This is a genomic window from Bacteroidota bacterium (genome assembly GCA_016713765.1).
GTDB lineage: Bacteria > Bacteroidota > Bacteroidia > AKYH767-A > 2013-40CM-41-45 > Pollutiaquabacter > Pollutiaquabacter aromativorans.
The window spans coordinates 1,787,812-1,845,482 of the sequence record JADJON010000001.1 but is presented as its reverse complement, the minus strand read 5'-3'; the positions used below and the strand labels follow the sequence as shown (position 1 = coordinate 1,845,482).

The window sequence follows — 57,671 nt, the reverse complement described above, 5'->3', positions numbered from 1 at the left end:
CAATGTATTGATTATCAATAATTTATAACTAACTCGTGAATACGAAGATAAGGCTTAAACGATGAAGTACCGGTTAAACGTCTCCGGAAGGCTTTTAGAATTATCAACACCGGTGGTCATGGGGATTGTGAACCTGACACCGGACTCCTTCCACCTTGCCAGCCGGGTAAGTGAACAGGAAGCGATCCTGGACTTGGTCGGGCGGCACCTACGAGAAGGGGCGGCCATCCTGGACCTTGGCGCGCAATCTACCCGGCCAGGAGCCGACCTGCTCGATGCCGAGACCGAGTGGTCTCGCCTCTCCCCTGCTCTGGAACTGATTCGCGGAAATTTCCCCGAAGCGATCCTGTCCATCGATACCTTTTACGCTTCAGTCGCTGAGCGCGCCGTTGCTAAGGGAGCCGATATAATCAACGATGTTTCCGGAGGCCAACTGGACGCGGCCATGTTCTCCACCATCGGTCGTCTTAAGGTTCCCTATGTGCTCATGCACATGCAAGGCACACCGAAGTCGATGCAACGATCACCCGAATACCGGGATGTTACAGCAGAAGTCATCCGCCACCTTGCAGAAGGCATCGACCGGCTCCGGCAATCGGGAGTTCCGGATGTGATCGTTGACCCGGGTTTCGGTTTCGGCAAAGACCTCTCGCATAATTACACCTTGCTTCGGAATCTGGACGCGTTTCGCGTGCTGGACGCGCCTTTACTGGTGGGGCTATCCCGAAAAAGTATGGTAAACAAGGTCCTGGGCACCACTGCGGAGCAGGCGCTGAACGGCACGACTGTTCTGAATACGCTGGCATTGACCGGAGGCGCGAAGATCCTGCGGGTGCACGATGTCCGGGAAGCTGTTGAAGCGATCCGTCTATTCGAGCGCTACTGTTCACCGGCTGGCGCCTGAACCGAACGGTTCATAACACTTCCGGTAGTCGAATTCCGATTCCGTAATAATTCCGAAATTCGTTCAGCGCCATGGACCTTTTCAAGATCGGCTTTCTGACCGTCCGCCTGATCGACCTGATCGATATCGGGATCGTGACTTTTTTACTGTACAAACTCTACCATCTGCTGCGCGGCGGTGTCGCCATCAACATCTTCATCGGATTGCTGACGGTATATGCCTTGTACTGGATCTGTGTGAAGGTGCTCAACATGGAACTGTTGGGAACGATCCTGGGACAATTCATCAGCCTCGGATTCATCGCGCTGATCATCGTCTTCCAACAGGAGATACGCCGCTTCCTCGTCGTCCTCGGCACGAATAACATCCTCGCCAAGTCGCCTTTTACCCGGCAACTGCTGCCCTGGAACTGGCAAACCCAACGGACGCCCCTCGACATTTCCGCGATCGTCAAGGCCTGCAGGCAGATGTCGAAAGACAGGACCGGCGCCATCATCGTGTTGGCGAAGTCCTCCGAACTCAAGTACTATGCGAACACCGGCGACCTCATCGACGCGGAGATATCCCAACGCCTGATTGAGAGCGTGTTTTTCAAAAATTCCCCCCTGCACGACGGCGCCATTATCGTGGTCAACAACAAGATCAAAGCCGCTCGATGCGTATTACCGGTCACGGAAAACGTAGAACTACCTGCTCATCTGGGAATGCGTCATCGCGCGGCGATCGGCATCTCGGAGCATAGCGATGCACTCGCGCTGGTCGTCTCTGAAGAAACCGGGGAAATCTCGATAGCCAAAGAAGGTCAGATCCGCATCAACGTGAGCCTGGAGGAACTCGAAAAAGCGATGCTGGAAGATTTCGGAGCCGAGACCTGAACTTATTTCCCTGCAGCCAGCGAGTCGTTTTTCGCCTCGAACATGCGCACGAGCTCCTCATCCGACAAGCCGGAATTGATCTGATCTACTGACAAGCGGGCTGCTTCGGCCATCGGATGCGACGGATACTTCGCCAGGAATTCCAGGTAGCAGGTCCGCGCTTCTTCATTACGGTTCAAGCCCGTCTGTAAATTGAACGCCTCCATGAACAAGGCGGCAGCGACCTTCCGGTGCTGCGGATATTCGGTGCGAAGTCGCCGATAGTAGGTCACCGCATCATCGAAGTGACGCATACCGTTTGCAAGATCTCCAGCCCGGAAGAGGTATTCCGCCGAAAGGGTATCGTCCTTATACTCGTTCGCGTATTGAACATACAGATGCGACACCTTTTCGGCCATGGCCAGATCCGGCAAACGTGTCGAATCGTTGATCAGTCTTTGCTCACCTGCCGCAATTGCGTCCCGTAACTTTTGCTGGGGTGACGTACAAGCCTGCAGCAGCAGGAAGCAGAAAGAAATCAAGAGAGAATACCCGCGCATTTTTTCAATTATCGTTGGGAAGGGAAACGCATCTTGTAATCGACTTTGACGTTACCACTACTGATGTCGCTTAGGCGCTTATTCAGCAACCTGCGTCGAAGCGGTGAAATCCGGTCGGTAAACAGCACCCCTTCAATGTGGTCGTATTCGTGTTGGATGATCCGGGCGGCAAGGCCGGAGAAGAGTTCCCTCCGAAAATTCCAGTCTTCGTCGTAATATTCGATCAACACGGTCTCCTTTCGGCTGACATCCTCCCGAACGTGTGGAATACTCAGGCAACCCTCATTGAATTTCCAGGGATCACCCGCCTCCTCAACGATCTGCGGATTGATGAAAACCTGCTTAAAATCCTTTACCTCATCCTCCTCAAACGGTGACCCATCGGTTACAAACAGGCGCAGGGAAAGGCCGATCTGAGGCGCAGCCAAACCGACGCCATGGGATGCGTACATCGTTTCGTACATATTGGCGATCAACTCTTTCAGGCCCGGATGGTCTTTTTCGATGGGGCTCGCCTTCTTCTTCAATACAGGATCGCCGTAAGCGTAAATGGGTAGTATCATGTCTCAGGCCTTGAAATTACGGGCTTCCATCCACGACTGCAACAAGATGACAGCACTTACCCGGTCGACCAACCCCTTATCCTGTCGGCCCTTCTTGCGTACACCACTTTGAATAATTGCCTGTTGTGCCATCCGGGAAGTAAACCGTTCATCGAAGCGGTCGATCGGTATGTCGGGAAATGCTCTTGCCAATCTTTGCGCGAATGCATCAGCCGCCGGTCCGGTTTCCGAAGGACTCCCATCCGTTTGACGGGGCTCCCCGACCACGAACCGGTCAACCGTTTCCCGCTTCAGGTAATCCTTCAACCAGTTAATCGCCTCCTGTTCGGCGACCGTGGCAAGGTCAGTTGCAATGAGTTGCAGAGGGTCGGTGACCGCCAGTCCGACTCGACGTGTTCCGTAATCGATGCCAATGATCCGCCCCATTCGGCAAAGATAGCCCTTTGCCGTATGTTTGAGGCCGGGAATCGGCCTATTGCCATTCCAAGCTCGGTATGCACGAACTCATCGAAAAGGCCTGGGAAAACCGCTCGCTCTTACAGGATCCTGCCACGCAGGAAGCGATCCGGACCGTTATCGGTCACCTGGATAAAGGGATACTGCGTGTCGCAGAACCGCAGGGCGACAGTTGGATCGTACACGACTGGGTGAAAAAAGCCGTCATCCTCTACTTCCCGATCCAGAAAATGGAAACCTGGAATGCCGGGCCGATGGAGTTCCACGACAAGATGTTGCTCAAACGCTACTACGCGGAGCTTGGAGTCCGTGTCGTTCCGCACGGTGTCGCCCGTTACGGTAGCTTCCTGGCACATGGCGTCATTCTAATGCCGTCTTACGTCAACATCGGGGCTTACGTGGACGAAGGTACCATGGTGGATACCTGGGCGACTGTCGGCTCCTGTGCTCAGGTTGGGAAACACGTGCACCTGAGTGGAGGCGTCGGGTTGGGTGGCGTTCTTGAGCCAGTGCAAGCCGCTCCGGTGATCATCGAAGACAATTGCTTCATCGGATCACGGTGCATCGTAGTGGAAGGTGTCCGCGTCGGCAAGGAAGCTGTCCTCGGTGCCAACGTGGTACTGACCATGTCGACCAAAATCATCGACGTTACAGGATCCGAACCGGTGGAATACAAAGGCTACGTTCCTCCCCGCTCGGTGGTCATTCCAGGGTCCTACACCAAGCGATTCCCTGCCGGAGAATACCAGGTACCCTGTGCCCTGATCATCGGACAGCGCAAGGAAAGTACCGATAAGAAAACATCCCTGAACGACGCCCTGCGCGACCACAGCGTGGCTGTCTGATATGCGTTCCTGTCTGATCATACAAACCGCATTCACCGGTGACGTGATCCTCGCGACAGCGGTTGCGGAAAAGCTGCATACAGCCTTTCCCGGGATGCCGATCGACTTTCTCGTGCGAAAGGGTAACGAGGGATTGCTGGAACATCACCCCTACATCCGGGAGGTATTGGTCTGGAACAAACGCGAACACAAGACAAAACACCTGATTGCAACGGCACGTTCCGTACGTTCCCGCAAATACGAACTCGTGGTCAACTTACAGCGATTCGCCGGTAGCGGGTTCATCTCAGCCTATTCAGGTGCCAGATACCGTAGCGGATTTGATAAGAATCCGCTCGCCATTACGTACACAGACCGTCATCGGCATGTGATCGGCGACGGTCGTCATGAATGCGAACGAAACCAGCAACTCATCGCCCGATGGACCGACGATCAGCCGGCACTTCCACGACTCTATCCGAATGATTCCGATTTCGCCGCCATACGTCGGTTTACCGAACGGCCTTTTGTCTGCATCGCTCCCGGTTCGGTCTGGTTCACCAAGACATGGCCGGCCGCGCAATGGATCAAACTGATCCAACTACTCCTCCATCGCGAACCGGAACTGCGGGTCTTCCTGTTGGGTGCTCCCGGGGAACACACGCTGGCGGAATCGATTCGTCTGTCAAGTGAAAGTGGTCAGGTGCATAACCTGGCCGGAGAACTTTCGTTTCTGGAATCGGCGGCGCTGATGAGCAAAGCCGGCATGAATTACGTCAACGATTCCGCTCCCCTCCACCTTGCCAGCGCAATGAATGCACCCGTCACCGCGGTATTTTGTTCTACGGTCCCGGAATTCGGTTTTGGCCCGTTGAGCACCCGACAGCGCGTGATCCAGACGTCCCGGCAGTTAAGCTGCCGGCCCTGCGGCATTCACGGATTCCGCGCTTGTCCGAAAGGCCATTTCCAATGTGCAACAACCATCGATCCACAGGAACTCCTATGACGAATCGATTTTCACCAGACGAAGAACAGATCCTCCGGAAAGCGGTCGATGTACTAAAAGGCGGCGGACTGATCCTCTACCCGACTGATACCATCTGGGGACTGGGCTGTGATGCTTCGCGGGAGGATGCGGTAGAAAAGCTCATTCGACTCAAGGGAAAAGAAGAAGGCCAGGGACTGATCGTCTTACTCGATGATGTCAACCGCGTAGAACGTTACACACGCGCTGTTCCAGCAGTAGCTTATGATCTGATGGAGTTGTCGGAAAAACCGCTCACCCTCGTGCTTGATGAAGGCATGATGGTCGCATCCGCGGTTCTCGGGCCTGAATCAACCATCGCGATCAGGGTCACACAAGATCCGATCTGCCGGGAGTTGGTACGACGACTTCGCAAACCCCTGGTTTCAACTTCCGCCAATCTGGCCGGAGGACCGTCTCCCGCTTGCTTTGCAGATATCACGGACAGCTTGAAATCGGGCGTGGATTATATCCTACCTTTGCGGCAAGCTGAGAAAAAACCGCCAGTGGCCAGTACGGTCATTCGTCTCAAAGCCGATGGACAGATCCGGATCCTCCGGAAATAATGCCCGACGGCAGCCCTGCAAGGACTCCCGCCATGAATGTTCCCCAACTGCCTGTATTCCGCATCGTTGCCGAAGAAGCCCAGGCTATGGGTACCGAAGCCTATGTGGTCGGCGGATATGTTCGCGACCTGATACTCCAACGCGAATCGAAGGACATTGATTTTGTCGTCCTTGGAAATGGCATCGATCTGGCACAACGCGTCGCCAAACGACTTGGTCACCATGTTCCTGTAAACATCTTCAAGAATTTCGGTACCGCCATGATCCGGAATGGCGAATGGGAAATTGAATTCGTCGGCGCCCGGAAAGAATCCTATACGCGGGACTCCCGAAAACCGGCTGTCGAGACGGGCACGCTGGAGGACGATCAGAAACGTCGCGATTTCACCATCAATGCCATGGCCTTGCGGCTGCAGCCGGACGGCTCTACCGAACTGCTCGATCCCTTCAACGGAATACAGGACCTGCAGGATAAGCTGATCCGCACCCCGGTGGATCCCGACCTTACGTTCAGCGATGACCCGTTGCGCATGCTGCGCGCGGCACGGTTCGCGACGCAACTCGGTTTTCGAATCGGAGATAATGAGTTCTCCGCGATCAGCCGGAACAAGGAACGCATCCGGATTGTTTCCATGGAACGGATCAGTGATGAGCTCAACAAGATCATTCAGGCAAAGAAGCCCTCCATCGGCTTCGACCTGCTCTTCCGCTCCGGCCTTTTACAGGAATTCTTCCCGCAACTCTGCCTGTTACACGGAGTGGAATACGTAAACGGAAAGGGACACAAAGACAACTTCTACCATACCCTGCAGGTGCTCGACAATGTGGCGGAAATGTCGGACGACCTTTGGCTTCGCTGGGCCGCCATTCTCCACGACATCGCCAAACCGGCCACCAAGCGTTTCGAACCGGACCATGGCTGGACCTTTCACGGACACGAAGACCGTGGTGCACGGATGGTGAAGCACATCTTCCGTCAGTTGAAACTGCCGTTGAACGAGAAGATGAAATTCGTGGAGAAACTGGTGCAGTTGCATCTACGGCCGATCGTACTGGCCCAGGAGCATGTCACCGACTCGGCGATCCGACGCTTGCTATTCGATGCAGGGGATGATATCGACGCGCTGATGATCCTGTGCAAGGCAGACGTCACCACCAAGAACGACTACAAGATCCGGAAGTACCGGGAGAATTTCGAGATCGTTCAGCAAAAGTTACGCGAAGTCGAAGAGAAGGACCGCATCCGGAATTGGCAACCACCCGTGACCGGGGAACACATCATGGAAGCCTTTACCCTTCAACCGGGTCGGGAGGTCGGACTCATCAAGACAGCCATACGCGAAGCGATCCTGGAAGGCGACATTCACAATGAGTTCAACGAAGCCTACGAATTCATGCTGAGAAAAGGTCGGGAACTGGGCCTGAATGGAAGCGACCGGAGGACCGCCACTGGTGCGGCTGACGCATGACTTTTAGCGTCGTGCGAATGGAATTCTTTTTTATTTTTGAGTACTGAATTACCACGTATGGCCATCTACCGCTTCCGGGTCACCTTTGAAGATTACGATGACGTTTACCGCGACATTGAGGTCCGTTCCAACCAGACATTCGAGGACCTCCATCACGCGATCCAAAGCGCCATCGGATTCGACGCGTCCAAGCCGGCCTCGTTCTACATGAGTAACGATAACTGGACGAAGGGACGGGAAATCACATCACGCGAGCTTTCAGAAGAGCAAGCTGCCCAGATCGCCAGTTTGCGGAAGGCCAGACTTTGCGACTATATCGCGGACCCGCATCAGAAGATTTACTACCTGTTCGATTTCAGTTCCAAGTGGGCTTTCCATACCGAGCTGACCAAGATCAGCAAGACGGAAGAGCCCGGGGCCGATTATCCCCGATGTATCAAATCTGCAGGAGAAGCCCCGAAGCAGTATGGCATCAACCAGGCAGGTCCCCTTCCCGTACCGGAAGACTTTGACCCCGATGTCGACGACATCCTGTTAGATGAGGATGAGGATGAACCGAACGATATCGAAAGCGAAACCGATGTCGCTACGGAAGATGAAGCCAAGACGATCGGCGACATCCAAAACGAATCCGATATGGAAGATTCGGAAAGCGATGACGAATTCGAGACGGCAGACGGGGATATGATGGAAGAAGACGGCCAGGACAACGACGAATTCTGATCCCACACTTACTCTTTCAAATTGCCGATGAAACCGTCTCCGGAGCACTCGCTCCTGCTTTGTATTGCGGGACCAACGGCTTCCGGTAAAACGGCGCTTGCCATTGACCTGGCACACAGATACGGAACGGAGATCCTCTCGGCTGACGCCCGGCAGTTCTATCGGGAAATGTCAATCGGGACCGCAAAGCCTACAGCGGCAGAGCTGAAATCCGTCCCCCACCATTTCATCGACTTCTTATCGGTTACCGAAGACTACAACATCGGTAAATTCGAGCAGGATGCCTTGAAGCGCCTGGATGAGTTGTTTCTTAAACACCGCATCGTGATACTGGTTGGCGGATCGGGGCTGTATATACGGGCAGTTTGCCAGGGTCTGGACGAATTGCCGCCTGGCGATCCCATTATCCGGGAAGAGGTCATCCGACTCTGGCAGGAACAGGGACTTCCAGCACTGCAAGCCGAGTTAGAAAGAGCTGATCCGGAATACTACCAGACGGTAGATCTCAAGAATCCCAGCCGGTTGATCCGGGCTTTGGAAGTCTGTCGTCAAACCGGCCTGCCGTTTTCCACTTTTCGGCAATCAAAAGCCAAACCGAGGAATTTCTCCATCGCCACACTCATCCTGAACCCTGAACGAACGGCTCTGTACGCACGCATTGACCAACGGGTCGATGAGATGATGCAGCATGGTTTACTGGAAGAAGTGCGCGGGTTACTCCCCTACAAGGACCGAAATCCCCTGGCCACCGTCGGCTATCAGGAACTCTTCCCCTACTTCGAGGGAAATTCTTCGCTCGAATCGGCCGTTGCGCTGATCAAACAACACAGTCGGAACTACGCGAAACGACAAATGACCTGGTTCCGGAAAGTACCCAACGCAACCTGGATACATCCGTCTGACAGGGCGAGCATCGTGAAATGGGCAGATACGGTGACACAGTCCTTCCGGAACGCGTCCTGATCACGGCGTTGAAGCGCGACCGAGAAGGGACAATCCCCTACTCAATTTCGAGACCAAAAAAAGGGAGCCTTTCAGCTCCCTTTAGTGTCAGCAGGTTCCCGATTACTTCTCGGGTCGAAGGACAAACCTGGCGTAGTTGTCCAGCTTCAGGTACTTCGCAGCAAATGCATTCATGTCGGCAACGCTGAGTTTGTTCACCCACTCGTTGTAACCAAGGATCTCGGTGACTTCCTCACCGTTCTGTGCACTTGAACTCATCAGGCTAAGCCAGAACTGGTTCTCCTTCAGGTTCGTTTCGCGCTCACGCAACGCGGTCTCCTTGATCTTGGTCAGATTCTTCTCATCGCACCCTTTTGTCTTCACTTCTTCGAACACGTCCAGTGCGGCTTTGGTCAGTGGCTCGACGTTATCCGGACTGCAGGAGAAATAGACGATGAACTCCAGACCGTTGGCCGGGAACTTCTTCGGGTTAGCCTGACAACTCACGCCGTATACACCGCTCTTGTCTTCACGCAGCACCTCGCGCAACCGGATGCTGAGGAGTTTGTTCAATGCGCTGACTTCATTCCGGTTCTTTCGATTGAACTCAAAATCAGTATTGAAGCGCATCATGACAGTACTGCGCGGCTCGGAGCCTTTATAGACCGTCTTATCGACTTTTCCCTTAGGAGGATACGCGTTGATATCCTGCCACATTTCGCGCTTACGAGTAGCCGGTATGCTTCCCAGATACTTCTGGCAATGGGCCTTCAATTCTTCCGGCTTGAAGTTGCCAACGAAGAAAAAGGTGAAGCCGGATGCATCCGCAAAACGCTCTTTGTAGATGGCCATTGCACGATCGAGGTTGATGGCATCTACAGACTCCGGAGTACGCGGCTTGTAGCGGGCATTGTAACCCGACATGGCATAGGAGACCGTATCCATGAAGACCGACTGTGGGTCGGAACCGCGGTTTTGCAGGAATCCCTTCTGCTTGGTGACGTACGACTGGAAGGCCGCTTCGTCCCGGCGGGGATCGGTGAAGTACTTGTAGATCAACTGGAACATGGTTTCCATGTCTTTGGGCGCACAACTACCGTTGAACCCTTCCGTCAATTCCCCAACGTATGGCAAGCAAGAAACGATCTTCCCTGCCAGGAGCTTTTCCAGGGCATTCGCGTCAAATGCGCCCAATCCTGCCTGGTCCACGATCTCGTCGCAGGAAGCAGCAGAGGGATAGTCTTTCTCATCGTATTGGGACCAGCCACCCCAGCTAAAGGACGTAAAGATCACTTCATCGTTCTTGAAATCGGTGGTCTTGCACGCGACCTTGATGCCATTGTCCAATTGCCATTCGGTAATGCCGAGTTCCTTGATCTCCTTCGTGTTCACGACCGTTCTGCCTTTCAGTTGTCCTTCGACCAGCGGTTTGTCAATCACCTTATCCTCGTAGGGTTTCAGATCCAGCTTCTCCATGCCGGTAACCATCTCGCGAATGCGCGTTTCCGTCGGCATCTTGGTCGTTTCCTTTTCCGGTGCAGTAATGATCACCACCGAATTTTGTGACTGTCCCATCCACTCTTTGGCAAATGCATTTACCTCCGCCAGCGTGATTCCGGGAACATACTTCTTGTATAAGTCATACTCAAAGGAGATTCCGGGCATCGGCTCGTCTTCCAGATAATTGCTGACATACTCACGGGCGAAATTCCTTGATTCGGTCTTGTCCCGTTCGTTGAAAGCCTTTTCGATCCCGGTCATCATATCGGATTTCTGGCGGGACAATTCTGACTCCGTAAAGCCGAAACGACGTACCCGCTCGTTCTCATCCAACACGGTTTGAAGCGCCTTCTCAATTCCCTCGCCTTTGCTGATGGCAAAGGAGTAGTAAGCATTCACATTCCGAACAAAATTCCCGTAATCAGAACCGGCAAACAGGAAAGGCGGCTCTGCCAATCGCTGCAATTCGCCCATCCGGTTGTTCAACATACCGGTAAACAATTGCTGCGCGAGTGAACGGCGATAATCGCCTTCCGTAGAACGGGATTCGACGGGTCGCTTGTAGATCAACTGGATCTGGGCATAACGCGCCTCCTTGTCCGTGACCGTACTTACGGCCAGGTTATTCTGTGCCGGCACCGGCCACTTGACCAGGGGCCGGGGATTCTGCCTGGAAGGAACGTTGCTGAAACGCGCTTTCACTTTCGCTTCCATTGCATCGAGGTCGAAATCACCAACCAATATCACGGCCATCAATTCGGGACGGTACCAGTCGTTGTAGAAGTTTCGTAGAGCGGATTGCGGACAACCTTCAATGATCTCCTTCTTACCAATGGGTAAACGCTCCGCGTAACGGGAATCCTTAAAAAGTACCGGCCAGTAGGCCCGGCGCATCCGTTCGTCGGCTCCCTGACCGAGTCGCCATTCTTCCACGACAACGCCACGCTCCTTTTCCACCTCCAGCGAATCGAATAAGAGGTTATGCGACCAGTCTTCCATGATCTGCAGTCCTTTGTCGAGGATTTCAGGCTTGTCCGTCGGCAACTGTATCATGTAAACCGTCTCATCAAAGCTCGTGTACGCATTCAGGTGCGGACCGAACTTCGTTCCGATGGATTCCAGGTAGTCGACCAACTCGCTTTTCTTGAAGTTCTTGGTCCCGTTAAACGCCATATGCTCCACGACGTGAGCAAGGCCGCGTTGACCATCGTCCTCGGCCGTTGAGCCCGCATTGACCGCAAGCCGCAATTCCGCCCGGTTCTCCGGCTTGCTGTTCTTCCGGATATAATACTTCATGCCATTAGGCAGGGTCCCGATCCGGACGGCGGGATCCAGTGGTAAGGCTTTCTGAAGGTCGTCGGCGGCATAGCCCGACAGCCAAAGCAGGGACAGTAATCCAAGAAGGAAACGTTTCATCGTATGGGAATTAGTTCTGTTCAGGCCCAAGATAGCGATTCAAAGGGTTTAGGTTTTGTTAGCAAACTGTTAAGGGAATCCTGGTTCAGCAGTGAATCAGTAAGTTAGCGCATGCATCGCCGTTCACCTTACGGGTTCGCCCTATCCCTACTCATGATCTGGTTCCTGACCAGATCCCTTTCAGTTGCCGGCTCGGAGAAATTCTCGGGCAATAAGACGCTAACGTATGAGGCGTGTATCGCAGCCTACCAGGAACTTGATCAGCTTTACCCGGAAGCAAAACTCCTGGAAGCAGGCCCGACCGATTGCGGGCGTCCCCTACGTCTTTTCCTGATCGATAACAGAAAGTCCTTTTCACCCGTCAGGCAACCGGATGACCAACGTCTGGTGGTCTTTATCAATAACGGCATTCATCCAGGTGAACCGGACGGAATTGATGCCAGCCTGATGCTCGCTAAAGACCTCTTGCGGGACCCTCAGTTACATGCACTGCTGGACAAACTCATAATCGCGATCGTACCCGTCTTCAACATCGATGGCGCACTCCAGCGCGGATGTTACAGCAGGGCCAACCAACAGGGGCCGGACGCGTACGGGTTCAGAGGGAATGCACAGTATCTTGATCTCAACCGGGACTTCATGAAAGCGGACGCTGCCAATACCCGGTCGCTCATCAGCTTGTTGATTGAATGGAATCCCGACATCCTCATCGATACTCACGTCAGCGACGGCGCCGATTACGCGGCGCACATGACCCTGATCAGCAGTGCTGCCGACAAGCAAACGCCGACGCTCGGTACGCTTACGCGTGATGTCCTTACACCGGAGATCTTTTCCCGAATGCAGGCCACCGGCGATACGATTTGCCCCTATGTCGACACCCGTCACCCTTCGGGCATTCCCGACAGCGGTATCGTTTCGTTCCTGGAAACACCACGCTTCCTGAGTGGATGGGCAGCCCTGCATCATTGCATCGGATTCATCACCGAATCGCATATGTTGAAGCCTTTCCCGGAACGGGTTAATTCAACCCACCGGATCCTCCAGGCCATCCTTAAAACTGCGGCAGAAAACCAAACGGCGATCGCTCATGCGCGAAGGAGCGCCCTTCTCCACTACCGCCACGGCGAAAGGCTTCCGCTCAACTGGATTTTGGACACTACCCGAGTCGGTACACTGGAGTTTTCTGGATACAAAGCCCGCTACCGTACAAGCAAGGTAACCGGACTCGATCGGTTATATTATGACCATGACGCTCCCTACCGGAAACCGGTTCCGTTTTATGATCACTATACAGGCATCGACTCGACCTCCATTCCCCGTTATTACATCTTGCCACAGGCCTGGAACAAGGTCGCGGAACTGCTATTGCTGAATAACGTGAAAATGAAAAGGCTATCGCAAGACTCCAGTCTCGACGTCAGCGCATACCGAATCACCAACTACAACACGGTCGATCGGCCGTACGAGGGTCATTATTTGCATTATCAGGTATCGACAAAAGCTGCTCGGGAGAAAGTTCAATGTTATCGTGGCGATTGGATCATATCGACTGATCAACCGGCCGCACGGTATGTTTTCGAGGCGTTGGAGCCAACCGCTACCGATTCTTATTTCAATTGGGGTTTCTTTGATGCCGTACTGCAACAAAAGGAATGGTTCTCCGATTACGTATTTGAAGATGTCGCAGCAGAACTACTGGAATCACAACCGGCGCTGAAACGGGATTTTCTCGAATGGAGGTCGAAGCACCCCGAATTGAATGGGGACGCCTTCGCTCAGTTACTGTACATCTATCGGCATAGTCCTAATTTCGAGACGGGTTCCATGCGTTATCCGGTTTACCGGATAGACTAAAAAAAAGAGCCGCCCTTTCGGACGGCCCTCGTCTAACCAAAAACCAGACTATCAGCTGGGATCGTAACCATCCATGACCCGGTACATCTGTTCCATCTTCACCGCCATTTCGCGGATGAGTTCGAGATGTTCCTTGGAAAGGTTGGTAGATTGTTCCTCCTGTCGGTCGATGCGCGTCGGATGAAAGGACGGCTCAACCGGTTCGGAGAGGATGTGCGATAACAATCCGTTGTAGTAGCGTTGACGCTCCGATGGTCGTAACTGTCGGATCAGCGCACGGATATTGTTGATATGTTGATCGATCTCGCGCTCGAGGTGCGCCTGGGATTCACCGGTCTTGACGATGGTCAACGGTGCTTGTTCCCGGGTCGTATTGGTGTTTTGTTTGCTTCTTCCTTGTCGCATGTTCTTCCGTTCGTTTCATACAATTTTACACGAAACGGAAGGGGAAGTTGAAGCAATTCGCCGGCGTATCTTACACGACCATGGCCGCAGCGATCAGTGCCGCGTCCTTCTGTTTTGGGACTTTAGGCCAGAAAAAACGGAAATCCGCTCCCTTGCCGAGCTCGGATTCCACCCAAATCCTGCCACCCTGGTCTTCAATGATCTTCTTGACGATGGCCAATCCGACGCCGGTGCTTTCCACGTCATCGCGACGGTTCAGCGTTTGGAAGATCACGAAAATCTTCTCGTGGTATTGCGGTTCGATACCGGGGCCATTGTCTTTGATGGAAAAGATCCAACCATTGGATTGCTCCTCACATCCGACTTCGATCTTGATCTCCGGCTTGTCGTTGTATTTGATCGCGTTGCCCAGCAGATTGGAGAACACCTGTACCAATCTCGTCTTATCACTCACAAATCGTGGCATTTCACCTTTGATGACCAGCTCCGAATTCTCCGGACTTCCGATGAAATCGAAACTGTCCTTAATCAATGCCTGCGTATCAATGAGCTCCTCATCCCCTTTCACGCGATCGGCTCTCGAATAGTCAAGAATGGCATTGATGAGATCTTCCATCCTGCGCACACGTTGTTTGATCATGTTGAAATTGGCACGGACCTCCGGAACAAGACTGTCTCCGGCATCTTCTTCGATCCAACCCGTCAGGTTTCCGATGGCCCGAAGCGGGGCTTTCAGATCGTGCGAAACAATGGAAGCGAATTTGTCCAGTTCCTTGTTCGTTTTTTCCAGGTGATGGGTGTACTCTTCCAATTTCCGGTTTTGCCTCTCCAGTTCATTCTTCTGACCCGTAATCCGTTCAATGATCACGTTCTTTCCGCTATGCAGGTTGTTACTTTGAGCGGCAACCAGGAATACGCCGAGAATAAAGGTTGTCAACGCGTCTTGATGTATGAGAGACGAATCGTTGTTGAACAATGCGTAACTCGTCATGGACGTGTACTCCGTGGCGTAGAATAGGAAGATGATACTGGCCACCGCGAGTGCCGTGAGCCATTTGCCGGCTTTTGTCCCGAGTAACATGAAGGCCGTCATGATGATGACGCACATGTAGATCGTTCCGGTATTGAGTACTCCGCCGGCAGTATAGGCCTGGATATGCACCACGGCAAAACCGATGACCACCGATATCAGGTAACTCACGGGCAACTTGTGCCAGTCGCGAACCTGATAGAAATTGATCAGGAGAATCGCGCTCAAAACGAACAGCGTCCAGCTCAAGGTACTGGAGGTGGAAAACGCACCCAGGATCTGGGCTGCCGTCATGAAACTGGCCAGGAAGCTCGTGAATGAGTAGATCCTGAACAACGCAAAACGCTGACGTTCAATCAGATCATCGTGCGGAATACTGTCAGCCAGTTCTTTACGAACCAGCTTTTGAAAAATCGCCTTCATGCGGTGTTAACTTTTTGGGCCAGACTTCTCTACGATGCAAATCATCCGGAGATTCCAAACTGTAAGATACAGCAGCAGAATGTGATTGAAACGCTATCCATGACCGGGTTTTGAGCTTCACGGCCATCCACGATACCACCCGTGAATTCGGTTTTCATTACATTTACCCCCTGTAATCCTGTGATAAACGGAACCTCCGCACCAGTTTCCCGTAAACGATTAGTACTGAACGCTATGCCGATGAATCAAATTGTCAACATCCTCATGGTCGACGACGACGAAGTCGATTGTATGAATGTTCAGCGGGCATTCAAGAAGAGTAACATTCTGAATCCGTTGATCATCGCACACAATGGAGTCGAAGCGCTGGATCGTTTGCGCGGCACCAACGGCGCTGAAAAGATTGCCCCTACCCCCCGGATCATCCTGCTGGACATCAATATGCCGAAGATGAACGGCCTTGAGTTTCTCAAGGAGCTTCGAGCCGATAAGGAACTTCACAACATCAGTGTATTCGTCATGACGACCTCGAATGACGACAAAGACCGGATTGAGGCCTATAACTACAATGTAGCCGGCTACATCATCAAGCCGATCTCCTTCGAGAACTTTGTCGCAGCGGTATCGATCCTGAATAATTTCTGGCAACTCTGCGAGCAGCCTTGAACCGGCGCTTTAGCATATCAATAAAAAAGGGGCCTGTTGAGCCCCTTTTTTATTGATATGACAATTGTGATTACGCCACCAGCTTGAAGTGCTTGTAGATCTCCGACATGCTGGAATGCGAATCCTCCAGTGCCTGCGGAAGTTGCGTTGCGATCTCCGTCAACAGACCATCGATGTCCTCAAAGGTGTGCAAACGATTGAGCGGAATGCGCAGGCCGGTGTTGTTGTACGAAACACTCGGGAAGACACTCAGGTTGAAATAATACCCCTGGTTCATCATCCGGCGGACCATATTATAGCCGGTATCCGGCTTCCCGACCCCGATAAATCCGATCGGTGAAATGGATTCGTTGATGAGCGGTAACTGCAACTCTTTCGCGCGGCGGTTGAAATACTCCACCTTCGTTCGCATCTCTTCCTGAAGCGAATAGATTTCCGGCGACAAATGAATGCGGGCGGAAGCGGCCGTGGCGCCAAGCACCATGGGCGGCATCTGGATAGAGAAAATAAAGGCCTTGCTCGTGTTCTTGATCAGCTGATATTCCTTCTCGTCAGGATATATGAGCAAACCGCCTGCGGAGCCGAACGCTTTCGTCAAACCGGTTGTGAGATACAATCGAGGATGGTACTCGCCTTGTCCCAGTACCCAACCGGTTCCATTCGGACCGGCCCAGCTCATGCCGTGAATGTCGTCGAGGTACAAGTGCAATTGCTCATACTGGTCGGCGAGACGGAAGAGATCCTTGACCGGTGCGAAATCCCCTTGCATCGAATAAACACCGTCTGCCATATACCAGATCTTCCGGTAGTTGTCCTTCAGCGCTTTGATCCGTGATTCGAGCATATCGAGCCGGTTATGGCGAATGACTTCCACCCGCACATCCCGGTTCCGGAGAAACTGAACGGCAGTTTGCACCGAATCATGCACCTGCGAATCGAGGATTACAGCATCATCATTTCCGACGAGGATCGGGATATTGGACATATGACCGACGGTCAATGACTGCAACAACAACAAAGGTCTCCCGAACATCTTTCGCAAAAGATCTTCCGACTCCTCATAATAATACGAGGACACATAGGCTCGCGAGGAAGAAAACTGTGTTCCATACCGGTTGATCGCTTCGATCGCCCCGGCCTTTAACCGCTCATCGTGCTCCAGTCCCAGGTAACCGCAGGATCCGAAGTACAACATCCGCTTACCAGAGATCGTGATGTGCCGCCCATCGAGGACCGAATCCTCAGTGTGCTGATGCACGATTCCCAATTTGGCGGCAATAGACGCCACCTGGTTGACGATCTCCGTCACCATTTCATGTTTACTCTTTAAATCACTCATGCTCCAGTAGTGATGTTAGCTCCAATTAATGGATGGTTCGCAGTCTCCTCTAAGAACAAATGTATACGGTGAACGAAAATCATGTTGCGTTCAGGATCACCTTTTTTAGCCGGACTTTTCAACATAGGGGACTACCCCTTGTCATGGTTTATATGACAAGGCCTAAAAGCAACAAAGCCGCCTCAGGGGCGGCTTTGCGAGCTATTTCAACTGGAATTATCGAACCAGGTTCACGTGTCCGATGACTACATCGCGCTTGTCGTTCACGTCAATGACCGCGATACGGTAAACGTAGGTATCAGCCTGAGCCGGGGAACCGTTAACCTTACCGTCCCATCCGCCTTCGAGCGTGTTCCACTCGAAGATCTTCAAACCCCAACGGTCATAAATGGCCCCTTCCAAACGGATGACATTGTACGAATACGCCTTGAAAACGTCGTTTTTCAAGTCACCATTTGGTGTAAAGGTATTTGGAACAAAGAGTGTCGAACTGGGGCGCAATTCGATACGCTGATAGGTGGTATCAACGCAACCGTTATAATCGATCGCCACGAGCCGGATATCATAGATTCCGATCTCCGGGTAGATATGGAGCGGGCTGTAATCGGTGGAAGTAGTACTATCACCGAAATCCCAGAAGAAGAATCCCGGGCTGCTCGTCTGGTTCGTGAAATTGACCATGGGGTAAATGTCACTGGCCTGGGAGGAGTTGGTGCTGAAATCAGCCACGGGCGGCGCGAAGATGTTCAGGGCGTTCGGACGAATCATCGTAGTGGCACATCCGCTGTCGGACCGTACCGTCAGACTTACGGTGTACCAACCCGAATTACTATAGATGTGAACCGGGTTCTCCTCTTCCGAGGATGTACCGTCACCGAAATCCCAGAGATACGAAGTGATCGGACCGGTGGAAGGCTGCGCCAGACTCGTGAGGTTGGTCTCAAAACCAAGACACACATTCTGGGTGCTGAAATCCGCCAACGGTCGTGGAATTACCCGGATCAGACCGTCGGTACTGTCCTGGCAACCGTGATTGCTTGTGATGAGTAAGTGAATCGGATAATTCCCCTGCTCCTGATAAGTATGCGTCGGGTTCGATTCCGCGGCAACGGAGCCATCACCAAGTGTCCAATACCAATCGCTTACGAAACCATCCGGTATCGTGGAACCGTCCGTGAATGCCACTGCATCATCTTCACAAACGTAGGGCACAGTGAAGGCCGCGTCGGGCAAGGCGAATACATTGGCGACACGACGAATCGAATCGGTACATCCCGCTGTTGAGGTTACCAGCAAGGTAACCGGGTAGGAACCGTAACTGGCGTACAGATGATTGAAAGACGGATTGGCCGAGGCGGTATTGTCGCCCAGATTCCAGCTCAACGAGAGCGGCGTAGCGTCGCTGATCGACGAAGTGCTTTCAAAGAGGATCGGAACCCCTGCGCAAACATCCGAATGGTTGAAGCCGGCAACAGGTTTTGCATTGACCCGTACCGTCTGGCTGACGGTATCGCGGCAACCGGCATCGGTGGTGATAATCAGCGTAACCGGAAAATCGCCGGCAGTCTGATAAGGCACCTGCGCATTCTGATTGGAACTGTTGACTCCGTTCCCAAAATCCCAGGCCCAGGCGCTAACGTTTCCACTGGCGACGGAAGACTGATCGTCGAAACTGATGGAATTAAATTGGCATACAGGTGCAGTATTTCCGAAAGCGGCTACCGGTAAGGGGTTAACCCGAACTTCCACCTGGTCCGTATCCTTACACCCGAAACTGTTCGTCACGATCACATCGTAGGTACGGGTTCCCTGGGGGGCCACATTCCAGTTCTGCGTCGTCACACCTCCCGAGTTCAACCACAGGTACGTATCACCTCCAGTCGCATAGAGCGTAGCGGATTCACCGAAACAGATCGACTGGTCAGTACCGGCATTGGCCACCGGAACAGGCCGTACATTCACCCGAACAATGTCGGTACCCGTGCACCCATTGGCATCCGTAACAAGGACTTGATAGTCCGTGGTAGCGGCAGGCGAAACAACGATCGATGCGCCCAACAAGCCGCCGGGTGACCATTCGTAAGCAGCACCACCTGAACCTGTCAGTGTAGCATTGAAACCGGGGCAGATATCCTGATCCAGTCCGGCAACCGCGGTCGGTAACGGATGAATGGTAATGGCATTCACGACCGTATCGCGGCAGCCCGCATCGGACGCCACGATCAATTGGACCTGATAATTCCCATCCAGCGGGTAAGTACTGTTCGGATCTTGTGCAGCGGACGTCTGGCCATTGTCAAACGTCCAACTCCAGGCTGTCACTGACCCGGACGGTATCTGCGAAGCATCCGTAAAATCGATCGTCGAATTCCTGCAGGCAGGGGCGGTAGAAGAAAACGCCGCTACCGGTAAGGGATTCACCGTCACCCGAACAATGTCGGAACCGGAGCAACCGATCGCGTCGCTGACCTGTACCGTATAATCCGTGGTCACCGTCGGTGACACTGTAATGCTGGATCCGTTGAGGTTACCAGGTTGCCAGGTAAAAGAGCCAATCGGCGAGACAGCCGTAATGGTGATACTGCCGCCTTTGCAAATGGCCAGATCATCACCGGCATTGACCGAAGGCATCTGATTGACGTTGATGGTAACGCTGGCGGTGGAAGTGCAACCGGCTCCGCTGGTGACGGTAACGGTGTAAGTAGATGTCGATGTCGGGGTAACGTTGACACTCTGTCCGGCGAGTGCACCCGGATTCCATTCGTAACTCGCTCCCCCTCCTCCATTCAACGTCGCCTGTTGACCTTCGCAGATCGTTTGCGGATTGCCGGCATTTGCAACCGGAAGCGGATTGACGGTAAGGGTGGCAGGATCACTCGCTGTACATCCGTTTCCATCAGTTACAGTAAGTGTATAGGTCGTGGTAACAGTAGGACTCACCGTAATGGATGATTGGGTTGATCCCGTATTCCAGGAATAGCTCGAGAATCCCGCTGGCCCGGAGATCACGGCTTGTTGTCCTTCGCAGATCTGGGCGTTGTTGACGGTGACGGTTGGATTCGCATTAACGGTGACGTTGCTCTGAACCGTACTGGTACAGCCCGCTGCGTTAGTGACTGTGAGCGTAACGGTATAATTTCCCGAACCGCTGAACGTATGCGAGGGATTTTGTGATGCGGAGGTGTTGCTTCCGGAAGCCGGGTCTCCGAAATTCCAGGACCACGCGTTAGGCGTACCTAGCGACTGATCGGTGAACGACATCGGCGCACCCTGACAAACACTGGCAGATGTGAATTGCGCAGTCGGGATGTTGGTGTTCACGGTAATCTGTTGCTGGATGGTATCGGAACATCCCGTAGGCGTCTCCACGATCAACGTAACCTGATAGGTTCCGTTGGCGGCATACTGATGCTGAGGATTTTGTTGAGCGGATGTGTTACCATCCCCGAAATTCCAGCTCCAGGTGGAAATCGAACCACTGCCGACTGCGGTCTGATCCGTGAATTGAATCGGTGCGCCACTGCAGTTGTTGGTGAAACTGAAGTTGGCCACCGGAACGCCGGATCCGGGCGTGATGTTAACGGTATCGGTGTTGGTACACTGTCCGTCGTTTACTGTCAGCACAAATTGTCCGATACCAACTCCATTGAGGTTTTGGCCCGGGATGTTTCCCGGATTCCACGCATAGGAGTAGATACCACTGCCGCCGGACGCGCTTCCACTGAGGTTGGCTGTGGCACCACAGGAAATGGCCTGGTCCGGTCCCGCATCCGCTTCCACTCCGCGAACGGTGAAGCAATATGAATAGATCTGTGTTCCGATGTAGGGGCAGTTATCGTCTGCCACGGTTGCCGTAAAGCAATAGGGCCCGCCGATGTCGGCCTGTGTAGGCGTCCAACTGAAGAAGGCGGAATCACGCTGACCACCGGTCATGGTGAGCGTAGCACCCGGAATACCGAAGTCCCAGGTGATGGTCGTGGTATTGGGTGCATCAGCATCGATGGATGCGATGTAGAAACTGAAAGGCTGATCCGCACACAAATTTCGTGAGAACGAAGGCGTTCCGTTAATACCCGTCAAAGTGGGTAAGAAGTTGTTGCAGTTAAGCACTGTCAACTGGATATCGCGTTCAACCTGCCCGATCAGTACACCATTACGATACTCGTTGACCAAAACTGCGAAAACGGTTACATCCTGTTGTGTTGGCGTAATGCAGAAGTCACCGGTACTTGTGTTGAAGGACGCGGGAGGTGCCGGTGGTGTCGAGATGACAGGCTGGGTACTTGAATAGCCGCCATTGTACGATACCGTGGTGCTCGCACCGCCAAGTGAGATGCTGGTGAGCGGGTTGATAAGCTGATAGGACAGTGAATCTCCGTCGACATCAAACGCGCCGTGATTGAAACAAAAACGCTGACCTACGCAGGCGAACGGAACGGGATTGTTGGAGAAGGTCGGCGAGTTATTGCAAAGGCCGTTGGTATTGTCAAGTTGCGAATACACGACGAGGTTCTCTGATCCGGGATTCGCGATGGTCGTGATAGCGGAATTTCGGCAGCACTCGCTATGGGTAAAGATCCAGTCGGCACAGGGGCCGGGCAGGGTGACCGTTGCTTCATAAATCCATTCTTCGATCCCGGTGAAGGTTCCTCCATTACACGGGCTGGCCGCGGTCGGACAAACCGGCGATATCTGGTTGGGTATAGGACTTACCGGATTGAGCGTTACGTTGAAAGGGCCCGGGAAACAAGTCGAATAATATTCAGTCAGAATCGACGCGGGAGCAGGGATACCCGCACAGTCTCGATAAAAGGAAAAACGAAGTCTGTATTGATTCCCTCCGAGGCATTCATACGTGAGGTCGGCACCCATGGCATGACTTGCGCGAACGTCTTGCCGTATTCCGAGAAAGCCAAAAGAGAAAGCGGTAAGGAATGCAAGGAGTAGATTCTTCCTTTTCATAGAAACTAGTATTAGAGGAGTTGACCAGGTAATATTGTCACCTGATTTATCCGGAACTAAAAATAACCAATTCGCCGTAAATCAGCACATTACAGGTAGTTAAAAGTAAGGGAGTTTTTATCAACAACCCTTCAAATTTGGCCGAATAGGCCCTTATGGCTGGTCAATCCACACCAGGCTTGGGTGAATGGGGTGTTTGCAATGGTAAAATGAGAAATTACGGCCGCTCAACGATGGACTGAATGGCCTTTCCCGTGGTGCCGTTGGGGTTTTCAACAGACAATAAAACCGCGAGGGTCGGTGCAATGTCTTTGACCGATACGGGAGCAGCCGTAGCACCAGGCCGAATGCCATAACCCATGAAGACGATCGGAACATGGGTGTCGTAACTGTAGGCAGCGCCATGAGATGTTCCGGTCTTTACATACCAGTCCAGCCAACCGGGCTTCAACTGTACAGATACATCGGCTGAACGTTGCACATTGAACCCTCGCTGCATCAGAGAGGCAATGCCGTCACGTTGCAGATAGCGCCCCAATTCGCTGCCCGATAGCGCCACCGCAACCCCGGGGAAAGACGAAACCAATTGGACGACCCGTGACTGCACTTCCTCGAGCGACAATTTCTTAGCGGCAATTTCCGCACGGTTCAGATAGATCGCGTTCGAGTTTACATTCAGCAAGAGTGTATCGGACAAATAAGTCCTGGCAAGAAATTTCTTAAGCGTATCCCCGAGCAGATCTTCTTCGAAAAATCCCGCCGGCACATGATGATCGTCGTTGTACTGGGGATTCGCCACCGCGCCATGATCAGCGGTCAGGAACACGAGATAGTTTCCGGTGCCGACCTGACGGTCAAGCGCGCTCAGGAAATCTCCCAGTTCGCGGTCCAGTCGCAAATAGGTATCCTGTACTTCAATCGAATTGATACCAAATTGATGCCCGATATAATCAGGAGAAGATAAACTGACTGCTAAAAAATCAGTCTCCTCTCCTTTTCCCAATTGCTCACCCGCCAAAGCGGCCTTCGCGAACATGAACGTGTACGTATTTCCGAATGGCGTGCGACGGATCAATTCTCCATCGGTCTTTTTCAATTCAGCCAGTTTGTGTGGGAAAACCGGAGCAGTTTCTCCCTTGAACTTCCCTTCGTACGGAGAATCGTCTGCTGTACTTTGGGTGTATTCGCGAATGGGCAATAAGGTTTCCCACGAATATTGCAGCAACGAGTCGGCAACCTTCCGTTCGTTGAAACGCGTCACCCAATCCGGTAAGGCGTTCATGTAATACGTACTGGTCACCCAGTTGTCGAGATACGGGTCGTGCCAATATGCGGCATTGGCCCGGTGCCCGCCGGGCAATATCGCGCCACGATCCTTGAGGGCTAACGCAATGACCTTGGAGCGATCGTTGGTGGCGAATCGAAGTTCATCCGTGATCGTGGTCGTCAGCAGGCGATGTGGTGACATTTTCCCGGAGATGGAGGTTGTCCCGACCGGTTTTACGGTCGTATCGTTGACACAATACACCCCTTTCCTGCTCTCGCGATCGAACCATTCATTCGAAATGATACCGTTTACCGAGGGCGTAGTCCCGGTATAAATACAGGCATGACCGGGAGCCGTATAGGTCGGCACGTAATCGAAATGAGCGTCCTGGCAGGAAAATCCTTCCCGCAGTAATCGCTTGAAGCCCGTTTCTCCATATTGATTCCAATACCGATAGAGATAATCATAACGCATCTGGTCTACCACAATACCGACCACCAGACGAGGCCGGTCGGGTCCTGTGCTTCCCCCGGGATTGACTTTTGATTTCTGTGCCCGGCCAGTCGTGAAACTGGCGAGCAAACTGCAAAGGAGGGTAAGTCTCAGGAATGAAAATTTACGTTGCATGAGCGATGGGGTGCTTTTCTATTCTAACGATGACAAGATAAGCCAATACGCCAAGGACGGTTCCCAGCAAGGCTGCGCATAGGATATCCCCGGGATAATGTACGCCAAGATAAATGCGGCTATAGGAAACTACCGCTGCCCAGGCAAACATCGGGTACCAACCGGCACGACCGTGTCTGCGCGAGAATAACAACCACAAGAACGTTGCGAGTGCGAAGGTATTAGCGGCGTGTGAAGACACGAATCCATACGGGCCTCCGCAATTACCGTCAACCAAATGCAGTTTTCCTTCCAGCTCCGGAACATGACAGGGACGCGGACGTTGTACCAACGGCTTGATCACGCCGGATGCCAATTGGTCACTGGCAGTGATCAATAAAGCGATCACGACCAGGCGGACGAGAAATCGTCCGGGCAATGCCTTGTATAGCTTCCACGCAAAATACGCGTAGAGCGGCAACCAGACAAACCGAGCGCTGATGAAGGTAAAAACGGAATCGAGCCAGGGGGCATGTATCCCGTTGAGGGCTAACAGCAGTTGCGTGTCAATCGCGTCGAGTCGCTCCCACATCTCAAGGCTGCTCCGGTTTGTTCAAGGTCGCCCAAAGTGCATCCTTCAACCGATCGATCCCCATGCCGGTAGCAGAAGAAATGAATACGGCCTGTACACCCTTTGGCACTTCCGACTGCATGGCTTGCAGTAATTCCTGATCCAACAGATCGCACTTGGTAACAGCGAGCACCCGGTCCTTATGCAACAACTCCGGGTTATACTGTTCCAACTCGTTAACAAGAATCGCATATTCCCTGCGGATGTCTTTGGAGTCGCAGGGAACCATGAAAAGCAATACCGAGTTGCGTTCAATGTGTCGCAGAAAACGCAAACCCAATCCCTTACCAGCATGGGCGCCTTCGATAATTCCCGGTATGTCAGCCATTACGAATGAACGACCATCCCGATAGGATACGATACCCAGATTCGGCACCAATGTCGTGAACGGATAATCGGCAATCTCTGGCTTGGCGGCACTGACAACCGACAGCAACGTACTCTTCCCTGCGTTCGGGAATCCCACCAACCCTACGTCGGCAAGGATCTTAAGCTCCAGTATCTTCCATTCTTCACGACCCGGTTCGCCTGGCTGTGCGAAGCGTGGAGTCTGAAGCGTGGAGGTCTTGAAGAAATTATTCCCCTTCCCTCCCCGTCCGCCGGGAACCAGTACTTGCTCCTGTCCGTCTTCCGTGATCTCGAACAGGACTTCATTCGTCTCCGCGTCCTTTGCCACCGTTCCGATGGGAACATCGAGGATCTCATCTTTGCCGGAAGCACCCGTCTTCAGTGCATTCGACCCTTTCTCACCTGGCTCTGCGATTACGTGCTTCCGGTATTTCAGGTGTAAAAGTGTCCACAGTTGCTTGTTACCCCGTAGAATAATGCTGCCGCCTTCTCCACCGTCACCGCCGTCGGGCCCACCCTTGGCCGTATGCTTGTCTCGGTGAAAATGAACGGATCCAGGGCCGCCAGCACCGCTGCGACAACAGATCTTTACGTAATCGACAAAGTTGGAAGACATCTGCGCTGGCCCTGCTGCTCAATTAATATTTTTAGTGCCGGACTGAATATTCAGGCCGGGTATCGGTCAATCTGCGTAGTAAGTGACTGGAAGATCTCATCAATGGTTCCCAAACCCTGGATCCCATGAAACTTCTGTTGCTGAGAATAGTACTGCTTAAGGGGCGCGGTCTTCGCATTGTATTCTACAATCCGCTTCGCAATCACCTTTTCGTCCTGATCATCCGCTCTGCCGGACTCCTTTCCCCGGTTCAGTAACCGACGAATCAATTCTTCATCCGGAACTTCCAATGCAAGCATGCAGGTTATGGCTGTGTTATGACGCTTCAACAAGGCATCGAGCGCTTCCGCCTGCGCAGTGGTTCTGGGGAAACCATCGAAGATGAAGCCTTTACCATCCTTATGCTGCTCCAGCCTCGACTCGATCATACCAATCACGACCGCGTCGGGAACCAGCAAACCCTGATCCATCAACTTCTTCGCCTCTATTCCAAGGGTGGTCTGATTCGCCACTTCGCTCCGAAGAATATCCCCGGTCGATAGATGAACGAGGCTATAACGGGCGATCAGTTTCTCCGATTGGGTGCCTTTACCGGCTCCCGGCGGTCCGAAGAGTACGAGGTTCAACATGGCGATGATCAGGAATTGGCAAGCTTATAGATATCGTTAAGGTTTCGACCCAGGCCGTCGTAATCCAGGCCAAAGCCCAGTAAGAAGTCGTTAGGAACTTCGAATCCGACATAGTCGAGTTTGACTTCCCGTTTCAATGCGGCCGGCTTGAATAACAGACTGGCAAAAGAAATCGATGCCGGCTGTCGTGCATTCAACTCATCCAGAAGGTGAACGGCGGTTTCTCCGGTATCGACGATATCTTCAAGAATGATGACATGCCGGTCCCGGATTTCCATCGTCAAACCCACAAGGTTCCGGACATTCCCGGTCGATTGCGTCCCCGAATAAGAAGCCAGTCGGATAAAGGCGATTTCGCAATCGCCCTCATATCGCCTGAACACTTCTGCCCCAAAAAGAAAGGCACCGTTCAAGACCACGACGAATACAGGTCGTTTGCCCGAATATCGCCGGTTGATCTCCGCGGCCATCTCGTCAATCCGCGTTGTGATCGTACTGCTGGGAATGGAAATCTCGAAACGCTTATCGCGTACAACGATGGTGGACATAGGCCGGCCGGCTAAGGCGCAAAAGTAAGCCGAAACTCGCCCTTGTGCAATGTTCAACGGTACTCCGGGATTGAGTATTTTCGTCCTCGAAATGGCGGGCAATCCCTCAGTTTCTGCTAAAATCGGCATCCTGGGCGGAGGCCAATTGGGGCGCATGCTACTCCAGAAAGCGGCCGACTGGAATCTGGTTACACATGTATTGGATCCAGACCCGAACGCGCCTTGCAAAGACATCGCGAGTTCCTTTACCATCGGCCATTTTAATGACGAAGCTGCAGTATACGAATTCGGCAAGGAGCTTGAGGTCCTGACTATCGAAATTGAACACGTCAACACCACCGCACTGGAACGGCTGGAACAGGAAGGAAGAAAGATCTTCCCACAACCGCGCGTCATCCGGCTGATTCAGGATAAGGGAGCTCAAAAATCGTTCTTCCGTGAACACGGAATACCGACTGCTCCATTCACGCTGGTCAACAATAAAAGTGAAATCCTGTCCGGCGGTACTGAACTGCCGGTCATGCAGAAACTACGTCGTGGAGGCTACGACGGCAAAGGTGTTCAACCTTTGCGGAGCACTGCTGACCTCGATATGGCCTTCGATGCTCCGAGCGTGCTCGAAGCCTGGGTACCCTTCGAACGGGAAGTCGCCGTTATCGTCGCACGGAACAGTCGTGGTCACTGCAAGGCATTCCCTCCGGTCGAGATGGATTTCAACAAGGAAGCCAACCTGGTCGAATTCCTGTTCTCCCCTTCCAGTCTATCCCCGGCCGTTGCGGCTGAAGCCGAACGCATCGCACGACAAGTTGCCGAAGCCCTTGATATGGTAGGCGTGCTGGCAGTTGAAATGTTCCTCACTACAACCGGGGAACTGCTGGTCAACGAACTGGCTCCACGTCCGCACAACAGCGGCCATCACACCATCGAAGCCAACCAGACCTCCCAGTACGAGCAACACCTGCGCGCCATCCTCGGACTGCCCCTGGGTGATACGTCCATCATACAACCTGCAGTGATGGTGAATCTGTTGGGTGAAAAAGGATTCGAAGGCCCGGCTCGCTACGAGGGTCTCGAAGAAGCCCTGTCTATTCCGGGTGTGCATGTACATTTATACGGCAAACTGCTGACGAAGCCATTCCGAAAAATGGGGCATGTTACAGTCTGTCATCCGGACCTGGAAGAAGCACGGCGTATTGCCAGAACCATACGCGATACACTGAAAGTAAAAGCATAACCTCCATATATCCACCCAACGCAATGTCCAATCCACTTGTAGGTATCATCATGGGAAGCCAGTCCGACCTCTCCGTCATGCAAGACGCGGCTCAACTGTTGACTGAATTCGGCATTGCCCATGAGGTCAGGATAGTTTCCGCTCATCGGACACCGGAGTGGATGATGGATTATGCTAAGACAGCGGCCGACCGGGGCCTCAGGGTTATCATCGCGGGTGCCGGTGGCGCCGCCCATCTTCCGGGCATGGTAGCTTCGATTACACCCCTGCCGGTAATTGGAGTTCCGGTGCGATCAAGCAATTCCATCGACGGCTGGGACTCGATCCTTTCCATCCTCCAAATGCCCAATGGAGTTCCGGTTGCAACGGTAGCGATCAACGCGGCACAAAATGCGGGTATACTGGCCGCGCAGATATTGGGAGCTGCTGATCCCGAAGTCAGAAAAAAGGTTCTGGAATTCAAGAATTCACTCCGTGAAAAGGTGATGAATGCCAATGATGCCTTGAAAAAAGGGTCCTCCTAAGTGCCGGGGCACCTCCGCATATAATCAACCGCATTTACAGTTTCTTTCCGACAAACGACCCCGATAGTTTCGCGGTCGAATGTCCTATCGGTTGATCCTTCTCGCAGCGTGTCTCGCCCTTGCCAACGGTGTTCTTGCATCGAACATCCGCTCCTGGGGAATGGCGACGAGCGGCGTTTCGTTGAGTGACGAGATTGCCATTCTCACGAATCCCGCTTCTCCGGGAGATACCAGCGTTTCAACCGTGCAGGCGTATGTGGAAGATCGCTATGGGATCGGCCTGCTGCGGAATTGTGGGCTGGCTTTCGCTACCGCAGCAGGAAATCGCCGCATAGGAATGGAAGTCACCCAGACCGGGAAAGCACCTTATCGCAACAACCAGGTTAACCTTTCCGCCGGAATCACACTTTTCAACAAGTCCCGCTTCGGCATCTCGCTCAGAGCTTACCACCGATCTGTGCGTGAGCAGCAGCAGACCACGTCGATCCTGACGTGGGGCTCGTCCCTGGGGTGGTGGATTCAGCCATTTCCAAAGACGAGCCTTGGCCTGGTCATCGATCACCCTGAATCCATGACACGAACGATCTCCACCAATGTCGAGCAGCCAAGTATTCGCTGCGGATTGTCCTGGAGCCCTTTGCGGGCTATCAACTGGTCTCTGGAAGCTGTCCAACGCTCGGGAACGCCTATTGTAGTCGCATCCGGTATACGGTATCAGGCCACGAGTATGCTGGGGTTTTCCTGCGGCTGGAGATCGGATCGCATGCTACTGAGCATGGGTAGCAGCGTTTCGTTTTCAACCTGGAGATTGGATTTCTACTTCGAACAACATCGTCAACTGGGAACGCGTACCGGTGCAGCGCTGCTGTTCTTTCTCCACAAACGGTCATGAGAAGGCCTGAAGGATTGCTGACTTTACTGATGCTTGCCGCGATCTACAGCGTTCGGGCACAGGATAGTCTGCAGGAAATGAAGCCGATTGAAGCAATAGTCTGGCGCGAAGACGGAACCGACCGTGATGGCGCGGACGCGATGGAAGAGATCAGCCTGAGGATGAGTCAGCGCATCGATCTGAATACCGCGTCCCTGGAACACTTGAAAGAACTACCGGGTCTGACGAATGAGCAAGTGGAACGAATGATCGGCCATCGTGAGCGTTTCGGACCAATTCTTCGTATGGAAGAACTCCAGGTAATTGCCAGCCTGTCACCCGATGACATCCGGCGGATCGCGCCCTATATCAGAATCACGGATCGGCAAACCTTTGCCATCAAGAAAGCCCAGCTACGGCAGGAATTGATCGTTCGCCTTGGAGGAGCAGGAACGGTTTGGAATGGAACAGAACAAGAGTACAAGAATACCGCCGGGAACGGATTTCGAAGCCTCCTGCGCTATCGTATGCGAATCAGGGACCAGTGGACAATGGGATTACGGATGGAGAAGGATCCCGGCGAAGCCTGGTTGGACGATAAACGCCGACCGGATTATATCGCTGGCTTTATCAGCTATAATGGCAGAGGTTTGCTCCGCAAATTAATCGTAGGCGACTATGCGGTACAGTTTGGTCAAGGAAGTTTGGCATGGCTCGGCTTCGGAACAGGCTTCACGGCTGACCCCGCATTGTTGCGTCGACAAGCGCGTGGCATACTTCCCTATACATCTTCCGATGAAAATGCTGGTTTGCGCGGGGCCGCAATCTCACTTGGAAGAAAGTCCTTTACGATGGAACTGTTCGTCAGCTCCCGGAAACGTGACGCGGGAATTTCCGACGATTCGTTGGCCCAATTCTCTTCGCTTCAAACTTCCGGTATCCATAGTACCCAACAGGAAATCGCCGGGAAAGCCACGTTCCCGGTGACCATACTTGGTTGCCACGGATCATTCAGCGGAAAAAGTAAATCGCTTGGAGCAACCGCCCTCTTTCAGCATCTACCGAAAAATCTATCACCGAACGACAATGCCTATGCTCAATATCGAATCTTTCCGGAAAAAGTTGTCGCCGGATCCATCGACGGAACCTGGCACTGGCAAAACACAACATGCTTCTTCGAATCAGCCTATCGAAATGGCAGCCATAGTCTCATCGGTGGAATTCAGGCTGCGTTGGGAAAAAAGCTGAACGCCGGAATCCAATACCGGAATTTTGGCAGAGGACCAGTAACGCTCCTGAGCGATGCACCCGGTGAAAACATGCGCAACGAAAACGAAAATGGATTTGTGTTTTCTCTCCAGTCGCGTCTTTTACCTGTGTGTACGCTTCAGGTGTTGCTGCAAAAAACCACCTTTGATTGGCTTCGTTACCGCATCGACAGCCCCAGCATGCTGGATGAACAGCAACTACAGGTATTCTATAATCCTAACCGGAAGACACAATTCCGCTTACGCTATCGCAGAAGGTCTTATCCGGTCGGATCCAATAATGCATATGAACGAACCACATTTTCACAGTCGAGGGAAAGCATACGATTCTCCATGACAACCAGCCTCCCTCCTTTCCTCTCGTTGGAAACGCGGTTTGAGCATCTGCACGATGGAGACGAAAAAGGATGGCTGGCCTTTACCGACTGGTCTATAAGGCCGCTAAAGTCTCCGATACAAGGGACCATCCGCTTCGCCCTCGCCGAAACCACTTCCTATGCCGCCGCGATCTATAGCCAGGAGCCAGATGTGTTATATGGTTTTTCGATGCCCGGTTACTATGGGAACCTGACAAGAATCGTCGCCGTAATCAAATGGCGCGTAGCACGATCGCTGGACATTGCTGTCAAAAACGGATGGACACGATCCGGGCAAGATAGTAAACTGAATCATCCGGATGGGACGATAAAAAGCGATCTCTCGGTTCAATTACGCTGGAATCAAGGTTCCAACTGAACTTCGTAGCCCAGCTTACCCAGCGCTTTCCAAAATCCGGGAAAGGATTTAGCAACCTGCTCCGCATCCGTTACACGAATGTACCCGCATCGGGTTGCCAGCAGCGCCATGGCCATTACGATGCGGTGATCCGCGAATCCGTTTAGCAAGATCCCATCAGTCCGTAATGGCTGAGCGGAATGCAGCACCAAACCGTCATCGACTAAACTGCAATCCGCTCCCAATAACAGCAGGTTCTCCTCCATGGCCAACAGACGGTCGCTTTCTTTGTTGCGCAAATGCCCAAGGCCTGAAAAGCTGCCGGTCATTCCCATTCCCGCAGCAGCAGCACAAAGCGCCGGAAAAAGGTCTGGCTCCCCGCGCAAATCCAACTCGACCGAATTGGGATGTCTTCCCGTTCCTTCGAGCCGCCACCCGCTTTCATCAAATCCGGAGATCAATCCGAAATGACTTCCAAGGGTTGCCAGGCGCGCGTCTCCCTGAACGGAAGTTTCTTCAAGTCCGGGAAAAAGGATGGAAGCTTCGGGCGAAAGACAGGCCGCTTCAAAGAAAAAAGCCGCGGAACTCCAGTCCGATTCAACGACTGCGTTTTCAAGACGAACAGGTGCAGCGGAGATATGAATATCCTGACCATTAACATCCACCGGTATGCCGCATTTTCGGAGAATCGCCACCGTCATTGCTATATAAGGCGCCGATACCAGTTCCCCGTTCGTTCGAACTCGCAGACCCTGTGGCAGAAAAGGAGCCACCAACAAGAGAGCGCTGATGAACTGACTGGAAACGGAACCGTCCACCGTAATCGATCCGCTGACCAACTTTCCTCCTTGTATCTCCAGAGGCGGGTACCCATCCTTACCGGTATATCGGATGTCGGCGCCCAGGGTTCGTAGTGCTTCCACCAACGCACCCACCGGACGTTCTTGCATCCTGAGCGTTCCCGTCAACTGCCATTTGCCCGGTTTATAGGCCAGCATAGCCGTAAGAAAGCGGTAAACCGTACCGGCATCCTGTGCATCCAACACGGTAGTAGTGGAGTTCAACAACTCCTGCAGTAAACGCGTATCACGCGCTTCAGACAAATTCGCGATCGCAGCATCGCTGCCGGTCAGTGATCGCAGGAGTAAATACCGGTTCGATATGCTCTTGGACGCAGGCAGCAAGACCGTACCCGCTACTCGCTGTTGATGGAATCGCACACAGGCAATCATGCGACCGTTCGGGTTCGTGCCAGCGACTGCCGGATATAATCAACGGCCTCCGGCACCAGTTCGAGACCAACCGATACGCCGACTCGGCCCTCACCCCGCTTCTTGAGAAGACTGAAACGAACGGTCTCCTCCGAGCGCTTCTTGTCGTGCTGAAGGTGCCGGATCAATTCATCCACAGACCACTTCCAATGAAGTCCATGAAACGTCGTACATAACCAGTCAACCATTTCCCCGGCCTGATCCTGCGGCAAACCGCATAACAGGGTGGAAAGATAGATTTCTCCTATCATGCCCAGGGCAATCGCCTCGCCATGCAGCAAGTGATCATCCTCGGTTGAAAGCGAAACCGCTTCGATAGCATGACCAAGCGTATGACCGAAGTTCAACAACTGCCGAACATCCCTGTCTTCCGGATCGGCTGCAACAATCGATTGCTTGTATGCTACGGATAAACCGATCCATTCACTCCATTCAGTGACATTAAGAGAGCGGAGATCACGGTTGTTTGGAAACGAAAGTCCGGAAGACAGACACGCATGTTTGAAAATTTCCGCCAAACCCGAGCGCAGCTCGCGCGTTGGCAAGGTGCTCAGGAAGGCGGGATCAATATGAACACCGGCTGGCATGGAGAATATTCCGACCGGGTTCTTTACATGACCCAGATTGATCGCCGTCTTCCCTCCTACGGACGCGTCGACCATTGCGAGCAAACTTGTCGGAATCAGGTGGCAGGGAATTCCGCGATGATACGTGGCGGCAGCGAAGCCACCAAGATCGCAAACGGCCCCTCCACCGCAAATGAACAGACAGCTTTGTCGGTCGACTCCCTGTTCAAGCATGCATTGCCAGACATACGAAAGCGTTTCAACGGACTTGCAAGCTTCGCCGGCGGGTACTTCGATTACAACCGACTGACTCAGTGAAGGGCAATGTCGGATCAAATGCGGGAGGCAATGGATACGGGTATTCGCATCGACGAGGATGAACTTCTTTAACTTGTTGACAGTTCGTGCGAAATCTTCCAATCGACCCAGCGCATCCGCGCCGATCTGTATCGAATAGGATCCTGCATTGATCCGGTCCATCATCAGGAAGTAGGGGCAGCATCCTTGCCGTCCGACGTGGGATGACGGTAGAGGATCTGGCTCTGTTGGTGAATCGAATCTTCGTGGATGAGTTCCATCAAACGAACAACGAACTGCTTATTCAGATCCAGGCCTGCACCTGTTGCCGGACGCGTTCTCAAGATCTCATTCCAACGCTCCAACTGAAAAATGGTCATGTTATGCTCCCGCTTGTATTCCCCAATCTCCCGCACGGCTTGCATCCGAACGGCCAGTAACTCCAACAATTCATCATCGATCCGGTCGATTCGCTTCCGCAGATCATCGAGAACATGACGTACCACCGCATCATCGGTGGTCGGTTTGCGGAAAACAAGCCCGGCTATCAATGTCCTGAAGCCGTCGGGAGTCAACTGCTGTTCAGGGTCACTCAGGGCATTCGCCGGATCAGGATGAACCTCCACCATCAGTCCGTTGAATCCGAGGTCAATGGCCGTCTGCGCAACACCCGCAATCAATGCACGATCTCCGCATATATGGCTGGGATCGTTCAGGATGGGCAAAGTCGGTATACGCCGTTTCAATTCCAATGGCAAAGACCAGAGTGGCGCATTCCGATAACGGGATTTTTCATACGTATGGAATCCCCGGTGGATAGTAGCAAGCCGATGGATGCCGGCCTGATCCAATCGCTCCAGCGCACCGATCCACAATTCCAGGTCAGGATGAACCGGATTCTTTACCATCACCGGTATGTCGACGCCTCGCAAAGCCTCACAGATTTCCTGCACCAGAAATGGATTCACCGTCGTTCGTGCACCGATCCATAACACATCGATTCCGGCCGTCAAGGCCTCACCAACGTGAAATGGACTGGCAACCTCCACCATCACCGGCATCCCTACCGAGACCCCGGCATCCTTCAACCAGGTAAGCGCTTCCGATCCGATTCCCTGAAAACTGCCCGGACGGGTACGCGGTTTCCAAATGCCTCCGCGAAGCATCCCTACACCCGAGCCGGCTAATGCCCGGGCAATCGCGTTGATCTGAGTGGGTGATTCAACCCCACATGGGCCTCCGATCAAAAGCGGCTGTGCCAGACCAAGTCTCCAGTGCTCAATATCAGGAAGTTGCATAATTGCAGCCATTGCCGGATCAAAGATAACAATCAGGCCGTAAGCATTTTACCTGCCAGAAAAACAAACAAGTCGGTATTTGGTTGCATGATTTGCCGCATTGAAGAATCAGCGGGAATCGTGTAGGTTTGCCACTCGCTTATGAAGAATTTCATCGTTTCTTTCGACGATACCCAAACGGCATTTTCAGCCAAGTCGGATGCGGACCTCCGACGGGCTTACGGACTGTTTCGCCTCATCAGCTACAACTGGTTGGTCAGGATCAGTCCGCCGTTCGTGAATGCGGCCCTTGCCTTACACTTGCCTGTCAAAGGCATCATTCGCAGTACGATCTTCCGCCATTTCTGTGGTGGTGAAACGATTGAAGCCTGCGACGGTACCATCCGCTCCCTGGCACAATTCAGGATCGGCACCATTCTCGACTATTCTGTGGAAGGTAAAGAAAGCGAGGTGGATTTCGACCACGGTCTAGAACAAACGCTGGCTACGATCCGTCGCGCGAAAGGTGATCCCCATATTCCTTTCTCGGTTTTCAAGCCCAGCGGCTTTGCCCGGTTCGCCTTACTTGAAAAGTTGAATGCGGGACAGACACTCTCCGAAGCGGAGCAGCTGGAATTCACGCGTTTCCGGAAACGTGTGGAAACGATCTGTGAACTGGGAGCAGCGAACGGTGTACCCATTTTCGTTGATGCCGAAGAGAGTTGGATCCAGGATGTTGTGGACCAACTGGTACGGGAAATGATGATGCGCTTCAATAAGGAGCGTGTCATGATCTTCAATACCCTCCAGATGTACCGGCACGACAGGATCGACTATCTCCGTCAATCGCTTGAACACGCCAAAGTGAATGGATATAAAGCCGGCTTCAAACTGGTACGTGGCGCGTATATGGAAAAGGAACGGGAACGTGCCGAAAAAATGGGGTACCCCTCTCCGATCCAACCCGACAAGACCGCAACCGACCGTGATTATGATGCCGCGCTTCGCCTGTGTATGGAACGTATCGAGGATGTGGCGATCTGCGCCGGAACGCACAATGAAGCCAGCAGCTTGTTGTTGACTGAACTCATGCAGTCGAAAGGCCTGGCCACTGATCACCCGCACGTCTGGTTCTCGCAACTTTACGGAATGAGCGACCACATCAGCTTTAATCTTGCGAAAGCCGGCTACAACGTCTGCAAGTACGTTCCATACGGACCATTGACCGCTGTACTTCCCTACCTCATTCGCAGAGCGCAGGAAAACACTTCGGTTGCCGGACAAACAGGCCGGGAACTTTCACTCATCATCCAGGAACGGAAACGCAGAAGAACCTGATGCGGCGATCAGATTCGGGCAGCCTGTAACAGGTCGAGATCCTTGTACGGCAGCTTGGACGCATCAGCAACGTAGCGATTGGTGATCGATCCGCGGAACATATACACTCCCCGTCGAACGAGTTTGTCTTTCCACAGTAATTCATCCAGGCCTCCAACTTCGCCGGCATTGATCAGCATGGGCGTGAAAATGTTGGACAATGCGGTGGAAGCAGTTCTGCTGACACGGGAAGCTATGTTCGGTACGCAATAGTGGACGACACCATATTTCCGGAAAACAGGCTGCGAATGGTTCGTCACTTCGGAAGTTTCAAAACAACCGCCCTGGTCGATGCTCACGTCGACAATCACGGAACCCACCTGCATTTCGCTGACCATTTCATCGGTCACTACCACGGGAGTACGCCCTTCGCTGCTGCGTAATGCGCCAATGGCGACGTCGGCATGCTTCAGCTCTTTGAGCAGGATGCTGGGCACGATGGTCGATGTGAAGATGCGATTCCCGAGGTGATTCTGGATCCGCCGGAGTCGCTGCACACTGTTGTCAAACACTTTTACGGTTGCTCCAAGACCCAAGGCGGCCCTGGCAGCATATTCGCCAACGGTTCCCGCACCGATGATGACCACTTCGGTAGGCGGGATACCGGCCACGCCACCCAGCAATTCGCCCTTCCCATTGAAAGCGTTGCTCATGTATTCGGCTGCGATCAGGATGCAGGCACTGCCGACGATTTCGCTCATCGCCTGGATGATCGGGTAAACTCCGGAATCGTCGTGCATGAACTCATAACCGATGGCCGTGATCTTTTTCGAAGAAAGCTTGCGAACATATTGTTCGTTCTGCATGCTCATCTGAAGAATGGATACGAGCGTCTGACGCGTTTTGAGAAGATCCAATTCCTTTTCAGATGGCGGAGCGACTTTCAAAACGACGTCGCACTGGAAGACCTCTTCCACGGAGTAAACAATGCGCGCGCCTGCTTCGCTAAAGTCGGAATCCTGGAAATTGGATGCGGCGCCCGCTCCGGCTTCGATGATGATCTCGTGTCCGTTCGCGGTTAGCTGAGCAACGGCTTCGGGCACCAGCGGAATGCGATTCTCCTGAAAGGAAGTTTCTTTTGGAATGCCGATGAGCAGTTTCTTCTCCTGCTTGTGCACCTCCACCATCGCCTCCTGGGGCATCAGCGCGGAGGCTGCAAGACGCGATATTCCGGAACGTGAATGTTCAGACATGGGAAAACTCGAATCGTCGATAACCGTCGACAACCGTGATTCGGACGTCGATCCTTGGATTTGGCAATAAATTTAGCACTTTTTCCGGCCATTCCAGCAGACACCATTGGCCACTATCAAGGTATTCCTCCAAACCGATCTCGACTGCTTCTCGCTCCTGCTTCAGACGGTAGAAATCGAAATGATAGATCCTATTCCCGGAAGGTCCGGGGTACTCGTTGACGATGGAAAAGGTCGGACTGGTCACGGGTCCATGAACTCCCAAACCCGTGCAAAGACTTTTAATAAAGGTCGTCTTCCCGGCTCCCATTTCACCGTAAAAAGCAAGCACCCGAACATCACCGGCATAGCGGATCAATGCATCGGCGACTTCTCCCAGGCGGTCCAGGCTTATGCCTTCCAACACCATGCTTCTATCCCTTTATGATTCGTTTCCAATCCGTCACTTGCAACACCCTGTCACAAAAGGAATATTCCTCGGCAATGTTATTGGAACAAACCACCAGGATCCGCCCTGCTCCATGCTCCTCGATCAGCTGTTGGTACCATCGGATACCTTCCCGATCAAGATTCGAACAAGGCTCGTCGAGCAGCAAAACATCCGTATCACTCAATACCGCCAGTGCGAGCCGGACCCGCTGCTTCATGCCCGAAGAAAAGTACTTCACCACCTTATCGGCAGAATCCGACAAATTCGCGATCCGGATCACATCTTCCGGCATCAAACCATTTCGGAGCTGTTTAAAGGAACAATGAAAAGCAACCGACTCGCGAAGCGTAAACTCTTCGATCAATTCCAGGTAAGGGGCCGCCATGGAGATACTCGGATAGACCAAATCAGGATCCACCAACTGGTCGTGTTGGAAATGCCGGACAGCACCTTCGGTCGGGAGAACATATCCGGCTATCAGTTGTAAGAGGGTGGATTTACCGGAACCATTGGGTCCCATCACCGCAATGCGGTCTCCTGAACTTAGCGAGAGTTCTACACCCCGAAAAATCCATTCACGTAAATACCGCTTACCTGCCTTTTCTAAACTGATCTTGTACGCGCTCATCACTCATCACTCTGCGCGGCATACCCTTTCATCAGACCACGGCTGGACTTACGGATAAAATCAAGAATCAGTTTTCGCTCGGCGGATGCGGGAATGTCTTGTTCAACTGCCTCGATGGCGTGTGTAATGTTTAATCCGCTGACGAACACCTTGCGGTAGATCTCCTGTATCTGTGCGATCTGATCGTTGGAGAAGCCACGCCGCCGCAGGCCCAAGGCATTCACCCCGACATATGCCAGGGGTTCGTGAGCAGCTTTCACGAACGGCGGCACATCTTTTCGCACCAGGGATCCACCGGAAATCATCACATGCGATCCGATCTGTACGAATTGATGGATCGCCGACAGTCCGCCGATAATGGCATAATCATGAATCTCGATATGTCCAGCCAGCGTGACGCCGTTGGCCAGGATACAATGATCGCCGACAAAGCAGTCGTGCGCGATGTGGACGTAAGCCATCAGCAGATTGTGCGCACCGACCACCGTTTTTCCCGCCGCGGTGGTACCACGATTGATCGTGACATACTCCCGGATGGTCGTATGATCGCCAATCTCAGCAGTGGTCTTTTCGCCTGCGAACTTCAGGTCCTGCGGGACCGCGGAAATAACAGCGCCTGGGAATATTCGAACATGCTTTCCGATCCGTGCACCAGGGAAAATGGTGACGTTGCTTCCGATCCAGGTGCCCTCACCGATCTCGACATCCTCGTGGATGACGGTGAACGGATCGATCTTAACATCCTTGCCGATCTTCGCCTCCGGGTGGATCCAATTCAGTGCTTGCATAGGCTTCGGCTCGATGGCAGTGGCTTCGTTAGTTGGCCGGTTCATTTTTTCTTGTCTCGGCGCACGATTTGCGCCATCATCTCAGACTCCATCACCACTTTGTCGCCGACAAAGGCCTTTCCGCGCATATGACAGATGCCGCGCCGGATCGGGCTGATCAATTCAAGGTGAAAAAGTAACGTATCACCCGGCACCACCATATCGCGGAACTTGGTGTTATCGATCTTGATGAAATACGTGAGGTAGTTCTCCGGATCCGGGACCGTATTCAGCACTAAAATGCCTCCCACCTGGGCCATCGCTTCGATCTGGATCACGCCCGGCATGACCGGCGCACCGGGAAAATGTCCGGGAAAGAACCATTCGTTCATCGTAACGCTCTTCACCCCGACTACATGACGGTCGGAAAGTTCAAGGATCTTGTCGATGAAGAGGAACGGCGCACGGTGAGGCAGGAATTTCATGATGCCGTTCACGTCAAACATCGGCGGGACATTCGGGTCATACTTGGGCGGACGCTCCTTGAAACGCTCCCGCTTCATGATTTCCTTGATCTGTCGGGCAAAGGCGACGTTCGCGACGTGCCCCGGACGTGCAGCCAGGATGTGTCCCTTGATCGGTGCTCCGACGAGCGCGAGGTCACCAACAATATCCAACAGTTTATGTCGTGCCGGTTCGTTGATATAACGCAATTTCACGTTATCCAGAAAACCACGTTCGGCTTTTACGTTTTGCTTGTGAAAGACGCCGGCGAGATAATCAAGCTTCTCCTGCGGGATGGGCTTGTCCACCACCACGATCGCGTTATTGATGTCGCCGCCTTTGATCAGGTTGTGCTGCAGCAGCATCTCCAACTCATGGAGAAAAACAAACGTACGGCATCCTGCGATCTCTGACTTGAATTCGCGGACATTATAAAGCGAAGCATGCTGTGTGCCGAGGAGATCACTGTTATAATCCACCATCACCGTGATGCGATACTCATCACTCGGAACAGCCAGCATCTCCGTTTTGCGGGAAGGATCTTCGTAGGTCAGGTTCTCCTGCAATACAAAGTACTTCCGTTCGGCCGACTGCTCCACAATACCGACCCGCTCCAGCAGTTCGATGAACGGGAGCGAACTTCCGTCCAGGATCGGAATCTCCGGCCCGTCAACTTCCATGAGAGCGTTATCGATCTCCATTCCCACCAGCGCTGCAAGCACGTGTTCGATCGTACTGACCCGGGCCCCGTCCTTGACGAGCGTGGTCCCGCGTTCGGTATCCCCGACAAAATCGACATCCGCATCGATGACCGGTTTCCCGGGAAGATCAACACGACAGAACTTGTAGCCATGATGCTCCGGAGCCGGGCGAAATGTCAGGTTGACGCTTGCACCCGTATGCAATCCCACTCCGGAAATGGTAATGGAGTCTTTGATCGTCGTTTGAAAAACCGGAACACCCGCAGCAGGCTTGGCTACTGCAGTCTTCGGCGTAGCCTCTGCAATAATCTGATTTTCAGGCATCTGAAAAATGATTGGCCCCATGTCCGGGTAGGCGGACAAAGTTGGGGGTCGCCAAAATTAAAAAATAAATCCACAGTAAAAAGCCCGAATTCGGGCCAAAAACAGCTTAACCCATCAGCTGTTTTAGATCCACCAGCATTTGCTCCAACTCCTGGATCCTGCGTTCCAACTGAGGAAGCTTTCGGAAGACCACATAGGTTCGCTTGTAGTCGCCGATGTTAAAAGCGGGAGAACCCTGAACAATCTCACCCGGGGTTACGATACTGGAACCGATACCCGACTGGGCAGCGATCTTGACCTGATCCGCGATTGTGATATGTCCAACGATTCCAACCTGGCCACCGATCATACAATCGCGTCCAATCTTGGTTGACCCGGCAACTCCGGTTTGTGCAGCAATAACAGTATTCTCTCCTATCTCCACATTGTGGGCGATCTGAATAAGGTTATCCAACTTTGCGCCCTTGCGGATGATCGTTGATCCCAGGGTCGCACGATCGACCGTACTGTTAGCCCCGATCTCCACGTGGTCTTCGATGATCACATTGCCGATCTGGGCAACTTTCTGGTATTGGTTTTCCCGGTTCGGTGTAAATCCGAAACCATCGGCTCCTACGACCACTCCTGTATGCAACGTACAATCCTTCCCGATTACACAGTCGGAATAGACACGGGCACCGGCAAAAAGGGTGGTATTGTCGCCGATTACCACATTATCACCGATGTAGACCTGCGGATAAATCTTGACGTTCTTTCCAATACGGGCATTGTTCCCCACATAGGCGAATGCACCGACATAACATCCTTCACCGATCGATGCGGTTGGTGCAAGGAACGAAGGTTGTTCGATGCCTTTCTTATCGCGTTGGAGCTGATTGTAGATCTCCAGCAATTTGACAAATGCCTGGTAGGCATCCGGTACGCGCAAAAGGGCAGGGATAACCGGTTGTACGGGTCGAAAATCCTGATTGACGATCGCCAGTGAAGCCTTCGTGGTGTAGAGGAAGGATTCGTACTTCGGGTTAGCTAAAAAAGTAAGAGAACCCGGAACACCTTCCTCGATCTTGCTCAGCTGATTTACCTTGATGCCGGGATCACCTTCCAGCGTCCCGTTCAGCAACTCACAGATCTGTTTTGCGGTAAATTCCATGGTCCGAATTGAGGTTCTAAGGTACGGCTAAAGTACAATAGCAGTCAATTGCTGTTTAGCTAACCACCTAAAAACGAGCGAAAAACAGGGATATTGGCGTGAAAAAATAAAATGACGATGAACCGACGGGAAAGGCTATCGGATCACTTCGGGAACAAGAGGTAATGCTTTTCCACGGTTGTGCTGAGTTCCTTAATATTCAGGGTGTCCGCCGCTTCCGCAATATCTTTCACGGTACCGTCCTTCAGGATGATATTGATCTTATCGCTGCTGGAATTATAGGCATTATTGACGATGCTGCCGGTCTCCAGAAAATAGTGCATATCCCGCTCATCGACTGAAAACCGGTCCCGGATCCGTTCACTGATTTCCCGGATTTCAGACTCGGAGAATGGATCCTTTCTCAATACGATCTTGAACAGTCGCCGGTTGACCAGTCGGAAACACAATTCACGCAGAATGTAATCCGGGCCTTTGCTCCAGATCTTGACAGCTGTTGTGATATCACTGTCATCCAACTCCGCGAAAGCATCCAGCAAGTCGGGACGTTCGCGGAAATCATCCAGCGTAAACGAATTTCGCAGAAAGAGATCCAAGGCGGGTGTGGCGAACAAATGCTGCCCGGAGCGCACCAATTCCCCTGCCCGTTTCAGAATACTGATCAGCAATCTTTCCGCTCCTACTACGGTCTTGTGTAGATAAACCTGCCAGTACATCAGCCGACGGGCAACGATGAACTTTTCGATGCTGTAGATGCCCTTCTCTTCAATGGCCAGTTGGTCGTCTTGCACTTCCAGCATCTTGATGATTCGGTCATGGCTGATAACCCCCTCGCTTACACCGGTAAAAAAACTATCCCTGCTCAGGTAATCGAGGCGATCCATATCAAGTTGACTGGATACCAATTGGTGCAGAAATCGTTTGGGATATTGATCTCTGAAAATGGTAAGCGCCAATTGCAGCGATCCGTCGAAATCCCGGTTCAGGCGATCCATGAACAAGGAGGACAATTCCTCATGCCGGATCCCCGGAACGATGCTGTCTTCGAGCGCATGTGAAAACGGACCGTGCCCGATATCGTGGAGCAGTATCGCGATGGTGACAGCCTCCGCCTCCTCTGGCGTAATGAGATGCCCCTTCGACCGAAGTACCTCGACAGCCTCTCCCATCAGGTGCATGGCGCCCAGCGCATGATGGAACCGTGTATGCAATGCGCCAGGATAAACCAGGTGCGTCATGCCAAGTTGCCGGATCCGGCGCAACCGCTGGAAATATGGATGCTCGATCAACAGGAACACCCGCTCACTGGGGAGCCGAATGAATCCATAGATCGGGTCATTGACGATTTTTAACTGGTTGGCCACAGGCTATTGCATGGTTCTTGCGTGAACCGCGGCAAATATCGGTCTTTCCACGGGATTCATTTCTCTCTTCGGATTCAATTAAAGCGGAAACCTGCCGTTGATGAGCAGTCGGAAAGTTTTCCGGACGATTCCAAACCGAGATAATACTGAAATCCCCTCATGAGACCCACAGTTGCTACCTTTGACGCAGGCACCACCGCCCCCTTCCTCCCGCTGAATATGGACAAGATCCGAATACTCTGGGCCGACGATGAAATCGACCTCCTGAAACCCCACCTCCTCTTCCTTCAGGAAAAAGGCTACGATGTTACCACAGTAACCAACGGCGAGGATGCATTGGAGGCGGTCAGGAAGAGCGATTTCGCGATCGTATTTCTGGATGAGAACATGCCCGGTCTGTCAGGCCTCGAAACCCTTTCCCGACTCAAGAACATCCGGGCGGACGTACCGGTAATCATGATCACGAAAAGCGAAGAAGAGCACATCATGGAACAGGCGATCGGCAGCAAGATCGCCGACTACCTGATCAAACCGGTCAATCCCAACCAGATCCTGCTTGCACTGAAGAAGAACCTGGAAAACAAACGGCTGATCAGCGAAAAGACCACCTCCGACTACATGCAGGACTTTCGCCAGATCGGTATGTCCTTGAGCGATAAACTGAATTGGCAGGAATGGCAGGAGGTCTACCGGAAACTCGTATTCTGGGAACTTGAGTTGGAAAAATCCTCGGATCAGAGCATGTACGAGATTCTGACCTCTCAGAAGAATGAAGCCAACAACCTTTTCTCCCGCTTCGTCGAGCGCAATTACCTGCAATGGTTACGTACGCCGGACGAGCAGGCTACGCCGGTGCTTTCGCACCAATTGATGAAGAAGCGGATCCTCCCTGCGGTGGACGCTTCGGCTGATCCGGTCTTCCTGATCCTGATCGACAACCTGCGGTACGATCAATGGAAAACGATACAACCGATCCTGGCGGATCTCTACCGCGTTCAGGACGACGAATTGTACTGCGGTATCCTGCCCACCGCCACCCAGTATGCCCGAAACGCCATCTTCGCCGGTTTGATGCCTTCAGAAATCGAGTCCCGGTTCCCACAATGGTGGAAGAACGACGAAGACGAGGGCGGCAAGAACATGCACGAAGCGGATTTCCTTGGCGACACACTGAAAAGATTCCGCAAAGAGTACAAGTTCTCGTATACCAAGATCACCAATCACAACGAAGGCAAGGAATTGGTCGAGTCGCTCTCCAATAAAATGCAGAATAAGCTGAATGTGATCGTCTACAATTTCGTTGATATGCTTTCGCACGCCCGTACGGAAATGGAGATGATCCGTGAGCTTGCAGACGACGAAGCAGCCTACCGGTCATTGACCAAATCCTGGTTTGAACACTCGCCACTGCTCGAAGCCTTACGCCGCCTTGCCGAGAAGAAGGTCCGGCTCATCATCACAACCGACCACGGAACGATCCGCGTGAAGGAACCGGTGAAGATCGTAGGTGACCGGAGCGTAAATTCAAACCTCCGTTACAAGCAGGGGCGCAACCTCAATTACGATAAGAAAGATGTCTTCGAAGTAAAAAACCCGGCCGATGCGTTTCTGCCGCGCGTTAACCTCTCCCAGGCATTCGTCTTTACACGGGGTGATCAGTTCTTTGCCTACCCGAACAACTACAATTACTACGTTTCCTTCTACCGGAACACCTTACAGCACGGAGGCATTTCGTTGGAGGAAATGGTGATCCCATTTGCTGTCCTGACTTCTAAGGCCTGATCCAAGCTTCCACTTGCGCAAAGGCCCGGAAATCCTCGATTTCCGGGCCTTTGATCTTGGAGGAAAAATGAAGTAGGAGCGGCGAACGGGATTCGAACCCGCGACTTTCAGCTTGGGAAGCTGACGCTCTACCAACTGAGCTATCACCGCTGTTCAGTACAAAATTAGCCATTCCCTCGTTAATACTGACTTCATTGCAGCCTGATTACTTTTGGCAAAGGATTTGCAATAAGACCGCGCCAAAGCCTCAATCCGTATCTTTGCGTAAACCCGCTATCACTATGAAAAAAATAACTACTTCGCTGTGCATCATGTTCTTACTGGCGCTGACCAGCCAGGCGCAGGATGCAGCTCCAGCCCCCAAAGCCGATAACCCTAACGCACCGGAAATCACGTTTGAAAATGAAACACACGATTACGGCACCATCAAACAGGGAGCGGACGGCAATTGTGAGTTCAAGTTCAAAAATACGGGCAAAGAACCTTTGATCATCTCCAACGCCAAGGGAAGTTGCGGCTGCACCGTACCTACCTACCCGAAAGAGCCGATCATGAAAGGACAAACCGGGGTGATCAAGGTTCATTACGACACCAAACGCGTCGGCGCCTTCACGAAAACGGTAACCATCAACTCGAACGGAAAAACGGATACCAAAGTCCTGACCATAAAAGGAGTTGTTGAAGCTTCTGAAGAAACTTCCGATCAGGCAATGCCGTTCAAGAAGACCGGCGGTATGCCGCTTGAAAACTCGAAATAATTCGATCAACCCTCCTCATCCACTATGAAAAAGATCACCGCAATTTTTGCTTTCCTGCTGACATTGTCGACCACTTCCAGCTTCGCTCAAACCGAAAAGAAGACGCTCGACAACATCGGTAACGCATCCAATCAGGCCGAATTCACCTTTGAGAAGGACGAATACGCCTTTGGTACGATCACGCAGGGCCAAACCGTTTCCTACGATTTCACCTTCACCAACACCGGAAACGAACCCCTCATCATCACCAACGCCCAGGCATCCTGCGGCTGTACGGTTCCGCAGTGGCCGAAAGAACCGATCATGAAAGGACAGAGTGGCACGATCAAGGTCACGTTCAACTCGACCGGTAAGTTGGGAGTGCAGGATCGCACGGTAACCATCACCTCCAACGCGAAGCAAAATCCGATGGTGTTGCATTTGAAAGGCACCGTGGACAAACCGGTAGAACAACCGGCCGCACAACCAACGAAATAAGTTCACCCTAAACCAACCACATAATTAAACAACCAATGAAAAAAGCGATCCTGGCAGTCAGCATGTTCCTGTTCGTGGCGGCTGCTCAAGCACAAACTCCGGCAGCTCCGGCATCTTCGGCTGCAGCTGTCGACAACAAGAACGCGGCTGACTTCAAATTCGACGTGGAAGAGTACAACTTCGGCTCCATCAAGCAAGGAGATAAGGTTACCTACGACTTCAACTTCGTCAATACCGGTAAGGATCCTTTGATCATCACCGAAGCGCACGGCTCCTGTGGTTGCACCGTACCTTCTTATCCGAAAGAGCCGATCGCAAAAAGCGCGAAAGGAACCATCCATGTCGAGTTCAACTCGACCGGCAAAATGGGTATGCAAGACAAGACCATTACCATCACCTCCAATGCCAAAAGCGGACAAAAGGTGTTGCACCTTAAAGGAAACGTCGAAGCACCGGAAAAACCGGCTGAGACCAAGTAATCAGGGAAATTCCTAATTTTAAGCCCTCCCACAAGGAGGGCTTTTTTATTTCCCGCTTCCATGCCGAAGATCTCAACGAAAGGCGCATCCATGCCGCCTTCTCCTATCCGGAAACTGGTACCCTTTGCTGAACAAGCTAAAAAAGCAGGGCGCACCGTCTATCATCTAAACATCGGTCAACCGGACATCGAGACGCCGGATTCCATGTTGGATGCCATTCATCATTTCGCGCCGAAAGTCGTCGAATACAGCCACTCTGCCGGCATTGAGTCCTACCGGAAGAAACTCACTACCTACTACAAGCGGTACCAGATTGAACTCGACTACACCGACATCCTGATCACCACCGGAGGTTCGGAGGCCATCGAGATCGCCATGATGAGCTGTCTCGACGAAGGCGATGAGATCATCATTCCGGAACCCTTCTATGCCAACTACAACGGATTTTCCACCCAGGCACATGTCAAGGTAGTACCCATCCGTTCAACCATCGAAAGCGGCTTCGCCCTTCCTCCAGTTGCCGAGTTCGAGAAACTGATCAGCCCGAAAACACGGGCAATCATGATCTGCAATCCGAACAATCCGACCGGGTACCTCTACTCGAAGGAAGAACTCGAATCGCTACGGGACATCGTGCAAAAGCACGACCTCTGGCTGTTCTCCGATGAGGTCTACCGTGAATTCTGTTACGACGGCAAACAATACACATCCGTCATGCACCTGAAAGGCATCGAGCAGAACGTGGTCATGCTTGATTCCATTTCGAAACGCTACAGCGCCTGTGGTGCCAGAATCGGAGCCCTGATCACCCGCAACAAGGACCTTCAGGCTACCGCCCTTCGGTTCGCCCAGGCACGTCTCAGTCCTCCTACATTTGGACAAGTGGCTGCCGAGGCGGCAATTGACACACCGGACGAATATTTTACCAAAGTCAAAAAGGAATACGTTGCCCGACGGGATTTTGTAGTCAGCGCGCTCAACCAGATGGACGGCGTATACTGCCCCAAACCGAGTGGAGCATTTTACTGCATCGCACGTCTTCCTATCGACAACGCAGACAAGTTTTGTCAATGGTTACTGGAATCATTTTCCTGGCAGAATCAGACCGTTATGCTGGCGCCTGCCACCGGCTTCTACTCTCGTCCCGATTTGGGTACAGACGAAGTTCGTATCGCTTACGTACTCAATCTGGACTCACTGAAGAATGCCATGAAATGCCTCGAAGAAGCATTACGTGTTTACCCCGGCCGCGTAGAAAAGAAGATGGCAGCGGGCAACCTGGCCTGATCAGAGCCCGGAGAAAACAAAAAGAGCGGAGAAAGTTCTCCGCTCTTTTTGTTTATCGCTCCAGTGCTATTCGATGCACCAACGTACTTCCATCCCCTCCGGAAAGACGGAGCAGATAGAGTCCATTCGAAAAGGAGCTGAGGTCCAGCGATTGTTCAATTCCATCCACTTCGACTTGCGGCAGCAATTGCCGACCAGTAACGTCCAGCAGATCGATCAGGATGCGACGCCCCGGCAATGCGGATGCATCTATGCGAATAACTCCAGCCGTTGGGTTCGGAAAGATCCGCACGGGAGTAAGCACCTGTTCGTCTATGCCCACGGTACTGCACCCCTGAGAGGTGGCCAACTGGGAACGGGTCAGGTTGATACTGGCCCAGGACCTGGTTTTTTGCCCTTCGGTAAATAGCTGCATACAGGCGTCGTCCACATAGTCCATGAAATTCATGAACATGTCGCCATTGGGACCATTTGAACACGTCACGTGCGGGAAGGAAGGACATTGCGCATTCGAAGCCTCCTGAGTCGGCGTATCGCCGACAAAATCATCACCACAAACATCATCACCCCAGATATGCCGGAGATTCAGCCAATGGCCGACTTCGTGCGTCGCGGTACGTCCTTTATTGAATGGAGCAGTTGCCGTACCGATCGTTCCAAAATAGGTGTACCCGATCACCACGCCATCGGTCTGAGGTGAGGTAGCAAGATCGGCAGGGAACTGGGCGTAACCCAACAATCCACCTCCGAGATTGCAAACCCATAGATTCAGATACTTCTGAGGATTCCAAGGGTCATGGCCACCCGATGCTGCGGACTTCATCAGGTTATCGGGCCCGAACTCGGTGATGGACGTCTGGGTCCGTGTTATGCCGTTTGTAACAGCGCCGGATGGATCACGATCGGCGAGGCAGAACTCGATCTTATAGTCGGCTGCCAGGCTTCGGTACACAGAAGGAACCAACGAGAGATCGGAATTGATCTTTCGGTAATCGGCATTCAGGGCTTCTAACTGAGAGGCGATCTGCGCATCGCTGATGTTCTGACCGGCGGTGTTGTAAACCACATGGACAACAACCGGAATGGTCAAATCGGGAGGATTGGAACTACCACCACCGGTAGCGATCAGCGTGATCGTCACATCCATATCGATCTGATTATTCTGACATTGAAACTGATCGAGGAGGATGTCATAGTCACCGGTCACCGCAGGCACAAAATCGATGGAAGATGGTCCGCCGGCAACACCACAACCGTCGTCGTCGTAGCCGACCGGAGACCCGCCATTGGCAGGGTAAATAGTGATCTCCGAATCGAAGGTAGCGGTGCTGCAGGTGGAAATTCGGTAGGTGTTCCCGGCTACCATGCCGGTGACCCGGTTGAACTCACCCGCCCAGGTCTGCTGGGCAACTACCGAGTTTCCCACAACCGTGGGCGCAGCGCCACTCAGGTAAGCGGTGTTGTCGTTAGGGCACTGACCAAGTAGCGCCTTGCCTGATAAAAGCAATAGTGCGCTGAACAGTAGATTTTTCTTCATGGCTCGTTCCTCAGTTGTGGGTGATTACTTTGAATTGAGCCGGGCGGGCGTTCTTTTCATCTCGCTTTGCCGGAGCGGCAGGTTGCAGCCATTCGCGGGATGTAGCAGGATCCGCAACCAAGACAGCCTTGGCTTTGGCATATGCCACGCGATCCTGATCGGCATCTCCGGTAGGTACGAATCCGGGGATCAATGGAAAGTTCGGCCGAGCGGATTGCGGGTGTTCCTGGATCCAGGCATCCAGTTGACGTTCGTAGTCAGCATGCCGGGCATCCAGCGTCGGGTCTTGCTGACGGAGATGATCCAGATGTTGCATAGTACCGCAATTCCGCTGGGCTAATGCCAGGCTGCTGCATGCGGATAAAAGAAGCAAACAGGTTAGTGTTTTCATGGTGTAGGTATAGGTAGGTCGAATTTAACCAAGTCGGAAGCCATCTCCAAAAAAATACCTCAATCAGGGTATAGCAGGTATTTACTCCGGATGGATTTGTACTGCTGCAAGTCCGCCTCCCAGGTTTTCCGAATGTCAGCTTCATTCCAGCCGCTGAAGATCAACTGACGTAGGCTCTCATTACCCGCCAGTTTGTCAAAGAATGGAGTAAAAAAGGGACGTCGATACTTCCAGGAAGCGAAACACTGGATCAAATAATTTAATTCCAAGCGGGTCGGCACACTCTCCGGCAACCTGAACGATCGTCGAAGATCCCTCCCGGAGCAAAGCGTATCTTCGAAGGGAGGCCGTGTCGCTTTTCCGGGTATGGATATTGGCTTGAATGTAAAATCCGATTCCGGAAATCCGGGATAACCGTATACCTGAAACGGCGCATCCGTACCCCTGCCGACACTTACGGGAGTGCCTTCAAAGAAACAAAGCGAAGGATACAGATACACCGCCGTCATATTCGGAAGATTCGGTGAGGGGGCTACGGGCAATTGGTACAGATCGGAATGACGATAATTCGCCACCGGAATGATCGTCAACTTCAACGTCCGCTTCGTCCTGAGCCAATGTTCACCTTGCAACATACGGGCGTACTCCCCCATCGTAACGCCGTGCACGACCGGAATCGGAACTTGCCCGACGAATGATTTGAACGAAGTATCCAACACCGGCCCGTCGACATAGTGCCCGTTCGGATTCGGTCGGTCCAGCACGAGAAGCGGCTTATTGAAATCCGCGCAGGCTTCCATCACATTCTGAAGTGTGGAGCTGTACGTATAGAATCTGGCCCCGACATCCTGGATATCGAATACCACAAGGTCGATCCCCTTCAGATCATCCTGCTTTGGTTTATTGTGCTTCCCGTAGAGGGAAATGACGGGAATGCCGGAAGCACGATCTTTCCCTCCTTTGACATGTTCTCCAGCGGCCGCCTCGCCCCGGTAACCATGTTCGGGTGCGAATATGCAACCGATGTGAACACCCAATGAAAGAAACGTGTCAACCAGGTGAACGTTTCCGACACGCGAAGTCGGGTTCGCCACTATGGCGATCTTCTTTCTTTTTAACAGGTCCAGGTACTGGTCAAAGCGCGCGGCTCCGACAGTGACATCCTGATCGGTTACTATCCGTCCGGGACTGCCAGCTGTGGCATCGACCTGCGTCAGCAGAATAAATAACCATAAGCAACGGAAAAGCATACGCCTAAAAGTAGGTATCTTTCGAACGATTTCTCTTTCCAAAGGATTTCAGTTCTGTGGGTTACGAACAATGGATTGCACGGCGCCTCATGCGATCGGGAATGGACACCCTGCGTGTATCCAGACCGGTGGTGCGATTGGCCATTTCCGGTATCGCGCTTGGATTTTCCGCGATGATTATTTCGGTCGCGATCGTGAAAGGATTCAAGCAAGAGATCCGGGAAAAGGTCATTGGATTCAGTGCTCATGTGCAGATTAGCAAGTTCGATGCCAATCAATCCTTTGAATCAAGTCCGATTGAATTCAACACAGCGAATTTATCGTCAATCGCGAAACTGGAAGGTGTGCGACACGTGCAAGCCTTTGCGACGAAAGCCGGAATCGTACGGAAAGGCTCCGAGATAGAAGGCGTTATAGCCAAGGGCGTAGATTCCGGGTATGACTGGTCATTTTTCAGGAAATCCTTGCGCGCAGGAGCAATTCCAGTGTATGCAAATTCCTCCAGAAGCTCCGACATTCTTATTTCGACTGTTCTTGCAAGAAAATTAAACCTGAACGTCAGCGACAGCCTGGTCACCTACTTCGTTCAGCAACCGCCCCGGGCACGCAAATTCAAGATCGTCGGCATCTACGAAACCGGCTTGGAGGAATTCGATGAAAAGTTCGTCTTCTGCGACCTGGCACAAATTCGAAAACTGAACGATTGGAACGATTCTACCATCGGAGGCTTGGAGGTACAACTCTCGGATTTCGATGCATTGGATGAAGCGGCTCCGCGCATTTACGCGACAACCGGCTCTGATCTGGATGTACGAACGATCCGGGAAATGTATCCGCAGATATTTGACTGGCTGGGACTGCAAGACATCAATGCGGTGGTGATCATCATCCTGATGATCATTGTAGCGGGCATTAACATGATCGCTGCGCTCCTGGTATTGATACTGGAACGGGTGGGAACGATCGGAACACTGAAAGCGATTGGCGCAAGCGATGCTTCTGTGCGCAACATCTTTCTAAGAATCGCCGCCCTACTCATCAGTCGCGGTTTGTTCTGGGGTAACGTAGTCGGCATCGGAATATGTTTACTTCAACACTATTTCCACTGGATTCGACTGGATCAGGACTCCTATTACATTGCCTATGTTCCGATCCGGCTGCTTCCTCTTGACCTGCTTTGGATGAACCTTGGCACCCTGCTGGTTTGCACCATGATGATGCTGGTCCCGACCCTTTTGGTGACCCGTATCCGGCCCGTTCGCGCCCTCCGGTTTCGATGATGAAAGAGTTCCTTTCGCTCCAATTTTACTACCTTTAGCCCTCGAAAATGTGCCAAAAATGGCCTTTTTCGTAAAAACCACTTATTATGGCCAGCAATCCCTCTAAGCGAGTTTGCAACAATATCCTCGAAGCGATCGGACACACGCCGCTTGTACGGCTCAACAGCGTTACCAAAGGCGTTCCGGCAACAGTCTATGCTAAAGTCGAGACTTTCAACCCCGGTAATTCCATCAAGGACCGCATGGCCCTCAAGATGGTAGAGGATGCCGAAAAGGCGGGCATCCTGAAGCCAGGCGGAACGATCATCGAGGGCACATCCGGAAATACCGGGATGGGACTTGCCATCGCGGCTATTGTAAAAGGCTATAAGTGCATATTCACCACAACCGACAAGCAGTCAAAGGAAAAAGTCGACGCCCTTAAGGCTTACGGGGCCGATGTGATCGTGTGTCCGACGAATGTAGAGCCGGAAGACCCTCGCTCCTACTATTCAGTTGCCAAACGACTTAACAAGGAGATCCCGAATTCCTTTTATCCGAATCAATACGACAACCTTTCCAATTCACAGGCCCATTACGAGCAAACCGGCCCGGAAATCTGGGAACAGACCGAAGGTAAAATCACACATTTACTGGTAGGCGCCGGTACCGGCGGAACAATCACTGGTACGGGACGGTATTTGAAAGAGAAAAATCCGAATGTCAAGATCTGGGGAATCGACACGTATGGCTCCGCGTTGAAGAAATACCATGAAACCGGAGTACTCGATAAAAACGAGATCTACCCTTATGTAACAGAAGGTATTGGCGAGGATTTCATTCCGCTCAACTACGATTTCAAGATCATCGATCACTTCGAAAAAGTCACGGATAAGGATGCTGCCCTCATGACACGTGAACTTTGCCGTCAGGAAGGCATCTGGGTCGGCAACTCCGCCGGTTCAGCCATAGCCGGATTGCTTCAACTGAAAGACCAATTGAAACCCACCGATGTCGTGGTAGTCATTTTCCACGACCATGGTTCACGGTATCTGGCGAAGATGTTCAACGACGACTGGATGCGTAAAATGGGCTACCTCGATACCAGCGGCATGACCGCTCAGGATCTGGTGGCATCCCGTAAGAGCATCGAAGTGGTGACCATTGACAAACACCAGCCGATCAGCGCGGCATTGAAGTTGATCACGGAAAACAACTATTCACAGATCCCGGTCACATCGGAAGACCGGATCGTCGGCACCATTTACGAGAACACCGTTTTCAACAGCATTCTCAAGAATCCGGCGGGTAAATCGGCAACCGTAGAATCCATCATGAAAGAAGCAATGCCGTTTGTGGACATCACGACCACCGTTCATGATCTTTCCACGATGGTTAGCGGTGAACGCGAGGCTGTACTTGTTAAGGATTTCAAGGCAGGTCGAAACTACATCATCACCAAGAGCGACATTGCGGAAGCCCTTGCCCGATAAACAGGGATAACAGGAGGTACATGCAGGTCATCACAGACCAAATGGGTCGAACGATCCGATTGCGGGACTATCCGCGTAGAATCGTATCCCTGGTACCGTCCCAAACGGAGTTGCTTCATGCGCTGGGTCTGGAACAAACTGTTGTTGGAATCACCCGTTTTTGCACACGTCCGGAATCCTGGCGCAGTGAAAAAGTAAATGTCGGCGGAACCAAGACACCAGACCTCGACAAGATTCGCGCACTAAAGCCCGATTTGATCTTGGGAAATAAGGAGGAAAATTCAGCGGATACGATTCATGCCCTGGAAAACTCCTTTCCTGTCTGGATGAGTGATATTTCAACTTTGGGAGACGCGCTGGACATGATCACGCGTGTCGGAAACATGACCGGAAAGGATCTCGAAGCCACGAGTATGGCTTCAGAGATTCAGGATAAATTCAGTCAGTTTTCCTATCAAACATCAGCGATTCCACCGGTTCGTGCGCTGTATTTCATCTGGCGGGAGCCCTGGATGGCAGCAGGCAACAACACCTTCATCCATTCCATGCTTCGGCAAGCCGGGTTTCTCAATGTCGCAGGCCATCTGGAGCGATATCCTGAACTGCCCTTAGCGGCGTGGTCCGACCTTCAGCCCGAGGTGGTCATGCTGTCTAGCGAACCCTACCCCTTCGCGGAAAAACACATGGCCGCTGTTCAAAGCGCCTTTCCCGATTCAAAAGTTACGCTGGTTGACGGCGAAATGTTCTCCTGGTACGGCTCCAACCTGCTGCTGGCACCCGATTATTTTGGAAAATTAACCCGTGTCATCGCGGCTATGGATTAATTTTGTCTTCCCCGCTCCGCACATGAAATTCCGGCTGATCCTCCTTTTCTACCTGGCCTTGACTGTTTCGCTTCATGCGCAAAAAGTCGGCCTTGTACTGAGTGGCGGCGGTGCGCGGGGTATGGCACACATCGGTGCAATTCGTGCGTTGGAGGAATCGGGAATTCCGATTGACTACATCGCGGGGACTTCGGCAGGCGCCATTGTCGGATGCATGTATGCGCTCGGTTACTCGCCGCACGAAATGGATTCCATTGTTCGCACGGATGATTTCTACAATTGGGCGAACGGCATCATCGACGAGAACTACTTCTACTATTACCGGAAAAATCCGGAGAATGCCTCTTGGGTCAACCTGAAGTTTTCGCTGGACTCACTGCTTCAAACAAGTCTCCCGACCAACCTGGTCAGTTCAGTGCCATACGATTTCGCACTGCTGGAACAAACAGCGGCGGCCTCAGCGGCTACCCGCTATGATTTCGATTCGCTCTTCGTCCCCTTTCGTTGTGTTGCAGCGGACATCGAGAACAAACAAACCATCATCTTCCGTGAAGGTGACCTCGGTCAGGCGGTCAGAGCATCTTCCGCCTATCCATTTTACTTCCGCCCAATGGTCTTTCAAAATAAGATCCTGTACGATGGCGGGCTCTACAACAACTTCCCGGCGGATGTGATGTTGGAGGATTTTCAACCCGATATCATCATCGGGGTGAATGCATCCGGAAAGATCACGCCTACCACGGAAGGGAATATCATTTCCCAGATAAGGGCGATGATGACGACGCCGACAGAATTCTCCGTCATCTGCGAAAACGGCATTCTGGTTGAAGCGAAAACCGACGAATTCGGTCTATTCGATTTTTCGGATCTGCCCAGTATCATCCAGGAAGGCTACCGGGCGACGATGGAGAAGATCGATACGATACGTTTCAACGTACACCGGAGGATCAATTCGGACCAGGTCAATCGACAGCGTAAAGTATTTCGTTCCAGGTTTCCGGAAGTGGTCATCAATAATGTCTCCATCGATGGCGTCAACAGCAAGCAATCGGAGTACGTACACAGGATACTGAAGGCGGGCTCTCAGCCGATTCCATTATCCCGCCTGAAGGCATCCTATTTTCAATTGGTCTCGGACCCGAATATCCGTGCTATTCAACCCAAGCTGATGTTCGATCCGTCAACGGGGATGTTCGATCTAAATGTGAGGATCCAGCAGGAGCGGGATCTGATCACGCAATTCGGCGGGCTGCTCTCATCGCGACCGATTTCCGAAGTATTCGCGGGATTGACCTACAACATCTGGAGCCGAAGAGCCTGGAGTTTCAACACCAACTTTTATTTCGGCAAACTATACACCTCCGGCCAGGCAAGGATCAGGATGGATGCCCCATTCCGGAAGCCGTTTTTTCTGGAAGCTGACGCGACACTCAACCAGTACGATTTCTTCCGGAGCAGCAACGCATTTTTCAGTGACCAGAAGCCTGCCTATATCCTTGCGTCTGATTACTTTTTCGGCCTGCACGGTGGAATTCCCGCACGAAACAAGGGTAAAATCGTCGCGAGCGCCGGCTATGTACGCATCGCGGACAATTATTATCAGACGCAGAATTTCCTCCAGAAGGACACGGCTGACAAGACCATTCTCAAGGGCTTCACGGGCGCGTTGACCTTTGAACGGAGCACCCTGAACAGAAAACAGTTTGCCAACCAGGGCACATTTTTACAGTTGCGCATTCGCGGTGTTGACCTGGAAGAAGACACAAAGCCTGGTTCCACTTCCGCTTCGAGAACGATCGAGCACGATCATCACCAATGGCTGCAGGCAAAACTGACCTATGAAAATTACTATAAACGGCGCGGACGTCTTCGTTTGGGCTTCTATTCGGAAGTTGCAGCGACCAACCAGACCTTTTTCAACAACTACACCGCTACGATCCTGAACACGCCTTCCTTTGAGCCGGTACTGGAAACCCAAACCTTGTTTCTACCTGCCTACCGTGCTCAATTTTTCGGCGGAGCCGGGCTTCGAAACGTCATTATGCTCCGGAATAACCTGGAATTGCGCATCGACGGCTATGTATTTCAACCTTATCAGGAACTCATCCGCACGGACGATCTGAAAACCCGCTTTGGCGAACCGCTGGCCAAACGTTATTTCCTGGGATCCGGTGGCCTGGTTTTACATTCACCGATCGGCCCGATCAGTCTGGCAGTGAATTACTATGATCAACGGGAAGAGAATCTGTCACTCTTGTTTCATGTCGGATTCCTGCTCTTTCATGCTTCCGCCCTTGACTGAACCTTTCGCCGAATCCATTGTTACTGCAGATATACAACTATGAAAACACTCCTCCTTATCCTCACTATGATGCTACCGTCTGCACCCGGCTCCCTCTATGACTTTACAGCAAACGGCATCGATGGTAAGCCGGTCGATTTTTCCGCATTCAAAGGCAAGAAAGTACTGATCGTGAACACCGCTTCCCAATGCGGTTACACACCTCAATATGCTCAACTGGAAGAATTAGCGAAGGCCAACAAGG

Annotated in this window: 51 protein-coding genes and 1 tRNA gene (1 of these 52 running past the window's edge); 25 read left to right on the top strand and 27 right to left on the bottom strand. The window is 52.5% G+C overall.

What is annotated here, in order from left to right; translation table 11 throughout:
* The first annotated feature begins 61 nt into the window (after positions 1-61).
* Both folP and IPJ96_06975 read left to right on the top strand, forming a co-directional pair.
* Complete coding sequence (folP, locus tag IPJ96_06980) at positions 62-904, top strand: dihydropteroate synthase (protein MBK7910092.1); 843 nt, start codon at positions 62-64, stop codon at positions 902-904.
* Positions 905-975: 71 nt separating this feature from the next.
* Positions 976-1,779, top strand: coding sequence for a TIGR00159 family protein (locus IPJ96_06975; GenBank protein ID MBK7910091.1), 804 nt, complete (start codon positions 976-978; stop codon positions 1,777-1,779).
* A 2-nt stretch (positions 1,780-1,781) separates the two neighbouring features.
* Here IPJ96_06975 and IPJ96_06970 read toward each other — a convergent pair whose 3' ends face one another.
* From IPJ96_06970 to ruvX, 3 genes are read right to left on the bottom strand one after another with little or no spacing between them, the layout of a single operon-like run.
* Positions 1,782-2,318, bottom strand: coding sequence for a tetratricopeptide repeat protein (locus tag IPJ96_06970; protein ID MBK7910090.1), 537 nt, complete (start codon positions 2,316-2,318; stop codon positions 1,782-1,784).
* Positions 2,319-2,326: 8 nt separating this feature from the next.
* Complete coding sequence (locus IPJ96_06965; protein ID MBK7910089.1) at positions 2,327-2,881, bottom strand: peptide deformylase; 555 nt, start codon at positions 2,879-2,881, stop codon at positions 2,327-2,329.
* A 3-nt stretch (positions 2,882-2,884) separates the two neighbouring features.
* On the bottom strand, positions 2,885-3,307 hold the full coding sequence (gene ruvX, locus IPJ96_06960; protein MBK7910088.1) for a Holliday junction resolvase RuvX: 423 nt from the start codon (positions 3,305-3,307) through the stop codon (positions 2,885-2,887).
* Between the two features lie 68 nt (positions 3,308-3,375).
* Here ruvX and IPJ96_06955 point away from each other — a divergent pair, with 68 nt between their 5' ends.
* Genes IPJ96_06955 through miaA form a run of 6 tightly spaced genes read left to right on the top strand, consistent with a single transcriptional unit; the run spans position 3,376 to position 8,906 of the window.
* Complete coding sequence (locus IPJ96_06955; protein MBK7910087.1) at positions 3,376-4,182, top strand: 2,3,4,5-tetrahydropyridine-2,6-dicarboxylate N-succinyltransferase; 807 nt, start codon at positions 3,376-3,378, stop codon at positions 4,180-4,182.
* 1 nt (position 4,183) lies between these two features.
* On the top strand, positions 4,184-5,167 hold the full coding sequence (locus IPJ96_06950) for a glycosyltransferase family 9 protein (GenBank protein ID MBK7910086.1): 984 nt from the start codon (positions 4,184-4,186) through the stop codon (positions 5,165-5,167).
* A complete protein-coding gene (locus IPJ96_06945; GenBank protein ID MBK7910085.1) occupies positions 5,164-5,751 on the top strand; it encodes a threonylcarbamoyl-AMP synthase in 588 nt (195 codons plus the stop codon). The genes IPJ96_06950 and IPJ96_06945 overlap by 4 nt, the downstream gene beginning before the upstream one ends.
* A gap of 32 nt (positions 5,752-5,783) precedes the next feature.
* On the top strand, positions 5,784-7,220 hold the full coding sequence (locus IPJ96_06940) for an HD domain-containing protein (protein ID MBK7910084.1): 1,437 nt from the start codon (positions 5,784-5,786) through the stop codon (positions 7,218-7,220).
* Between the two features lie 57 nt (positions 7,221-7,277).
* A complete protein-coding gene (locus IPJ96_06935) occupies positions 7,278-7,943 on the top strand; it encodes a hypothetical protein (protein ID MBK7910083.1) in 666 nt (221 codons plus the stop codon).
* Positions 7,944-7,970: 27 nt separating this feature from the next.
* Positions 7,971-8,906 (top strand): tRNA (adenosine(37)-N6)-dimethylallyltransferase MiaA, encoded by a 936-nt coding sequence (miaA, locus tag IPJ96_06930; protein ID MBK7910082.1) that lies wholly within the window; start codon positions 7,971-7,973, stop codon positions 8,904-8,906.
* 102 nt (positions 8,907-9,008) lie between these two features.
* Here miaA and IPJ96_06925 read toward each other — a convergent pair whose 3' ends face one another.
* Complete coding sequence (locus IPJ96_06925) at positions 9,009-11,801, bottom strand: insulinase family protein (protein MBK7910081.1); 2,793 nt, start codon at positions 11,799-11,801, stop codon at positions 9,009-9,011.
* A gap of 111 nt (positions 11,802-11,912) precedes the next feature.
* Between IPJ96_06925 and IPJ96_06920 the strand changes: the two genes are divergently transcribed.
* Positions 11,913-13,658 carry a hypothetical protein gene (locus IPJ96_06920; protein MBK7910080.1) on the top strand — a complete coding sequence of 582 codons (1,746 nt, stop codon included), beginning with the start codon at positions 11,913-11,915 and terminating at the stop codon, positions 13,656-13,658.
* 51 nt (positions 13,659-13,709) lie between these two features.
* Here the strand turns inward: IPJ96_06920 and IPJ96_06915 are convergent, their stop codons facing one another.
* Together IPJ96_06915 and IPJ96_06910 are read right to left on the bottom strand one after the other, a co-directional pair.
* The gene (locus IPJ96_06915; protein MBK7910079.1) at positions 13,710-14,063 is read right to left on the bottom strand and encodes a hypothetical protein; all 354 of its coding nucleotides are present in this window, start codon (positions 14,061-14,063) and stop codon (positions 13,710-13,712) included.
* 70 nt (positions 14,064-14,133) lie between these two features.
* Positions 14,134-15,516, bottom strand: coding sequence for a GHKL domain-containing protein (locus IPJ96_06910; protein ID MBK7910078.1), 1,383 nt, complete (start codon positions 15,514-15,516; stop codon positions 14,134-14,136).
* Between the two features lie 240 nt (positions 15,517-15,756).
* Between IPJ96_06910 and IPJ96_06905 the strand changes: the two genes are divergently transcribed.
* Positions 15,757-16,182 (top strand): response regulator, encoded by a 426-nt coding sequence (locus IPJ96_06905; protein ID MBK7910077.1) that lies wholly within the window; start codon positions 15,757-15,759, stop codon positions 16,180-16,182.
* Positions 16,183-16,252: 70 nt separating this feature from the next.
* Here the strand turns inward: IPJ96_06905 and IPJ96_06900 are convergent, their stop codons facing one another.
* From IPJ96_06900 to hpt, 7 genes are all read right to left on the bottom strand, one after another.
* Entirely contained in the window at positions 16,253-17,521 is a 1,269-nt protein-coding gene (locus IPJ96_06900) for an aminotransferase class I/II-fold pyridoxal phosphate-dependent enzyme (protein MBK7910076.1), read from the bottom strand.
* A 216-nt stretch (positions 17,522-17,737) separates the two neighbouring features.
* Positions 17,738-22,483 carry a PKD domain-containing protein gene (locus tag IPJ96_06895; protein MBK7910075.1) on the bottom strand — a complete coding sequence of 1,582 codons (4,746 nt, stop codon included), beginning with the start codon at positions 22,481-22,483 and terminating at the stop codon, positions 17,738-17,740.
* A gap of 217 nt (positions 22,484-22,700) precedes the next feature.
* Positions 22,701-24,377, bottom strand: coding sequence for an alkaline phosphatase family protein (locus IPJ96_06890; protein ID MBK7910074.1), 1,677 nt, complete (start codon positions 24,375-24,377; stop codon positions 22,701-22,703).
* Positions 24,367-24,948: a phosphatase PAP2 family protein gene (locus tag IPJ96_06885; GenBank protein MBK7910073.1), complete on the bottom strand. Its 582-nt coding sequence runs from the start codon at positions 24,946-24,948 to the stop codon at positions 24,367-24,369. The genes IPJ96_06890 and IPJ96_06885 overlap by 11 nt, the downstream gene beginning before the upstream one ends.
* Position 24,949: 1 nt before the next feature.
* Positions 24,950-25,951: a GTPase ObgE gene (obgE, locus tag IPJ96_06880; GenBank protein MBK7910072.1), complete on the bottom strand. Its 1,002-nt coding sequence runs from the start codon at positions 25,949-25,951 to the stop codon at positions 24,950-24,952.
* A 50-nt stretch (positions 25,952-26,001) separates the two neighbouring features.
* A complete protein-coding gene (locus tag IPJ96_06875; GenBank protein MBK7910071.1) occupies positions 26,002-26,580 on the bottom strand; it encodes an adenylate kinase in 579 nt (192 codons plus the stop codon).
* Positions 26,581-26,588: 8 nt separating this feature from the next.
* Positions 26,589-27,128, bottom strand: coding sequence for a hypoxanthine phosphoribosyltransferase (gene hpt, locus IPJ96_06870; GenBank protein ID MBK7910070.1), 540 nt, complete (start codon positions 27,126-27,128; stop codon positions 26,589-26,591).
* 91 nt (positions 27,129-27,219) lie between these two features.
* Here hpt and IPJ96_06865 point away from each other — a divergent pair, with 91 nt between their 5' ends.
* The 4 genes from IPJ96_06865 to IPJ96_06850 all read left to right on the top strand — a co-directional run bounded on the left by IPJ96_06865 (position 27,220) and on the right by IPJ96_06850 (position 31,760).
* Positions 27,220-28,362: a 5-(carboxyamino)imidazole ribonucleotide synthase gene (locus IPJ96_06865; protein ID MBK7910069.1), complete on the top strand. Its 1,143-nt coding sequence runs from the start codon at positions 27,220-27,222 to the stop codon at positions 28,360-28,362.
* A gap of 23 nt (positions 28,363-28,385) precedes the next feature.
* The gene (purE, locus tag IPJ96_06860) at positions 28,386-28,886 is read left to right on the top strand and encodes a 5-(carboxyamino)imidazole ribonucleotide mutase (GenBank protein MBK7910068.1); all 501 of its coding nucleotides are present in this window, start codon (positions 28,386-28,388) and stop codon (positions 28,884-28,886) included.
* A gap of 79 nt (positions 28,887-28,965) precedes the next feature.
* Positions 28,966-29,778, top strand: coding sequence for a hypothetical protein (locus IPJ96_06855; protein MBK7910067.1), 813 nt, complete (start codon positions 28,966-28,968; stop codon positions 29,776-29,778).
* Complete coding sequence (locus IPJ96_06850) at positions 29,775-31,760, top strand: helix-hairpin-helix domain-containing protein (protein MBK7910066.1); 1,986 nt, start codon at positions 29,775-29,777, stop codon at positions 31,758-31,760. Before IPJ96_06855 ends, IPJ96_06850 begins: the two co-directional genes overlap by 4 nt.
* Here IPJ96_06850 and IPJ96_06845 read toward each other — a convergent pair.
* Genes IPJ96_06845 through IPJ96_06835 form a run of 3 tightly spaced genes read right to left on the bottom strand, consistent with a single transcriptional unit; the run spans position 31,745 to position 35,171 of the window.
* Positions 31,745-32,971, bottom strand: a complete 1,227-nt coding sequence (locus tag IPJ96_06845; GenBank protein ID MBK7910065.1) for a 3-phosphoshikimate 1-carboxyvinyltransferase — start codon at positions 32,969-32,971, stop codon at positions 31,745-31,747. The genes IPJ96_06850 and IPJ96_06845 overlap by 16 nt on opposite strands.
* On the bottom strand, positions 32,968-34,059 hold the full coding sequence (locus tag IPJ96_06840; protein MBK7910064.1) for a 3-dehydroquinate synthase: 1,092 nt from the start codon (positions 34,057-34,059) through the stop codon (positions 32,968-32,970). Before IPJ96_06840 ends, IPJ96_06845 begins: the two co-directional genes overlap by 4 nt.
* Positions 34,059-35,171 carry a bifunctional 3-deoxy-7-phosphoheptulonate synthase/chorismate mutase type II gene (locus tag IPJ96_06835; GenBank protein MBK7910063.1) on the bottom strand — a complete coding sequence of 371 codons (1,113 nt, stop codon included), beginning with the start codon at positions 35,169-35,171 and terminating at the stop codon, positions 34,059-34,061. Before IPJ96_06835 ends, IPJ96_06840 begins: the two co-directional genes overlap by 1 nt.
* A 141-nt stretch (positions 35,172-35,312) precedes the next feature.
* Between IPJ96_06835 and IPJ96_06830 the strand changes: the two genes are divergently transcribed.
* Positions 35,313-36,488, top strand: coding sequence for a proline dehydrogenase family protein (locus IPJ96_06830; protein ID MBK7910062.1), 1,176 nt, complete (start codon positions 35,313-35,315; stop codon positions 36,486-36,488).
* Positions 36,489-36,496: 8 nt separating this feature from the next.
* Here the strand turns inward: IPJ96_06830 and IPJ96_06825 are convergent, their stop codons facing one another.
* The 7 genes from IPJ96_06825 to IPJ96_06795 all read right to left on the bottom strand — a co-directional run bounded on the left by IPJ96_06825 (position 36,497) and on the right by IPJ96_06795 (position 43,588).
* Positions 36,497-37,720, bottom strand: a complete 1,224-nt coding sequence (locus IPJ96_06825) for an alanine dehydrogenase (protein MBK7910061.1) — start codon at positions 37,718-37,720, stop codon at positions 36,497-36,499.
* Positions 37,713-38,129 (bottom strand): tRNA (adenosine(37)-N6)-threonylcarbamoyltransferase complex ATPase subunit type 1 TsaE, encoded by a 417-nt coding sequence (gene tsaE, locus IPJ96_06820; protein MBK7910060.1) that lies wholly within the window; start codon positions 38,127-38,129, stop codon positions 37,713-37,715. Before tsaE ends, IPJ96_06825 begins: the two co-directional genes overlap by 8 nt.
* Positions 38,130-38,133: 4 nt before the next feature.
* Positions 38,134-38,778, bottom strand: a complete 645-nt coding sequence (locus IPJ96_06815) for an ABC transporter ATP-binding protein (protein MBK7910059.1) — start codon at positions 38,776-38,778, stop codon at positions 38,134-38,136.
* Positions 38,778-39,566 (bottom strand): acyl-ACP--UDP-N-acetylglucosamine O-acyltransferase, encoded by a 789-nt coding sequence (gene lpxA, locus IPJ96_06810; GenBank protein ID MBK7910058.1) that lies wholly within the window; start codon positions 39,564-39,566, stop codon positions 38,778-38,780. The genes IPJ96_06815 and lpxA overlap by 1 nt, the downstream gene beginning before the upstream one ends.
* A 41-nt stretch (positions 39,567-39,607) precedes the next feature.
* Positions 39,608-41,074, bottom strand: a complete 1,467-nt coding sequence (locus IPJ96_06805; protein MBK7910057.1) for a bifunctional UDP-3-O-[3-hydroxymyristoyl] N-acetylglucosamine deacetylase/3-hydroxyacyl-ACP dehydratase — start codon at positions 41,072-41,074, stop codon at positions 39,608-39,610.
* 106 nt (positions 41,075-41,180) lie between these two features.
* Positions 41,181-42,224 carry a UDP-3-O-(3-hydroxymyristoyl)glucosamine N-acyltransferase gene (lpxD, locus tag IPJ96_06800; GenBank protein ID MBK7910056.1) on the bottom strand — a complete coding sequence of 348 codons (1,044 nt, stop codon included), beginning with the start codon at positions 42,222-42,224 and terminating at the stop codon, positions 41,181-41,183.
* A gap of 143 nt (positions 42,225-42,367) precedes the next feature.
* Positions 42,368-43,588, bottom strand: coding sequence for an HD domain-containing protein (locus IPJ96_06795; GenBank protein MBK7910055.1), 1,221 nt, complete (start codon positions 43,586-43,588; stop codon positions 42,368-42,370).
* 219 nt (positions 43,589-43,807) lie between these two features.
* Here IPJ96_06795 and IPJ96_06790 point away from each other — a divergent pair, with 219 nt between their 5' ends.
* On the top strand, positions 43,808-45,370 hold the full coding sequence (locus IPJ96_06790; GenBank protein ID MBK7910054.1) for a PglZ domain-containing protein: 1,563 nt from the start codon (positions 43,808-43,810) through the stop codon (positions 45,368-45,370).
* A 77-nt stretch (positions 45,371-45,447) separates the two neighbouring features.
* Here IPJ96_06790 and IPJ96_06785 read toward each other — a convergent pair.
* Positions 45,448-45,520: transfer RNA gene (locus IPJ96_06785), tRNA-Gly, on the bottom strand.
* Positions 45,521-45,651: 131 nt separating this feature from the next.
* Here IPJ96_06785 and IPJ96_06780 point away from each other — a divergent pair.
* Genes IPJ96_06780 through IPJ96_06765 form a run of 4 tightly spaced genes read left to right on the top strand, consistent with a single transcriptional unit; the run spans position 45,652 to position 48,371 of the window.
* The gene (locus IPJ96_06780) at positions 45,652-46,128 is read left to right on the top strand and encodes a DUF1573 domain-containing protein (protein ID MBK7910053.1); all 477 of its coding nucleotides are present in this window, start codon (positions 45,652-45,654) and stop codon (positions 46,126-46,128) included.
* Positions 46,129-46,152: 24 nt separating this feature from the next.
* A complete protein-coding gene (locus IPJ96_06775; GenBank protein MBK7910052.1) occupies positions 46,153-46,605 on the top strand; it encodes a DUF1573 domain-containing protein in 453 nt (150 codons plus the stop codon).
* Positions 46,606-46,640: 35 nt separating this feature from the next.
* Positions 46,641-47,084, top strand: coding sequence for a DUF1573 domain-containing protein (locus IPJ96_06770; protein MBK7910051.1), 444 nt, complete (start codon positions 46,641-46,643; stop codon positions 47,082-47,084).
* A gap of 60 nt (positions 47,085-47,144) precedes the next feature.
* Positions 47,145-48,371: a pyridoxal phosphate-dependent aminotransferase gene (locus IPJ96_06765; GenBank protein MBK7910050.1), complete on the top strand. Its 1,227-nt coding sequence runs from the start codon at positions 47,145-47,147 to the stop codon at positions 48,369-48,371.
* Positions 48,372-48,423: 52 nt separating this feature from the next.
* On the opposite strand, the gene IPJ96_06760 is transcribed toward IPJ96_06765, so the two are convergent.
* Genes IPJ96_06760 through IPJ96_06750 form a run of 3 tightly spaced genes read right to left on the bottom strand, consistent with a single transcriptional unit; the run spans position 48,424 to position 51,549 of the window.
* Positions 48,424-49,908: a T9SS type A sorting domain-containing protein gene (locus tag IPJ96_06760; protein MBK7910049.1), complete on the bottom strand. Its 1,485-nt coding sequence runs from the start codon at positions 49,906-49,908 to the stop codon at positions 48,424-48,426.
* Between the two features lie 10 nt (positions 49,909-49,918).
* Positions 49,919-50,299: a hypothetical protein gene (locus IPJ96_06755; protein ID MBK7910048.1), complete on the bottom strand. Its 381-nt coding sequence runs from the start codon at positions 50,297-50,299 to the stop codon at positions 49,919-49,921.
* 59 nt (positions 50,300-50,358) lie between these two features.
* Positions 50,359-51,549, bottom strand: coding sequence for a DUF1343 domain-containing protein (locus IPJ96_06750; protein MBK7910047.1), 1,191 nt, complete (start codon positions 51,547-51,549; stop codon positions 50,359-50,361).
* An 89-nt stretch (positions 51,550-51,638) separates the two neighbouring features.
* Between IPJ96_06750 and IPJ96_06745 the strand changes: the two genes are divergently transcribed.
* The 5 genes from IPJ96_06745 to IPJ96_06725 form a co-directional block, all read left to right on the top strand.
* A complete protein-coding gene (locus tag IPJ96_06745) occupies positions 51,639-52,829 on the top strand; it encodes an ABC transporter permease (protein ID MBK7910046.1) in 1,191 nt (396 codons plus the stop codon).
* A gap of 86 nt (positions 52,830-52,915) precedes the next feature.
* On the top strand, positions 52,916-54,301 hold the full coding sequence (locus tag IPJ96_06740; GenBank protein ID MBK7910045.1) for a pyridoxal-phosphate dependent enzyme: 1,386 nt from the start codon (positions 52,916-52,918) through the stop codon (positions 54,299-54,301).
* Positions 54,302-54,321: 20 nt separating this feature from the next.
* Positions 54,322-55,125 (top strand): ABC transporter substrate-binding protein, encoded by an 804-nt coding sequence (locus IPJ96_06735; protein ID MBK7910044.1) that lies wholly within the window; start codon positions 54,322-54,324, stop codon positions 55,123-55,125.
* Between the two features lie 22 nt (positions 55,126-55,147).
* Positions 55,148-57,427 (top strand): patatin-like phospholipase family protein, encoded by a 2,280-nt coding sequence (locus IPJ96_06730; protein MBK7910043.1) that lies wholly within the window; start codon positions 55,148-55,150, stop codon positions 57,425-57,427.
* Between the two features lie 39 nt (positions 57,428-57,466).
* Positions 57,467-57,671, top strand: the 5' portion of a protein-coding gene (locus tag IPJ96_06725) for a glutathione peroxidase (GenBank protein MBK7910042.1). 314 nt of this gene lie beyond the right edge of the window; the window shows 205 of its 519 coding nt (coding positions 1-205); the start codon lies at positions 57,467-57,469; its stop codon lies off the right edge, out of view.

What these genes read in the sequence shown, in the direction of transcription:
- IPJ96_06925 (MBK7910081.1), bottom strand. Translation starts at nt 11,801, where the DNA reads ATGAAACGTTTCCTTCTTGGATTACTGTCCCTGCTTTGGCTGTCGGGC.
- lpxA (MBK7910058.1), bottom strand. Translation starts at nt 39,566, where the DNA reads ATGCAAGCACTGAATTGGATCCACCCGGAGGCGAAGATCGGCAAGGAT.
- IPJ96_06805 (MBK7910057.1), bottom strand. Translation starts at nt 41,074, where the DNA reads ATGCCTGAAAATCAGATTATTGCAGAGGCTACGCCGAAGACTGCAGTA.
- IPJ96_06970 (MBK7910090.1), bottom strand. Translation starts at nt 2,318, where the DNA reads ATGCGCGGGTATTCTCTCTTGATTTCTTTCTGCTTCCTGCTGCTGCAG.
- IPJ96_06940 (MBK7910084.1), top strand. Translation starts at nt 5,784, where the DNA reads ATGAATGTTCCCCAACTGCCTGTATTCCGCATCGTTGCCGAAGAAGCC.
- IPJ96_06765 (MBK7910050.1), top strand. Translation starts at nt 47,145, where the DNA reads ATGCCGAAGATCTCAACGAAAGGCGCATCCATGCCGCCTTCTCCTATC.
- IPJ96_06825 (MBK7910061.1), bottom strand. Translation starts at nt 37,720, where the DNA reads ATGTCTGAACATTCACGTTCCGGAATATCGCGTCTTGCAGCCTCCGCG.
- hpt (MBK7910070.1), bottom strand. Translation starts at nt 27,128, where the DNA reads ATGTCCACCATCGTTGTACGCGATAAGCGTTTCGAGATTTCCATTCCC.
- IPJ96_06885 (MBK7910073.1), bottom strand. Translation starts at nt 24,948, where the DNA reads ATGTGGGAGCGACTCGACGCGATTGACACGCAACTGCTGTTAGCCCTC.
- IPJ96_06840 (MBK7910064.1), bottom strand. Translation starts at nt 34,059, where the DNA reads ATGATGGACCGGATCAATGCAGGATCCTATTCGATACAGATCGGCGCG.
- IPJ96_06790 (MBK7910054.1), top strand. Translation starts at nt 43,808, where the DNA reads ATGGACAAGATCCGAATACTCTGGGCCGACGATGAAATCGACCTCCTG.
- IPJ96_06915 (MBK7910079.1), bottom strand. Translation starts at nt 14,063, where the DNA reads ATGCGACAAGGAAGAAGCAAACAAAACACCAATACGACCCGGGAACAA.
- obgE (MBK7910072.1), bottom strand. Translation starts at nt 25,951, where the DNA reads ATGTCTTCCAACTTTGTCGATTACGTAAAGATCTGTTGTCGCAGCGGT.
- IPJ96_06780 (MBK7910053.1), top strand. Translation starts at nt 45,652, where the DNA reads ATGAAAAAAATAACTACTTCGCTGTGCATCATGTTCTTACTGGCGCTG.
- IPJ96_06950 (MBK7910086.1), top strand. Translation starts at nt 4,184, where the DNA reads ATGCGTTCCTGTCTGATCATACAAACCGCATTCACCGGTGACGTGATC.
- IPJ96_06775 (MBK7910052.1), top strand. Translation starts at nt 46,153, where the DNA reads ATGAAAAAGATCACCGCAATTTTTGCTTTCCTGCTGACATTGTCGACC.
- IPJ96_06875 (MBK7910071.1), bottom strand. Translation starts at nt 26,580, where the DNA reads ATGTTGAACCTCGTACTCTTCGGACCGCCGGGAGCCGGTAAAGGCACC.
- IPJ96_06855 (MBK7910067.1), top strand. Translation starts at nt 28,966, where the DNA reads ATGTCCTATCGGTTGATCCTTCTCGCAGCGTGTCTCGCCCTTGCCAAC.
- IPJ96_06770 (MBK7910051.1), top strand. Translation starts at nt 46,641, where the DNA reads ATGAAAAAAGCGATCCTGGCAGTCAGCATGTTCCTGTTCGTGGCGGCT.
- IPJ96_06905 (MBK7910077.1), top strand. Translation starts at nt 15,757, where the DNA reads ATGAATCAAATTGTCAACATCCTCATGGTCGACGACGACGAAGTCGAT.
- IPJ96_06965 (MBK7910089.1), bottom strand. Translation starts at nt 2,881, where the DNA reads ATGATACTACCCATTTACGCTTACGGCGATCCTGTATTGAAGAAGAAG.
- IPJ96_06740 (MBK7910045.1), top strand. Translation starts at nt 52,916, where the DNA reads ATGGCCAGCAATCCCTCTAAGCGAGTTTGCAACAATATCCTCGAAGCG.
- IPJ96_06750 (MBK7910047.1), bottom strand. Translation starts at nt 51,549, where the DNA reads ATGCTTTTCCGTTGCTTATGGTTATTTATTCTGCTGACGCAGGTCGAT.
- IPJ96_06830 (MBK7910062.1), top strand. Translation starts at nt 35,313, where the DNA reads ATGAAGAATTTCATCGTTTCTTTCGACGATACCCAAACGGCATTTTCA.
- IPJ96_06845 (MBK7910065.1), bottom strand. Translation starts at nt 32,971, where the DNA reads ATGATTGCCTGTGTGCGATTCCATCAACAGCGAGTAGCGGGTACGGTC.
- IPJ96_06730 (MBK7910043.1), top strand. Translation starts at nt 55,148, where the DNA reads ATGAAATTCCGGCTGATCCTCCTTTTCTACCTGGCCTTGACTGTTTCG.
- IPJ96_06890 (MBK7910074.1), bottom strand. Translation starts at nt 24,377, where the DNA reads ATGCAACGTAAATTTTCATTCCTGAGACTTACCCTCCTTTGCAGTTTG.
- IPJ96_06745 (MBK7910046.1), top strand. Translation starts at nt 51,639, where the DNA reads ATGCGATCGGGAATGGACACCCTGCGTGTATCCAGACCGGTGGTGCGA.
- IPJ96_06755 (MBK7910048.1), bottom strand. Translation starts at nt 50,299, where the DNA reads ATGAAAACACTAACCTGTTTGCTTCTTTTATCCGCATGCAGCAGCCTG.
- lpxD (MBK7910056.1), bottom strand. Translation starts at nt 42,224, where the DNA reads ATGGAATTTACCGCAAAACAGATCTGTGAGTTGCTGAACGGGACGCTG.
- IPJ96_06850 (MBK7910066.1), top strand. Translation starts at nt 29,775, where the DNA reads ATGAGAAGGCCTGAAGGATTGCTGACTTTACTGATGCTTGCCGCGATC.
- IPJ96_06975 (MBK7910091.1), top strand. Translation starts at nt 976, where the DNA reads ATGGACCTTTTCAAGATCGGCTTTCTGACCGTCCGCCTGATCGACCTG.
- IPJ96_06945 (MBK7910085.1), top strand. Translation starts at nt 5,164, where the DNA reads ATGACGAATCGATTTTCACCAGACGAAGAACAGATCCTCCGGAAAGCG.
- IPJ96_06920 (MBK7910080.1), top strand. Translation starts at nt 11,913, where the DNA reads ATGCATCGCCGTTCACCTTACGGGTTCGCCCTATCCCTACTCATGATC.
- ruvX (MBK7910088.1), bottom strand. Translation starts at nt 3,307, where the DNA reads ATGGGGCGGATCATTGGCATCGATTACGGAACACGTCGAGTCGGACTG.
- IPJ96_06815 (MBK7910059.1), bottom strand. Translation starts at nt 38,778, where the DNA reads ATGAGCGCGTACAAGATCAGTTTAGAAAAGGCAGGTAAGCGGTATTTA.
- IPJ96_06835 (MBK7910063.1), bottom strand. Translation starts at nt 35,171, where the DNA reads ATGCAACTTCCTGATATTGAGCACTGGAGACTTGGTCTGGCACAGCCG.
- IPJ96_06935 (MBK7910083.1), top strand. Translation starts at nt 7,278, where the DNA reads ATGGCCATCTACCGCTTCCGGGTCACCTTTGAAGATTACGATGACGTT.
- IPJ96_06760 (MBK7910049.1), bottom strand. Translation starts at nt 49,908, where the DNA reads ATGAAGAAAAATCTACTGTTCAGCGCACTATTGCTTTTATCAGGCAAG.
- IPJ96_06955 (MBK7910087.1), top strand. Translation starts at nt 3,376, where the DNA reads ATGCACGAACTCATCGAAAAGGCCTGGGAAAACCGCTCGCTCTTACAG.
- IPJ96_06910 (MBK7910078.1), bottom strand. Translation starts at nt 15,516, where the DNA reads ATGAAGGCGATTTTTCAAAAGCTGGTTCGTAAAGAACTGGCTGACAGT.
- IPJ96_06895 (MBK7910075.1), bottom strand. Translation starts at nt 22,483, where the DNA reads ATGAAAAGGAAGAATCTACTCCTTGCATTCCTTACCGCTTTCTCTTTT.
- IPJ96_06865 (MBK7910069.1), top strand. Translation starts at nt 27,220, where the DNA reads ATGGCGGGCAATCCCTCAGTTTCTGCTAAAATCGGCATCCTGGGCGGA.
- tsaE (MBK7910060.1), bottom strand. Translation starts at nt 38,129, where the DNA reads ATGGTGTTGGAAGGCATAAGCCTGGACCGCCTGGGAGAAGTCGCCGAT.
- folP (MBK7910092.1), top strand. Translation starts at nt 62, where the DNA reads ATGAAGTACCGGTTAAACGTCTCCGGAAGGCTTTTAGAATTATCAACA.
- IPJ96_06735 (MBK7910044.1), top strand. Translation starts at nt 54,322, where the DNA reads ATGCAGGTCATCACAGACCAAATGGGTCGAACGATCCGATTGCGGGAC.
- IPJ96_06900 (MBK7910076.1), bottom strand. Translation starts at nt 17,521, where the DNA reads ATGAGTGATTTAAAGAGTAAACATGAAATGGTGACGGAGATCGTCAAC.
- purE (MBK7910068.1), top strand. Translation starts at nt 28,386, where the DNA reads ATGTCCAATCCACTTGTAGGTATCATCATGGGAAGCCAGTCCGACCTC.
- miaA (MBK7910082.1), top strand. Translation starts at nt 7,971, where the DNA reads ATGAAACCGTCTCCGGAGCACTCGCTCCTGCTTTGTATTGCGGGACCA.